The sequence below is a fragment of the Pseudomonas sp. X10 genome, from assembly GCF_054889225.1.
The window spans coordinates 5336458-5393744 of sequence record NZ_CM142677.1 but is presented as its reverse complement, the minus strand read 5'-3'; the positions used below and the strand labels follow the sequence as shown (position 1 = coordinate 5393744).

Sequence of the window (57287 nt, the reverse complement as noted above, 5' to 3'; positions counted from 1 at the left end):
CCTGGGAACTTGTTTCGTGGTTTCCGGTCAATGTTGGCAGTGCCCAAGGGCACGAGTTCGTGAGTCGGAGGTTTTCGCATGACCACTTCGTTGCAACCTGCCTATGCCCTGGTTCCCGGTGCAAACCTGGAAGCCTATGTGCACACGGTCAACAGCATTCCCCTGCTGACGGCCGAGCAGGAGCGTGAACTGGCCGAGCGCCTTTATTATGAGCAGGATCTCGAGGCCGCTCGGCAAATGGTGATGGCCCACCTGCGTTTCGTTGTACATATTGCTCGTAGCTATGCCGGCTACGGGCTGGCCCAGGCTGACCTGATCCAGGAAGGCAACGTTGGCCTGATGAAGGCGGTCAAGCGTTTCAACCCGGAAATGGGTGTGCGCCTGGTGTCTTTCGCAGTGCACTGGATCAAGGCAGAGATCCACGAGTTCATCCTGCGCAACTGGCGTATCGTCAAGGTCGCGACCACCAAGGCCCAGCGCAAGCTGTTCTTCAACCTGCGCAGCCAGAAGAAGCGCCTGGCCTGGCTGAACAACGATGAAGTCCATCGTGTGGCCGAGAGCCTGGGGGTGGAGCCGCGCGAAGTGCGCGAGATGGAAAGCCGCCTGAGCGGCCAGGACATGGCGTTCGACCCGGCCGCCGAGGCTGACGACGACAGCGCCTTCCAGTCGCCTGCGCATTACTTGGAAGACCACCGTTACGACCCGGCGACGCAGTTGGAAGATGCCGACTGGAGCGACAACTCCACCAGCAACCTGCACGAAGCCCTGCAGGGCCTGGATGACCGCAGCCGCGACATTCTCTACCAGCGCTGGCTGGCCGAGGAAAAGGCCACCTTGCATGAGCTGGCCGAGAAGTACAGCGTGTCGGCTGAGCGTATTCGCCAGTTGGAGAAGAATGCAATGAACAAGGTCAAGGCGTTGATTACGGTCTGACCTGGCGTTTTCGCTGCAAACCAAAGCCGCTTGCCCCTTGGGCAAGCGGCTTTATTTCATGGGAAACGCGATCCGGCCTGAACCTAGGGCCTGTGGGTTTGCTCCAACTGCATCAGGTAGTTGGTCCCACCGAGCTGGCGCATCTGCTGGCTGATCCAATTGGCACGGCGAGCCACATAGTCGTTCGGGCGGCTGGCGCTCCAGTTACGCGGGTTGGGTAGCACGGCGGCGAGCTGGCTGGCCTGTTGGCGTGACAGGCGGTTGGCATCGATTCCAAAGTGGTGACGAGCCGCCGCCTGGGCACCGAAAACACCCTCACCCCACTCGGCGCTGTTGAGGTAGATCTCCAGGATCCGCTCTTTCGACCAGAACAGCTCGATCAGCGCCGTGAACCAGGCTTCCAGGCCTTTGCGCAGCCAACTGCGGCCGGACCAGAGGAACAGGTTCTTGGCCACTTGCTGGGTCAAGGTGCTGGCACCGCGAATGCTGCCGCCACGCTCGTTGTGCGCCAGGGCGGCCTGGATGGCTGGGACATCGAAGCCCCAGTGGCTGGCGAACTTCTGATCCTCGCCAGCAATGACCGCCACCTTGAGCTCGTCCGATATCCGTTCCCAGGGTTGCCAGGTGCGTTGCAGGTCGATGGGCTGGCCGTTGAGCCATGACTCGACCTTGCGCTCGACCATCAGCGCGCTGCCGGGTGGTGGCACCCAGCGCAGCGCCAGGACCAGCAGGGCACTGCCGGCGGCGAACCAGAGCAGGGCGCGGACGAGGCGTCGGGTAAGGGATGACAGCATGGCAATGGCTTGGCCGGACTGATGGAACGGGCCATTATACAGACCCCTTCCAAGGAGTTGTCCCATGCTTCGCAGCTTCCTGATGCTCGCCGCGTTTTTTGGCTTTACCGGTGTCGCCCTCGGCGCTTTCGCCGCCCATGGCCTGAAAGGACGCTTGAGTGCCGACCACCTGGCGGTCTTTCACACTGGCGTGACCTACCAACTGGTGCATGCTCTGGCGCTGCTCGGCGTGGCGGTGTTGTCCGTGCATTTGCCCGGGCGCCTGGTGGGCTGGGCCGGCGGTCTGTTCGCCCTGGGCATCCTGCTGTTCTCCGGTAGCCTGTACCTGTTGACCCTGAGTGGACTGGGCAAGCTCGGTATCATTACCCCGATCGGTGGCCTGTGCTTCCTTGCCGGCTGGTTGTGCCTGGGCCTGGCAGCCTGGCGCCTGAGCTGACCGACAGGTCCAATATCGGGACGAATGGCGTCCGTCACCCTTGGGTTCGAGCCTTGATCGGGGCTAGAATGCGGGCCCCAAAGAACAATGGTGGCCGTGTGCATGCGCATTCAACTGAACGGTGAACCTTACGAATTGCCCGATGGCGAGAGCGTCGCGGCCCTGTTGGGCCGGCTCGAGCTGGTCGGACGCCGTGTGGCGGTGGAGCTTAACCTGGATATCGTGCCGCGCAGCCAGCACGACAGCACCCTGCTGAACGAAGGCGACCAGGTCGAAGTGGTCCACGCGATCGGCGGCGGCTAGGGCCTGGTGGCCTGTACAGGCCACCAGCGATTCACCTGCAAGTCTCTCAACCTTTCCAGAGGATTACCGATGAGCAACGTTCGTAGCGACAAGCCCTTTACCCTGGCCGGGCGCACTTTCCAGTCGCGCCTGCTGGTGGGCACCGGCAAGTACCGTGACCTGGAAGAAACCCGCCTGGCCATTGAGGCCTCGGGCGCCGAGATCGTCACTGTCGCCGTGCGCCGCACCAATATCGGCCAGAACCCGGGCGAGCCGAACCTGCTCGACGTACTGCCGCCGGACCGCTACACCATCCTGCCGAACACCGCCGGCTGCTATGACGCGGTCGAGGCCGTGCGCACCTGCCGCCTGGCCCGTGAGCTGCTCGATGGCCACAACCTGGTCAAGCTGGAGGTCCTGGCTGACCAGAAGACTCTGTTCCCCAACGTGATCGAAACCCTCAAGGCCGCCGAAGTGCTGGTTAAGGATGGCTTCGACGTGATGGTCTACACCAGCGACGACCCGATCATCGCCCGCCAGCTGGCGGAAGCCGGCTGCATCGCGGTCATGCCGCTGGCTGGCCTGATTGGCACCGGCCTGGGTATCTGCAACCCCTACAACCTGCAGATCATCCTCGAGGAATCCAAGGTGCCGGTGCTGGTCGATGCCGGTGTGGGCACCGCTTCCGACGCCACCATCGCCATGGAAATGGGCTGCGAGGCCGTGCTGATGAACTCGGCAATCGCCCATGCCCAACAGCCGGTGATGATGGCCGAGGCCATGAAGCACGCTATCGTTGCCGGCCGCCTGGCCTACCTGGCCGGGCGTATGCCGAAGAAACTCTATGCCAGCGCCTCCTCGCCGCTGGATGGTCTGATCAAGTAAGAGCCCCTGATGACTGAATCGCAAGAAACGCCGATCGCCACCGACGGCGAAGCGCGCCCGCAACGCCGCATCAAGAGTTTCGTGATGCGCGCCGGGCGCATGACCGAAGGCCAGCAACGTGGTCTGGAACAGGGTGGCCCCCTGTTTATCCTGCCTCTGGCCGATAGCCCGGTGGATTACGATCAGGTGTTCGGCCGTTCGGCGCCGCGCACCTTGGAGATCGGCTTCGGCATGGGCCATTCCCTGCTGGAAATGGCCGCTGCCGCCCCGGAGCAGGACTTCATCGGTGTCGAAGTGCACCGTCCAGGTGTCGGCGCGCTGCTCAACGGCGTGTTGACCCAGGGGCTGAAGAACCTGCGGGTGTACGACTGCGATGCCATCGAGGTGCTCAACCGCTGCGTGGCTGATAACAGCCTCGATCGGTTGATGCTGTTCTTCCCTGACCCTTGGCACAAGAGCCGCCATCACAAGAGGCGTATCGTCCAGCCGGCCTTCGCCGAGCTGGTGCGCAGCAAGCTCAAGGTTGGCGGGGTGTTCCACATGGCGACCGACTGGGAACCCTATGCCGAGCACATGCTGGAAGTGATGAATGCCGCGTCGGGCTATCGCAACCAGGCGGCGGATGGTGCCTACGTACCACGCCCTGAAGAACGCCCGATCACCAAGTTCGAACGCCGCGGCGAGCGCTTGGGGCATGGGGTGTGGGATCTGAAGTTCGAGAAGCTGGCCTGAGATCAGTAATCTGATCGCAGGTCCAGTAGGAGCGGGCAAACCCTCTCCTACAGGACGCTGTGTCACCCCCGCCGATCGGCCACCACGCCGATCAACACCAGCACCACCAGCAATACAGGCGCCAAGGCATAGTTGTTGAACTGGCTCAGCCCGCGCACCACCCAGGGCGTTGCATAGATCAGCGCCGCACCACTGCCGATCATCACCAGCAGGGCCATAAAGGGCACGCGCAGGGCACCTGCCAGGCCCCCTAGGCGCTGTTCCACCCAGCCTTTGATGTCGGTGCCGAACAGCACCAGTAGGCAGCCTACCAAGGCCAGGGAAATCTCCGACAGATTGCTGCGGCTCCAGCGGGAAACGGTCGCGAGCAGGTCAAGTACCAGGTCCATGGGTCATCCTTCAGGTCAAGAAATACTGCAGCAGGTCATTGAGGAATAACTGGCCGCGTGGCGTGGCTACCAGCCGATCCGTTTCGACCTGCAAAAGGCCCCTTTGTTCGGCCTCCCGGCGCGCTGCAGCCAGTTGTTCCAGTGGCAGGCCGGTGCGTTGGGTAAACAGCTCGGCGTCCACGCCCTGGGTCAGGCGCAGGGCGTTCATCAGGAACTCGAACGGCAACTCATCCTGCGGCAGGCATTTTTCTCCAGCCCTGAACGCTTTGGCTGGATTCAGGTAATCCTTGGGCAGCCTGGTTTTCCAGGTCCGCAGGATACGCCCGTCCGGGTGGCTGAGTTTGCCATGGGCACCGGCACCGATGCCGATGAAGTCGCCGAAGCTCCAGTAGTTCAGGTTGTGCCGTGCGGCGCGTCCTGGCCGGGCGTAGGCGGAGACTTCGTACTGGGCGAAGCCATGCTGGGCGAGCAGGGCCTGGCCGGCCTCCTGTATATCCCACAGGATATCGTCCTCGGGCAACTCCGGTGGCTGGCTCCAGAACACAGTGTTCGGCTCCAGGGTCAACTGATACCAGGACAGGTGGGTCGGTCCCAGGTCGATGGCCTGACGCAGGTCGCCCAAGGCATCTTCCTGCGATTGATCCGGCAGACCATGCATGAGGTCGAGGTTGAAGTTGTCGAAGCCGGCAGCACGGGCCATGCCAGCGGCGCGTACGGCTTCGTCGCCATTATGGATGCGGCCCAGGGCCTCGAGCTTGGCCTGCTGGAAGCTCTGCACGCCGATCGACAGGCGATTGATCCCCAGTTGCCGGTAGGCCTTGAACTTTTCTTGCTCGAAGGTCCCGGGGTTGGCTTCCAGGGTGATTTCGATATCAGGGGCGAACGGAATACGTTGTTCTACTCCCACCAGCAAGCGACCCAAGGCAGGGGCACTGAACAGGCTCGGGGTGCCGCCGCCAAAGAAGATCGAGCTGATCGGGCGGCCATACACGGCCGCCAATTCCTGGTCGAGGTCGGCCAGCAGGGCGTCGACGTAGGCTTCTTCCGGCAGTTCGGGGCTGGCTGCATGGGAGTTGAAGTCACAGTACGGGCATTTGCGCACGCACCAGGGGATATGGATGTACAGCGCCAGGGGCGGTAGCTGCGCCAACGCCGCCCGGGGTGGCTGGGTGCTGAAGCCAGCCGCGCCGGGATGCAGCGGCTGGATGGGTGGGTGTTCGGTCATGCCAGTCCCAGACGCTGGCGCAGCAGCGCCATGGCTCGGGCGCGGTGGCTCAGCTGGTTTTTCTCGGCAGGGCCGAGTTCGGCGCTGGAGCAGTTGCGCTCCGGTACCCAGAACAGCGGGTCGTAACCGAAACCGTGCTCACCACTGGCCTCGAACAGGATGCGTCCGTGCCACAGGCCTTCGCAGAGGATCGGCAGCGGGTCGTCGGCATGGCGGACCAAGGCCAGGACGCAGACGAACTGCGCGTCGCGCTGGTCTTGCGGGACGTCCTTGAGGGCTTCGAGCAGCTTGGCGTTGTTCGCCGCATCGCCCTGGCCATCGGCGTAGCGTGCCGAATAGATGCCCGGCGCGCCGCCGAGGTAGTCGACCGCCAGGCCCGAGTCATCGGCCAGGGCCGGCAGGCCCGAGATGCGCGAGGCATTGCGGGCCTTGAGGATGGCGTTCTCGACGAACGACAGGCCGGTTTCTTCTGGCTCGACCGTGCTGAACTCACCGATCGACCGCAGGTGCACGGACGCGCCGAGCATGGCCTGCAGTTCCTTGAGCTTGCCAGCGTTATGGCTGGCCAATACGAGTTGTTGGAAATTCATCATTTGCCTGGGAATACTTCCTGGTTGAAGCTGATTTTATGGCTGACGCCACCGGTCTCGACGTTCAGGTCGAAGGTCAGGGTTTCTACCTGGTCGATCTTGAACTGGGCGATGTAATAGATGGCGCCCTGATCGGCGATCTGCTTGAACGACAGCGAATTGCTGCGTCCGGTCAGGTCCTTCACCGTGCCGCTGACCACTGCCATGCCAGGCTTGCCGGCCTTGAGTACGGCGATGTTCAGCACCCCCTGGTTCTTGCTGCGCACAAGGCCCGTGGCGGCGGCCACATCCGGCTGCAGCATGCTCGAGGTGAAGGCGCTGTAGTGGACCGTCACGTCGCCAAAGACCTCCTTGCGCTCGGGCTTGGCGGGGTCGGCAGCCAGTACCGGCAGGGCCAGGCACAGGCTGATCAGAAACAGGGCTAGACGACGCATGATCGCATTCCTCCGGTGGGGCGGGTTAGACCGCGACCTGATGCTCTTGCAGGCCGGGGCTGCTGACACGATAGATGCCGATTTCCCCTAGAAGATTAGGCCATAGCCGACCCGCCCACCCATTGCGGTGCAGATGGTCGACGGCCAGCCGGTCGAGGACTTGGGCGCGGCGTTCGCGGCACAGCGCCTCGAAGTCCTCGAAGGTGCAGAAGTGGATGTTCGGCGTGTTGTACCAGGTATACGGCATGAAGTCCGAGACTGGCATGCGACCTTTGGTCGCCAGGTACCAACGGCAGCGCCAGTGGCCGAAGTTGGGGAAGGTGATGATGCACTGGCGGCCGACGCGCAGCATCTCTTCGAGGATGCGGTCGGGGTATTCCACGGCTTGCAGGGCTTGGGTCATGACCACGACGTCGAAGCTGTTGCTGGCGAAGTTGCCCAGGCCTTTGTCGAGGTCCTGCTCGATGACGTTGACACCTTTGGCCACACAGGCGGCGATGTTGTCGGCGTCGATCTCCAGGCCATAGCCGGTGACCTGCTTGCGGTCGCGCAGCGAGGCCAGTAGCTCGCCGTTGCCGCAGCCAAGGTCGAGTACCCGGCTGCCGGCAGGGATCCAGTCGTGGATGATTTCCAGGTCGGCTCTCATGCTGTCCTCAGATGGCGATGCGGTTCATGTAGTTCGAAAAGCCCTGGATGTAGCGAGGTGTCGGGATCAGGAAGGCATCGTGACCGTAAGGTGAGTCGATATCCAGATAGCAGACATTCTTGCGGGCAGCCATCAGGGCGTCGACGATCTCCCGCGAACGGGCCGGCGAGAAGCGCCAGTCGGTGGTGAACGACATGATGCAGTAGTCCGCCGTCACCCCGGCCAGGGTCGCGGCCAGGTCGCCGCCGTGGGCCGCGGCTGGGTCGAAGTAGTCCAGGGCCTTGGTCATCAGCAAGTAGGTATTGGCATCGAAGCGTCCGGAGAACTCCTCGCCCTGGTAGCGCAGGTAGCTCTCGACCTGGAACTCGACGCTGTGGAAGTCGTAGTTGAGCTTGTCACTCTTGAGCTCGCGTCCGAACTTCTCGCCCATGGAGTCATCGGACAGGTAGGTGATGTGCCCGACCATGCGCGCCAGCATCAGGCCGCGCTTGGGGATCACGCCCTGGTCCTGGAAGGAGCCGCCATGGAATTCAGGGTCAGTGAGGATGGCTTGGCGGGCGACCTCGTTGAACGCGATGTTCTGGGCCGAGAGCTTGGGCGCCGAGGCGATGTCCACGCAGTGGCGCACGCGGTCCGGGTAGGTGATGGTCCACTGCATCGCCTGCATGCCGCCCAGGCTGCCGCCAACGACTGCGGCCCACTGCTGGATGCCCAGGCGATCGGCCAGGCGTGCCTGGCTGTGCACCCAGTCTTCCACGGTCAGGACCGGGAAGTCGGCGCCGTAGGGCTTGCCAGTGGCCGGGTTGAGGCTGCTGGGACCGGTGCTGCCGTTGCAGCCGCCGAGATTGTTGAGGCTGACCACGAAGAAACGATTGGTATCGATTGGCTTGCCGGGGCCGATGCAGCTGTCCCACCAGCCCGGCTTGCGGTCGTCGGGGCTGTGGTAGCCGGCAGCATGGTGGTGGCCGGACAGAGCATGGCAGATCAGCACGGCATTGCTGGCCGAGCTGTTGAGGGTGCCATAGGTTTCGTAGATCAGTTCGTAGGAGATCAGCGAACGACCGCAGGCCAGGGCCAGTGGCTCATCGAACCGGGCCAGTTGCGGTGTTACCAGACCGACAGAATCTTCGGGAAAGACAGTGGACATCGACCCTGCTCACGCGTGAATGAGGCGTAAGTCTAAAGACCGCTACCCCCAGCGGCAAGCAACAGCTTGCCGCCAGTGGCAAAGGCAGGATCAGATCATTCTCCACAGTTCTTGCGGCATGCCGGAATAGGCTGCCAGCGGGGGCATGATGAAGGACTGGATCACCTGGATCGCGATGAAGGCGAAGATCGGCGAGATGTCCATGCCGCCCAGGTTGGGGATCAGCTTGCGGAAGGGCGCCAGTACCGGTTCGCTGATCTGGTAGGCCAGCTCCGCTGCCGGGTTGTGGCTGTTGGGGGCGATCCAGGAGACGATCACCATGACGATCATCGCGACCCAGAAGATTTTCAGGAACAGCGACGTGACGCCGATGATCGCCCACATCAGTAGGTGCAGGACATCGCCAAAGGTGCCGTAGCTGATCATCAGCACGAACGCCATCAGCAGCGCCTGGATGATGATCGCCAGCAGCAGAGACGAGGTGTCGAGCCCGGCGATGCTGGGGACGATGCGGCGGATCGGCTTGAGCAGCGGCTGTGTGGCGCGCACCGCGAACTGGTTGAGCGGGTTGTAGAAGTCGGCCTTGACCATCTGCAGCACGAAGCGCAGCAGGACAATCACCAGGTACAGGCTGACCAGGGTTTGCACCACGAAAATCATGGCGCCAGACAGTGCATTCATCTAGAGCTCCTTATTTGCCCAGTTGTTCGGCCAGCTCGGCGGAACGCCGCGCGGCGGCTTCCAGTGCCTGCTCGACCAGACGCTCGAAACCGTTGCCCTGGAATGACTTGATAGCCGCCTCTGTAGTGCCGGCGGGGGAAGTGACCCGGCGGCGCAGTTCGGCTGCGTCGACATCGCTCGACACGGCCATGTGGGCAGCACCCAGGGCCGTCTGCAGGGTCAGGCGCGAAGCGGTTTCGCGAGGCAGGCCCAGTTTTTCGCCGGCGGCGGTCATGGCTTCGATCAGCAGGAAGAAATAGGCAGGGCCGCTGCCGGAGACGGCGGTCACCGCGTCCAGTTGCTGTTCCTGCTCCAGCCACAGGGCGGTGCCCACGGCCGACAGCAGTTGCTCGGCTTGTTCGCGCTGGGCCGGCGAGACCTCGGCGGTGGCGTACAGGCCGCTGACACCCTGGCGCAGCAGCGCGGGGGTGTTAGGCATGCAGCGCACGATCGGCTGAGCGCCGAGCCAAGTGTTCATGCTGGCGCAGGTGATGCCGGCGGCGATCGATACGATCAACTGGCCAGGCGCAAGGTTCGGTTGCAGGGCCAGGCATACGGCCTTCATGACCTGTGGCTTGACCGCCAGGACGATCACCTCGGCGCCTTCGATGGCCTGGGCGTTGTCTTCGAATACTTCGATGCCATGTTCGGCGTGGATCTTAGCCCGGGTTTCGGCGCCTGGGTCGCTGGCGCGGATCTGCGAAGCGTCCAGGCCCTGGGCACGCAGGCCGCCGATCAGGCTGGCGGCCATGTTGCCTGCGCCGATAAAGGCAATACGCGTCTTGCTCATGTCAGGTCCTTGAGGGAAAGAGTGAGTAAAGCATGGATCAGGCGTGGCCGTAGTCGCGGGCGCCGAACAGGGCGGTACCGATGCGGACCCAGGTCGCGCCTTGGGCAACGGCGGCCTCCAGATCGTGGCTCATGCCCATGGACAGGGTGTCCAGGTCGAGGCCCAGGCCTTCCTGCAGTTGGCGCAGGGTGGCGAAGGCGGCTTCCTGAGCGGAGCGGTCCTCGGTAGGTTCGGGGATCGCCATCAGCCCGCGCAGGCGCAGGCTTGGCAGGGCCGCGACGGCCTTGGCCAGTGCCGGGAGTTCGGCAGGGGCGCAGCCGGACTTGCTGTCTTCACCGCTGACATTCACCTGCAGGCAGATGTTGAGCGGTGGCAGGCCGGCGGGGCGCTGTTCGGAGAGGCGTTGGGCGATCTTCAGGCGGTCCACGGAATGTACCCAGTCGAAATGTTCGGCGATGGCACGCGTCTTGTTCGACTGAATGGGGCCGATGAAGTGCCAGGACAAGGGCAGGTCGCGTAATTCTTCCTGCTTGCCCAGGGCTTCCTGGAGGTAGTTCTCGCCGACGTCCCGTGCACCGGCGGCAAAGGCTTCGCGGATGGCGCTGGCCGGTTTGGTCTTGCTCACCGCCAGCAGGCGGATGCTGGCCGGATCGCGTCCGGCGGCTTTCGCTGCGCTGTCGATACGCGCGGCAAGGGCGGAAATGTTGTCTGCTATGGTGGACATTGATCGATGCCGACGGCTCAGGAGTCTGCGGCATTCTACCTGCTTGGCGGCCTTTGGGGAGTCTCATGGACGTGACCGAACTCTTGGCCCGGGCGGTTGGCATGGGGGCTTCGGACCTGCACCTGGCTGCGGGCGAAGTGCCGATGCTGCGCCTGGATGGTGAATTGCAGCGCATGGACCTGCCCAGACTGGAGCCGACGGCCCTGCGCGATGGGCTCGGGCAACTGCTCGAAGCGGGGCCGCCACGCTGCCTCGACCAAGGCAGGGAGCTGGACCTGGCACTGGCGCTGCCCGGGCTTGGCCGTTTTCGACTGAACCTGTTCGAGCAGCTCAATGGCCCGGGGGCGAGCTTCCGGGTGATCCCGACGCGGATACCTGGCTTGAGCGAGCTTGGGCTGACAGAAGTATTTCGTCCTGTTGCGCAATGGACCAGCGGCCTCGTGCTGGTGGGCGGGCCCACCGGTTGTGGCAAGTCCACCACCCTGGCGGCATTGGTCGACCAGCTCAGCCGCGAACGGCCGCTGCACATCATCACCCTGGAAGACCCCATCGAGGTTATCCACAGCGGGCAGCGCAGCCTGGTCAACCAGCGCGAGATCGGCCGGCATAGCCGGGACTTCGCCCAAGCCTTGCGCAGCGCCCTGCGTCAAGACCCTGATGTGATCATGATCGGCGAACTGCGCGACCTGGAAACCATTCGCCTGGCCTTGCGGGCCGCGGAAACCGGTCACCTGGTGCTGGCGACCGTGCACACCCGCTCGGCGGTGAGCAGCATCGATCGCCTGGTCGAGGTCTTTGCCGCCGAAGAGAAGCCCCTGGTGCGCGCCATGCTCGCCGAGTCGCTACGCATGGTGGTAGCGCAGGTGCTGGTCAAGCGGGCCGGAGGCGGCAGGGTGGCTGCGCGGGAGGTGCTGGTCGCCACACCGGCAGTGCGCAACCTGATTCGCGAAGGGCGCTTGGCACAGCTGTATTCGGCGATGCAGAGCGGTGCGGCGGCAGGGATGCAGACCTTGGACGCGGCCTTGCAAGGCCTGCTCGCCCAAGGCGTGATCGGCCCGGAACAAGCCCGGGCGCGGATGGCGGGTTAGCGTTTGGCCAGGCGCAGGGGCTCTGCTTGCTCCTTGGGCAGTACGCGTTTGGCGACCACATAGTGCTTCTGCCAGTACGGCTTGCTCAGCGAGTCGATGCTGACGCGCTTGCCGCGGCGTGGCGCATGGATGAAGCGGTCGTTGCCCAGGTATATGGCGACGTGATTGACCCGGCGGCTCTTGATGTTGAAGAAGATCAGGTCGCCGGGCTTGAGGTCCTTACGGGAAACCTTGACGCCGTGGCCCTGGGCCATGGCGCTGGAAGTGCGCGGCAGGTTGATATCTTCGATGTCGTTGAAGGCGTACTTGACCAGGCCGCTGCAGTCGAAGCCCTTGCTTGGGCTGCTGCCACCCCAGCGGTACGGGGTGCCGAGCACGTTCACGGCACGGCTGAGTACATCGCTGCTCTGCTTGGCCGACATTGAGGGCACGGACAGGTTGGCAGTATTGGCGGCATTGGCCGGGCGTGCGCGGTTGACTCTGTGTTTCACAGGGGCGTGTTTCACCGAGGTGTTGACGGTATAGCCGGTGAAACCATTGGGAAGACGTTGCTCACGATTGGTGGCGTGGGCGGCCAGTGGCAATAATAGGCAGAGGGTCAGCCATGTCTTGAAGAAGGGCGGCATAGGCGAAGCTCTTGTTGTGTTTTCGTATATTGGCGCGCAACTTTATAACAGCTTTTTGATCAAATTCTGATCCGTTGGTCGATTGTGCGGTTGCCGTACGTCGGCTTCCCGGGGAAAAGTCACATTTTTTCTTAGAAAATTTTCAGCTAACCCGTGAGGGCTATGAATGAACAGTTATCAGCAAGGCATCCCTTTGCATGACACGCACAGCAAGGTGATCGGTTACCTGCTGTGGATCTTCGGTTTCACCGGCTCGCACCGTTTCTACTACGGCAAGCCGATCACCGGGACCATCTGGTTCTTCACCCTCGGGCTCCTGGGCATCGGTTGGTTGATCGACCTGTTCCTGATCCCGTCGATGGACCGCGAAGCGGACATGCGTTTCCTACCCGGCCCCGTGGATTACAACGTGGCCTGGATACTGCTGACCTTCCTGGGCATCTTCGGGGTGCACAGGTTGTACCAGGGCAAGTGGATCTCGGCGCTGATCTACCTGTTCACCGGGGGACTGTTCTTCATTGGTGTGCTGTACGACTTCTGGACGCTCAACACCCAGGTGTCGCAGGTCAACGCCCAGCGGAGTTGAAAGAAAAGGCCTCGTGGCGGTAAAGCGACAAGGCCTTTTCTGGTTACTGGCGAATTTGCCGCTGTTGCAGCAGCAGGTTGCTGAAGCCACTGCCAGCCAGTTGCTTCTGCGCCACGTTCAGTTGCTCGCGATTGCTGAACGGGCCGACCAGCACGCGGTACCAGGTTTCTTCCCTCACCGTCCCGGACTCCACCTTCACCGACTGGCCGAGCAGGATGATCTGCGCACGCACCTTGTCGGCATCGGCTTGTTTGCGGAATGAGCCGGCTTGGAGAAAGAACTGGGTGGTTGCCGCCGGCTTGATCACAGGAGGCGCTGGTGGTGGCGTCTGCCCCATCAGTGCGGCCTGGGCCCGTGCCGCGTCGATCTTCGCTGCCTCGGCCGGGGTCACCGGGGTGACTGGCTGCGCCGGTACTGGCGGCGTTTTCTCAGGCACTGCCTCGGGCGGGACGATGACCTCGGATTCTGGCAGCAGGGTATAGAAGTCATACTTCGGTTTGACCGGTTGCTGCGGGCTCGGTGGGGTCTTGTTGGCCTCGGCGACTTTGGCCGGCTTCTGTTGCTCGGGCTTGCTGCGCTTGATGTCTGCGCCGCCCGGTTCGAGCTTCATCAGGAAGACGATGAAGGCGCCCACGGTCAGGCCAACGGCCAGCCATACCCATCCGGGGATTGGTTGTTTGGCTGGTGGCTGGTAACGGCTGGCGCCGCGCTTGGGAGCGGGTTTCTTCTTGGCGGCCAACTTACATGCGCTCCAGGGTTTCCAGGCCGAGCAGCTCCAGGCCCTGCTTGAGGGTGCGGCCGGTCAGGGCGGCCAGGCGCAGGCGGCTCTGCTGTTGCTCCGGCGTTTCGGCGGCGAGGATCGGGCAGTTCTCGTAGAAGCTGGAGAACAGGCCGGCGATGTCGTACAGGTAGCTGCACAGGACGTGAGGCGTGCCCTTTTCCGCGACGCCGTTGAGGATCTCGCCGAACTGCGCCAGGCGCGCGGCCAGGTCCTGCTCATGGGTGGCCTGCAGCACGATCTGCCCGTCGACTTCGTCGTAGCCCTTGCCCAGCTTGCGGAATACGCCGGCCACGCGGGTGTAGGCGTACAGCAGGTAAGGCGCGGTATTGCCTTCGAAGTTGAGCATCAGGTCGAAGTTGAAGCTGTAGTCACTGGTGCGGTGCTTGGACAGGTCGGCGTACTTGACCGCACCGATACCGACTACGCTGGCAATCTTGCGCAGTTCTTCCTCGGCCAGGGAGGGGTTCTTCTCCTTGACCAGGGCGTAGGCACGTTCCTTGGCTTCGGTGAGTAGGTCGATCAGCTTGACGGTGCCACCGTCGCGGGTCTTGAACGGACGGCCGTCGGCACCGTTCATGGTCCCGAAGCCCATGTGTTCCATCTGCATCGGATGGCCGACGAAACCGGCGCGGCGCGCTACTTCGAACACCTGGTTGAAGTGCAGGGCCTGGCGCTGGTCGACGAAGTACAGGGCGCGGTCGGCCTTGAGCACATTGCTGCGGTAGCGCACCGCGGCCAGGTCGGTGGTGGCGTACAGGTAGCCGCCGTCGGCCTTCTGCACAATCACTGGCAGCGGTTCGCCCTCGGTGTTCTTGAACTCGTCGAGGAACACGCACTGGGCGCCTTGACTCTCGACCAGCAGGCCCTTGGCCTTGAGGTCGGCGACCACATTGGCCAGGTCGTCGTTGTAGGCGCTCTCGCCCATCACGTCGGCCATGGTCAGTTTGACGTTGAGCAACTCGTAGGTCTTCTGGCAGTGCGACAGGGAGATGTCCTTGAAGCGCGTCCACAGGGCCATGCACTCTGGGTCGCCGGCTTGCAGCTTGACCACCAGGCCGCGGGCGCGGGTGGCGAATTCCTCGGACTCGTCGAAGCGTTTCTTCGCCGCGCGGTAGAAGTTTTCCAGGTCTGACAGCTCATCGCTGGTAATTGGGTTCTCTTCGAGGTAGGCCAACAGCATGCCGAACTGGGTGCCCCAGTCGCCGACGTGGTTCTGGCGGATCACCTGGTCGCCGAGGAACTCCAGGACGCGGGCCACGCTGTCACCGATGATGGTCGAGCGCAGATGGCCGACGTGCATTTCCTTGGCCAGGTTCGGTGCCGACATGTCGATCACCACCTTCTCTGGGGCGCCGACCTTGCGCACGCCCAGGTGGGTATCGGCCAGGGCCGCATCGAGCCGGTTGGCCAGGGCCTGGGTGTTCTGGAAGAAGTTGAGGAAGCCAGGGCCGGCGATCTCGACCTTGCTGATGTCGTCGCTGGCCGGCAGGGCGGCAATGATCTTGTCGGCCAGGTCGCGCGGCTTCATGCCGGCAGGCTTGGCCAGCATCATGGCGATGTTGCTGGCGAAATCGCCGTGGCTCTTGTCCCGGGCGTTTTCCACCTGGATCGCCGGCGTCAGCCCTTCAGGCAGCACACCGTCGGTGACGAGTTGGGTGAGGGCTTGCTGGATCAGCTGGCGAATGGTGTCTTTCATGGGCTTCTCTTTCGACCGCAAGCGCGGCGGCGCTTCGATGCGCAGGTGGAAAAACTGGGCATTATCCGTTGCCGGGGCCGGGTTGCCAACCCGCTATAGCGGCAAGCGGGCGGCTTCCGGTGGCAAGAAACAGCGGTCCGGCGCACGATCTGTTTGTCCTTGCAGCTTGAAACTTGCCGCTTGCCGCTTAATAAAGATCCACCGGATCCACATCCACGGACCAGCGCACCTGGCGCCCGGACGGCATCTGCTCCAACAGTAGCAACCAGGCGCTGATCAGTCGATGCAGAGGCGCCCGAGTATTGGCCTGGAGCAATAGTTGTGCACGAAAGCGTCCGGCACGGCGCTCCATGGGGGCGGGCACCGGCCCCAGCAGTTCGATGCCTTTTAGGTTGTGTTCGGCCAGCAACCGCTCGGCCGCGGCGCAGGCTTCGTCGAGGAAGGCTTCGGCCTGCCCGGGCTTGTGCGCTTCGGCACGCAGAAGGGCCAGGTGGGCAAAGGGCGGCAGGCCAGCGGCGCGGCGCTCGCTCAGGGCCTGCTCGGCGAAGGCGAAGTAGCCCTGTTCAGTCAGCTGCACCAGCAAGGGGTGGTCGGCCAGGTGGGTTTGGATGATCACCTTGCCTGGTTCCTCGGCGCGTCCAGCACGCCCGGCCACCTGGACGATCAATTGCGCCATGCGCTCGCTGGCGCGGAAGTCGCCGGAGAACAGCCCGCCATCAGCGTCCAAGATGGCCACCAGGGTCACCCGGGGAAAGTGGTGACCCTTGGCCAGCATCTGGGTGCCGACCAGGATGCTCGGCTGGCCGCGCTGGATGGTGGCGAACAGGTTGTGCATGGCGTCCTTGCGGGACGTGCTGTCGCGGTCCACGCGCAGCACCGGGTAATCCGGGAAGAGGGTCTTCAGGCGTTCCTCGGCGCGCTCGGTGCCGGCCCCTACGGGGCGCAGGTCGACATGGGCGCACTGCGGGCATTGGCGCGGCAGTCGTTCGTCATGGCCGCAATGGTGGCAGCGCAATACACCCGAGCGCTGATGCACCGTCATGCGGGCATCGCAGCGCGGGCATTCGGAGAGCCAGCCGCAGTCGTGGCACAGTAGCGTTGGGGCGAAGCCGCGCCGGTTGAGGAACACCAGGACCTGCTGGCCAGCCGCCAACGTCTGGCCGATGGCCTGCTGCAAAGGGCCGCTGATGCCACTGTCCAGCGGCCGGCTCTTCACATCAAGGCGCAGGAAGCGGGGCTGGCGGGCGCCGCCGGCGCGCTGGTTCATGCGCAACAGGCCATAACGGCCGCTGTAGGCATTGTGCAGGCTTTCCAGCGAAGGGGTGGCCGAACCGAGCAGGATCGGGATGTTCTCCTGGCGCGCCCGCACCAAGGCTAGGTCGCGAGCGTGGTAGCGCAGGCCTTCCTGCTGTTTATAGGAGCCGTCGTGCTCTTCATCGATGATGATCAAGCCGGGGTGCTTCATTGGCGTGAACAGCGCCGAGCGCGTGCCGATGATGATATCCGCCTCGCCATCGCGTGCGGCCAGCCAGGCGTCCAGGCGCTCTCGGTCGTTGACTGCCGAGTGCAGCAGGGCGATGCGGGCGTTGAAGCGTTGCTCGAAGCGCGCCAGGGTCTGCGGGCCGAGGTTGATCTCCGGAATGAGGATCAACGCCTGCTTGCCGGCCTCAAGCGCTTCGCGGATCAACTGTAGGTAGACTTCGGTCTTGCCGCTGCCGGTAACGCCGGCCAGGAGGAAGGCGTGAAAGCTGCCGAAGCCGGAGTGTACGGCGTTGAAGGCGGCGCGTTGTTCGTCGTTGAGCGGCAGTTCCGGCTGTGCCAGCCAATGTTCGTGACGTGCCTGGGGCAGGTGGCGGCGTACCTCGACCTGGACCAGCTCCTTGGCCAGCAGCAGGTCGAGGCTGTCCTTGCTCAGCCCGAGCTTGCCGAGCAGGGTGTGAGCCACGCCATGAGGATGCTGGGCCAGGGTCTGCAGCGCCTCGCGTTGGCGCGGCGCGCGGGCGATGCGGGGATCATCCATGCGCGCGCGGGGTGCGATCTGCCAGAAGCGCTCCTGGCGGATTTCGGCCGGTTCGCCCTGGCGCAGCAGCGTCGGCAAGGCCCAGCTCAGCGTGTCGCCCAGGCTGTGCTGGTAGTACTGGGCTGTCCACAGGCAGAGTTTGAACAGCGCAGGAGGCAACGGCGACACCGGGTCGAGCAGGGCAATGGCCGGCTTGAGCTTGTCGGCGGGTACTTCACTCTGGTCGCAGACCTCCACCAGCACACCGATCATTTCGCGGCGGCCGAACGGCACGCGGATCCGCATGCCAGGGCTCAGGGCCTGGCGCGCCATGCTTGCCGGAGCCCGGTAGTCGAACAGGCGACGCAAGGGCGAGGGCAGGGCAAGGCGCAAGATGACGTCGGACACGCGGGAGGTTCTCTGAAGGGTATTTCGGGACCTGGCGAGCCTAGCAGACGACGGTCGGTGCAAGCGACAACTTGCGCTGGCGCTTCGCTCTGGTATTATTCGCCGCCTATTTACGTGCGGTATTCAACAATGGTGTTGGGTGGCGGCACGCAGCCGAGGAAGTGACCATGAAAGCAGATATTCATCCGAATTATGAAGTAGTTGCAGTCACCTGCAGCTGCGGCAGCAAGTTCGAAACCCGTTCGACCCTGGCCAAGCCGCTGGCGATCGACGTGTGCTCCCAGTGCCACCCGTTCTACACCGGCAAGCAGAAGGTGCTGGACACCGGCGGCCGCGTACAGAAGTTTGCCGACCGTTTCGGCATGTTCGGTACCAAGAAGTAAGTATGCGTATGGCGGATCCTTCGGGTTTCGCGTCGTTGCTGAAAAAGGCGTCCCTGGTGGGCGCCTTTTTTGTGGGCGCGATCTGGCAGTTGCCCGCACTGGCCTTTTGCCCGCTGCCGGAACGGACTCAACAGGTAGCCGTGCGCCAGGTCATCGACGGTGACACCTTGCGCCTGACTGACGGTCGCAGTGTGCGGCTGATCGGTATCAATGCCCCCGAAATCGGCCGCAAGGGCCGTACCAGCGAGCCCTATGCCGAGGCTGCCAGGCGCCGCTTGCAGGCGCTGGTGAAGGCCAGCGATGGCCGGATCGGGCTAGTGCCCGGCGTCGAGTCGAAGGACAAATACGGTCGCACCCTGGCCCATATCTACGGGCGTAATGGCGACAATATCGAAGCGGTATTGCTCAGCGAAGGGCTTGGCTATCGCGTGGCTGTGGCGCCGAATGTGCGCCTGGCTGGTTGTCAGCAGGCGGCAGAGAAGGCTGCGCGCAAGGCGCGCCTAGGGCTCTGGCGGCAGCCCCCGCTGGTCCGGCCGGCAGATGTGCGGCAATCGGGTTTTGCCATAATCAGTGGGCGAATACAGGCAATCGAGCGCAATCGTGGCGGCATCTGGCTAGAGCTCGACAATGCCGTGGTATTGCAGGTGCCGGCCCGGTTGCAACGCAGTTTTCCAGCGCGATTCTTCGATAACCTGAAGGGACGCCAAGTCGAGGCGCGTGGCTGGGTGCTGGATCGTTCCCGCAAAGGTGGGCTGAAGCCAGGTCAGCGGCGTTGGTTGTTACCGCTGACTCATCCGAGCATGCTGGAACGTGTCGGAAGCTGAAAAAGTTGTAGACATTTTCAATTTCGATTGTACACACTGTAGTCCTTGTCCCGCACGGGTTGTAGCGTAAAGTCGTAGGTTGAAGGCCTTGACACAAGTGACCGGGTAGTCTTGTAGCTCCCCGGCTCTTTGCGTATCCTCGGCGGTCCGTCAGAACAGTAAATAGCGGAATGCCCACCATGTCAGATCTGAAAACTGCCGCTCTCGAATATCATGCTCAGCCTCGTCCGGGGAAACTGAGCGTCGAGCTCACCAAACCGACCGCAACCGCTCGTGACCTGTCGCTGGCCTACAGCCCGGGTGTCGCCGAGCCTGTGCGTGAAATCGGTCGTGACCCTGAGCTGGCCTACCAGTACACCGGCAAGGGTAACCTGGTCGCAGTGATCTCCGACGGCACCGCCATTCTCGGCCTGGGCAACCTCGGCCCGCTGGCATCCAAGCCTGTCATGGAAGGCAAGGGCGTTCTGTTCAAGCGCTTCGCTGGCATCGATGTGTTCGACATCGAAGTCGACTCCGAAAGCCCGCAGGCGTTCATCGACACCGTCAAGCGCATTTCCATCACCTTTGGTGGCATCAACCTGGAAGACATCAAGGCGCCTGAGTGCTTCGAGATCGAGCGCGCTCTGATCGAGCAGTGCGACATCCCGGTATTCCATGATGACCAGCATGGCACTGCGATCGTTACCGCAGCCGGCATGATCAACGCCCTGGAAATCGCCGGCAAGAAGCTGGAAGAAGCCAAGATCGTCTGCTTGGGCGCTGGCGCCGCAGCTATCTCCTGCATGAAGCTGCTGGTCAGCATGGGTGCCCAGGTCGAGAATATCTACATGATCGACCGCAGCGGTGTGATCCACGCTGGCCGCGACGACCTGAACCAGTACAAGGCCGTTTTCGCTCATCCGACCGACAAGCGCACCCTGGCCGATGCCCTAGATGGCGCGGACGTGTTCGTCGGTCTGTCCGGCCCTAACCTGCTGACGGCCGAAGGCCTGAAGGCCATGGCGCCGAACCCGATCGTGTTCGCTTGCTCCAACCCGGATCCGGAAATCGCCCCGGAACTGGCGCACGCCACCCGTAGCGACGTGATCATGGCGACCGGCCGTTCCGACTACCCGAACCAGGTCAACAACGTGCTGGGCTTCCCGTTCATCTTCCGTGGCGCTTTGGACGTTCGCGCCAAGCGCATCAATGAAGAGATGAAGATCGCCGCCGCCAACGCCCTGAAGGACCTGGCCAAGCTGCCGGTACCGAAGGAAGTCTGCGAAGCCTACGGCGTCGACGCGCTGGAATTCGGCCGTGAGTACATCATTCCGAAGCCGATGGATGCCCGCCTGATCACCGTCGTCTCCGACGCCGTGGCCAAGGCTGCGATCGAGACCGGTGTGGCGACCCTGCCGTATCCGAAGCACTACCCGCTCAAAAGCGTGGATGACGTGTTCAACGGCTGATCCGTTGTAGCGGCAAAAAAAGCCCCGCCTCGTGAGAGCCGGGGTTTTTTTATAGCTCGCGGGAGCATGCCTTGGATTCTTTGCTGTTCTTTAGATCCCGCGCTGCTCGTGCGACGCATCGCGACACAAGGCCGCTCCCACAGTAGCCTTGGTACTGGGCGGAAGATTGTGTAGGGGCTTGTTGCGCCCACCTCGATATCTCTGTCGTACAAACAAAGGCTAATACTTCGGTCTATCAGGCCATGGCACGCTGCAATCGATGTGGGGGCGGCCTTGTGTCGCGATGCGCTGCGCGGGGTCTCAAGAGCGCCATAGGACTCCAGGCATGCACCCGGTTGCCCGCTGATTCCCCCAGCAATCCGCGAGAAACCGTGCTATGGCTTCCGAGTGTATGACTTGGGACCATCATGCAGCCCCTTCAGAACAAGTCCATCGGCGCCGATTCATCCGCCGGCAACGGGCTGCCCGGGATCACGCCATTGCCCAGTTCGTTGACCGACGGCGGCGAGTCCTCGGCCTTGAATAGTTCGAAGTAGGCGTTCGGCGTACTTGGCGTGGCGGCACGGCCGCTGACCGGGTCGACGCGTAGGCTGAGGATGCCTTCTGGCTCCGCGGGTGCGTGGTTGGGCTTGTCCTTCAGGGCGGCGCCCATGAAATCCATCCAGATCGGCAGGGCCACGGTGCCGCCGTATTCGCGGCGCCCCAGGGTTTCCGGTTGGTCGAAGCCAGCCCACACGGTGGTGACGTAGTCGGCGTTGTAACCGGAGAACCAGGCATCCTTGGACTCGTTGGTGGTGCCGGTCTTGCCAGCCAGGTCGGTGCGGCCCAGGGCCAGGGCCCGGCGTCCGGTGCCACGCTTGATCACATCCTGGAGCATGCTGGTGAGAATGTAGGAGGTGCGTCCGTCGATGATGCGTTCAGCAAAGACCGGGGGCTGAGGTGCGGCTGGCATCTCTGCCTCGTTCGAAGGCGTTTCGTCGTCAGGCAGTTGAGTGCTGATTGGCTGCTCTGGCGCGGCGATGCCGGCTTGATCCTGGTCCTGATCCTGCTCGGCCTGCGGAACGCGCGCCGGATTGGCCGTGAACAGAAGCTCGCCGTTGCGGCTTTCGATACGGTCGATCAGGTATGGGGTGATCTTGTATCCGCCATTGGCGAAAGTGCTCCAGCCAGTGGCGATCTCCATCGGGGTCAGGGTCGCGGTGCCCAGCGCCAAGGACAGGTTGTGCGGCAGGTCCTGCTTGTTGAAGCCGAACTTGGCGATGTAGTCGATGGTGCGGCCAACGCCCATGGATTGCAGCAGGCGGATCGAGACCAGGTTGCGCGACTTGTACAGCGCTTCGCGCATGCGGATTGGGCCGAGGAAGGTATTGGTGTCGTTTTTCGGACGCCAGACCTTATCCAGGTATTCGTCGACGAACACGATCGGCGCGTCGTTGACCAGGCTGGCGGCGGTATAGCCGTTGTCCAAGGCGGCGCTGTAGACGAAGGGCTTGAAGCTCGAGCCCGGCTGGCGCTTGGCCTGCATGGCTCGGTTGTAATTGCTTTGCTCGAAGGAGAACCCGCCGACCAGGGCGCGGATCGCACCGTTGTACGGGTCCAGGGTGACCAAGGCGCTCTGGGCTCCCGGCACTTGGCTGAACTTCAGACTGCCATCTTCCTGGCGCTGCACCCGGACCAGGTCGCCGATCTGGGCGACGTCGGCCGGTTGTTGTGGCGCGCGGCCCATGCTGTTGTTGCTGAGGAAGGGGCGTGCCCACTTCATGGTGTCCCAGGCGACATTTTCTTCTTCACCGCTACGGGTAAGCACCTTCAGACCGGCTTTGTCGACATCGGTGACGATGGCCGGCTCCAGGCCGCCGAGGTTGCGCTGCTTGCTCAACTCCAGCTGCCAGGCGGCGCGGGTCTTACCGGGGAAGCGCGCTTCCGGACCGCGGTAGCCGTGGCGCTCGTCGTAGGTGGTCAGGCCGTCGCGGATGGCTTTGTTGGCCATTTCCTGCAGGTCGCTAGGTACCGTAGTGGTCACCCGGAAACCTTCGGTGTAGGCATCGCTGCCGTAGCGGCCGACCATCTCGGCGCGTGCCATCTCAGCAATATAGGGAGCGTTCACTTCCGGGGACGGCACGTGGTAGCTGGCGTTGAGCGGTTCGGCCAGAGCAGCCTGGTAACTGGCCTCGTCGATCTTGCCGAGCTTGTACATGCGCCCGAGGATCCAGTCGCGGCGCTCCTTGGCCCGGGCCGGGTTGGCCAGCGGGTTGAAGCGCGATGGCGCCTTCGGCAGGCCGGCGATCATGGCCATCTGCGCGAGGCTGACATCGCGGATCGACTTGCCATAGTAGACCTGCGCGGCGGCATCGATGCCGTAGGCGCGATTGCCCAGGTAGATCTTGTTGACGTAAAGCTCGAGGATCTCGTCCTTGGTCAGCTCGCGCTCGATCTGCAGTGCCAGGAGGATCTCGGTAGTCTTGCGCGAGAAGCTGCGCTCGCTTGTGAGGAAGAAGTTCTTCGCCACCTGCATGGTGATGGTACTGCCGCCGGTCTGGATATGTCCGGATTTGACCAGTTGCGTGGCTGCACGCATCAGGCTGCTCGGGTCGACACCATAGTGGTTGAGGAAATTGTCGTCCTCGGCCGAGAGAAGTGCCTGAATGAACTGTGGCGGAATTTCCGCGAAGCGTATGGGGGAGCGGCGCATTTCGCCGAACTCGGCAATCAGCTTGCCGTCACTGCTGTAGACCCTTAGGGGTATCTGCAACTGGATGCTTCTGAGGGCCTCGACCGAGGGCAGGCTAGGGCTAAGATACAGGAACGCACCGCTCACACCGAGTACGAGCGCGCAGATGACTGCGACGAAAGACCACCAGAAGAACTTCAGCAGGCGTATCAAGGCTTTTGGATGTCCAGATTGAAAAGTGGATTGCGCGCGGGTCCGGCGGACAGGGAAAAACGCTGGGCATTATAAGCATTTTTCGCCCGGCCGGGTGACCGGCGGGGGGAGCGCAGGCCGTGGCAGCGTCCGCTGTCATCACCGATCAGCGCCAGATTTGCAGCTATCAAAAGGGAAAAACGATGCTTGGACGCTTTGGCAGGGATGCCAGTTCATTCCTCGGGGTGGAAATTGCCCCGGATTCCATTCGAATCCTGCAATTGCGACGTCGACGCGGGCGTTGCAGCGTTGTCGCGTGGGCGTTGGAACCGCTTGTCGGGCATGTCATCCATGACGGCTGGATCCGTGAGCCGGAGCCCGTGATTGCGGCCTTGCGCCGGGCCTGCCAGCGATGTGGCAGTCGCCAGCGGCGGGTCGCCGTGGCCATGCCGGGCTCTCAGGTGATCAGCAGGGTGCGCCGCCTGTCGGCCGAGATGGGGGAGGCGGACATGGAGGCGCAATTGCTGGTCGAGGCCGATCAGTTCATCCCGTTTCCCCTGGAGGATACCGCGCTGGACTTCCAGGTGCTTGGCCCATGCGCGGACCAGCCCGACAGCGTCGAGGTGGTCGTGGCCGCCTGTCGCCAAAGCCAGTTGGACCCGCTGGAGCAAATACTAGAAGCCGCGGGGTTGCAGGCCGAGTTGGTGGATATCGACAGTCATGCGTTCCAGCGGGTCATGCCTCGGCGCGGCCAGGATTCCCAGGCGTTACTGCAACTCGAAGTCGACCGGGCGGTCTTGCATGCCTGGTCGGGCGGGCCATTGCCGCAGCGCCAGGAGCTGCGTCTGGTGGTCTCAGATCCGGCAGGGCGGATGGATAGCATCGAGCGGTGGCTGAGCTACAGCATGCAAGGTGCACCGGTCGACGTACTGCTGGTTACCGGTGCCGGTGCTGGAGATGCGGAGCTGACAAGAGCGCTGGAGGTGCGCCTGGGGACCACGGCGCAGTTATTGGAACCGTTGGCGGGAATGGACCTGGAGTCACTGGGGGACGCTGATGCGCTGTGGCGCGTGGCGCCGTCCATGGCCCTCGCCTGTGGTTTGGCCATGGGCGGGCTGCGCTGATGTTGCGCCTGAACCTACTGCCCTGGCGGGAGCGGCGGCGCCAGGCGGCTGTCCGGCGGTTCCAGGCTTCGGTGATTGGGGTCATGGTGCTGGCATTGTGCGGAGTGATGGTGCTCGACCACCTCAGTCGCCAGCGCTTGCAGCAGCAGGCGCTGGCCAACATGGCCAGGCAGGAGGACCTGTCCCGCCTGGACAGCCGGATCGAGCAGCTTGCGGCGATGGGGGATGCGCTTGCAGCACTGCGTACGCAGCAGGCAGCGCTCGTGCAGTTGCGAGAAGGGCAAGGGCAGGCCTCTGAGCTCTTTGCACAGATTGAGGCGGCATCGCCTCCGGGGCTGTACCTCACCGCGATGGACTTGCAGGGTGACCAGCTACGACTGACCGGCCTTGCTACTTCCGGCTCTCTGGTTGCCCAGTTTGTGCGCCACCTCCAGTCGTCGCTGCTGCTGCGTGATGTTGACCTGCAACAAATCAAGAGCGGCCCCCAGGGCGATGGCTTCACGCTCTCGGCGCAGATGAGGGCGCCTTGGTCATGAGCCGGCACGGATTGCCTGACTGGCAGAGCATGGCTGAGTGGCCGTGGATGGTCCGCGGGATGCTCATGCTCCTCGTCATGCTGGCCGTGCTGGGGATGGGTTATGCCGCACGTATTCATGGGTTGCGGTTGGACTACCTGGATGGGCTTGCTCACAGCCGGCACTTGCAAGGTGAGCATGAGGCTAAGACGGTACAGGCCGGGCAACTGGCCTCTGCAGTCGATGCAGTGGGCCTCGCCGAGCGGCACCTCGAGGATCTCCAGTGGCGCTTGGCGGCCGGAGGCGACATGGCCGATCTGCTGGAACAGATGTCGAGCCTTGGACGTGAACAGGGAGTGCTGATCGAGCAGGTGGATGTCCAGGAAGAGGTTGCCGGTAAGGGTTATCGGACGACGCCATTGGAGTTGCAGGTGGTGGGGCGGTACCCGGCGTTGCGGCTTTGGCTGGACGAGTGGCTGGGGCAGTTGCGCCTGCTCCGCGTGCAACAGTTGAAGATGGATGTTGTGGATGGCCAGCCGTCAGGCCTGTTGCGCATGCAGTTACGTATCAACACCTATCGCAGTGGCCAGGACGGGCTGCCCGTGCCGGTGTCCCTGGCGTTCGAGCCGTCCAGACCGGCGCCGCAGGTACCGGAAGTCGACCCGTTCCGGCATTGGGCCGGACAGGTGGAGGCGAATGGGTTGGGCGGAGTACCGCTGGAGCAGATCGATATGGTCGGCAGCTTGGCTCGGCAAGGCGAGCATCAGGCCTTATTGCTTTCGGCGGGGCGCTTGCACCGGGTGCAGGTGGGCGATCGGCTAGGGCGTGACGAGGGCCGGGTGGTGAAGATCGGCGAGCGGCAAGTCGAGGTGGTCGAACGGCTGTATGTCAGTGGCCAGGGGTGGATGGAGCGCTCGAGAAATCTTGTCCTCAGGAAGAGGACAGGCGGAGAAGTCAGGGATGAGAATGAGACGGTTATGGGGGCTGGTGCTGGCGATGATCCTGTCGGCCCAGGCGATGTCGGCGACGCCACCCTTTCAGGGTGAGCCCGTGTCGCTGAACTTTCAGGATGTCGAGGTGCGCTCGGTGCTGCAGGTACTGGCCGAGTTCGCTGGCGTCAACTTGGTGGCCAGCGATTCGGTGCAGGGGAACATCACCTTGCGCCTGCAGGATGTGCCCTGGGACCAGGCGCTGGACCTGGTGCTCCTCAGCAAGGGGTTGGGGCGGCGGGAAAAAGGCAGTGTGCTGCTGGTGGCTCCCGTTGCGGAGTTGGCTGAACAAGCTCGGGAGGCCCGTGAGGCCCGGCTCGATCAGACGCTGGATGTGCCATTGCAGCCCCTGCGGCGCGAACTGTTGCCGATTCATCATGCCAAGGCCAGCGACCTCGCTGAACTGCTCCTGGCGACCTTTGCAGACGACGGTATTCTCACTGGGCGTGGCAACCTGAGTGTCGATGTCCGCACCAACACCTTGGTGGTCACCCAGCCTGCAGACCGCCTTGCTGAGCTGAGGCAACTGGTGTCGCGCCTGGACGTTCCGGCGCGCCAGGTGATGATCGAGGCACGTATTGTCGAGGCCAATGTCGATTACGAGAAAAGCCTGGGCGTGCGTTGGGGTGGTCCACAGCGGGCTGATGTCGCGGACCTTGGCAGTGGCTTGTTCGTCGACCTGGGCGCGGAGCGGGCGACTTCGTCTATCGGCGTGGGCCTGTTGCGCAGCGACCTTCTCCTGGACCTTGAGCTCAGTGCCATGGAAAAGAGCGGCAATGGCGAGATCATCTCCCAGCCCAAGGTGGTCACCGCCGACCAGGAAACCGCCAGGATCCTCAAGGGCACCGAAGTGCCTTACCAGGAAACCAGTGGTAGCGGCGCCACTTCGGTGTCGTTCCGGGAGGCCTCCTTGTCGCTCGAGGTGACGCCCCAGATAACGCCTGACAACCGGGTCATCATGGCGGTCAGGGTGACCAAGGACGAGCCGGATTACGTCAATGCCATGGACAACGTGCCTCCGATCCGGAAGAACGAGGTCAATGCCAAGGTCAGGGTCGGTGATGGCGAGACGATTGTGATTGGTGGCGTGTATTCGACGGTGCAAAGTAATGTGGTTGACAAGGTGCCATTTTTAGGCGATCTGCCGTATGTTGGGCGGCTGTTTCGACGCGATGCATTACAAGAGAAAAAATCCGAGCTGCTGGTCTTCCTGACTCCGCGTATCATGGGTGACCAGGCGATTGCTGTGAGTCGTTGATTCTGTGCGAAATTTGATACTTGTGGGGCCGATGGGCGCTGGAAAAAGCACCATTGGGCGCCTGTTGGCCAAAGAGCTGCGCCTGCTGTTCAAGGATTCCGACAAGGAAATCGAACTGCGAACCGGCGCCAATATCCCGTGGATCTTCGACAAGGAAGGTGAGCCGGGCTTCCGTGATCGCGAACAGGCGATGATTGCCGAGCTGTGCGCCCTCGATGGCGTGGTCCTGGCGACCGGTGGCGGCGCCGTGATGCGCGAGGCCAACCGTCAGGCGCTGCGCTGTGGTGGGCGGGTGATTTACCTGCATGCTTCGGTGGAGCAGCAGGTCGGGCGCACCGCCCGTGACCGCAATCGGCCATTGCTGCGTACCGCCAATCCGGAAGCGACCCTGCGCGGGTTGCTGGAGATGCGCGATCCTCTGTACCGCGAGATTGCCGATCTGGTGGTGGAAACCGACGAACGGCCGCCGCGGATGGTGGTGATCGATATTCTGGACCGCTTGCAGAAGTTGCCGCCCCGATAAGCCGGGACTATTCTCGGCGCCTGTTATGCCGAGGCGGGCTTCAACGTTACCGCGTGGGTCGCTGCGCCGACACCGCGCCTTAGTTCATTGTGGGGATACATGCAGACACTAAAGGTCGACCTGGGTGAACGTAGTTACCCGATCTACATTGGCGAAGGCCTGCTGGACCAGCCGGAGCTGCTGGCGCCGCATATTGCCGGGCGGCAGGTCGCCATTGTCTCCAACGAGACCGTTGCCCCCCTGTATCTCGAGCGCTTGAGCCGTACCCTTGGCGCCTACTCGGTGCTGCCGGTCGTGCTGCCTGACGGCGAAGCCCACAAGAATTGGGAAACCCTGCAGTTGATCTTCGACGCGCTGCTGACGGCGCGGCATGACCGGCGGACCACGGTCGTCGCCCTGGGGGGCGGTGTGATCGGCGATATGGCCGGTTTTGCCGCCGCCTGCTACCAGCGTGGTGTCGACTTCATCCAGGTGCCCACCACACTGTTGTCCCAGGTCGATTCCTCGGTCGGTGGCAAGACTGGTATCAACCACCCGCTGGGCAAGAACATGGTCGGTGCCTTCTATCAGCCCAATGCAGTGCTGATCGATACGGTCAGCCTGGCGACCTTGCCAGCACGCGAGTTGTCGGCAGGGTTGGCTGAGGTCATCAAGTACGGCCTGATCTGCGACAAGCCGTTCCTTGGTTGGCTCGAAGACAATATGGTGGCGCTTCGCCGTCTCGATTCGGTCGCCCTGACCGAGGCCATCCGTCGTTCCTGCGCGGCCAAGGCGGCGGTGGTCGGTGCTGACGAGCGGGAGTCCGGGGTGCGTGCCACGCTGAACCTGGGTCACACTTTCGGGCATGCTATCGAGACCCACATGGGCTACGGCGTCTGGCTGCACGGCGAAGCCGTGGCGGCGGGCACCGTGATGGCCCTGGAAATGTCCATGCGCCTGGGCTGGATCGATCAGCAGGCGCGTGATCGCGGAATTCGCCTGCTGCAGGACGCAGGTTTGCCGGTGGTGCCTCCACAGGAAATGACCCCGGCGCATTTCATGGAGCATATGGCGGTCGACAAGAAGGTGCTCGACGGTCGCCTGCGCCTGGTGCTGTTGCGCCAGTTGGGCGAGGCCGTGATTACCGACGACTATCCGAAAGAGATTCTTCAGGCCACGCTGACGGCGGATTACCGTGCGATTGTGGCTCAGCTTTGAGGTTGTGACAGCGCGATGACTAGTTTGCATGCCGATGAGGCCTTTCTCGGCCACTACCAGTTGAACCACGATCCGTTCGCGGCCCGGGTGCCTGGCTTCAAGTTTTTCCCGGCCCAGCGCAAGCCAGTGTTGGGGCAATTGCACCACCTGGCCCGCTACAGCCAACTGCTGCTAGTTGTCACCGGCCCCCTGGGCAGTGGCAAGACCTTGTTGCGCCAGGCCCTGGTGGCCAGCACCAACAAGCAGTCGGTGCAGAGCGTGGTGGTTTCCGCTCGTGGTGCTGGAGATGCCGCCAGTGTGCTGGGCCAGGTTGCCCAGTCCTTGAACGTAGCCCGTCCGGAAGTGCCGGAGATCCTCGCTCAGGTGGTCCAGCTGGCTCTGACCGGCCAGGAAGTCTACTTGCTGGTGGATGATGCGGAACAACTCGACGAGTCGGCACTCCAAGCCTTGCTGGAGCTGGCGGCGGGCGCACCGGAAGGGCGCCCGCACGTGTTCCTGTTCGGCGAACCGTCCCTGATCGCTGGGCTGGAGGAGCTCAATGCGGACCAGGAGCGTTTCCATGTCATCGAGCTTGCCCCTTACAGCGAAGAAGAGACCCGCGAGTACCTTGAACAGCGCCTGGAAGGCGCCGGTCGGGGCATCGAGGTGTTCACCCGTGAACAGATCGTCGATATTCATCAAAACTCCGATGGCTGGCCTGGGGCAATCAACCAGGTAGCCCGCGATACCTTGATCGAGACCATGATCGCCAGCCGCAGTGCGGCGAAGCGACCAACCATGGGGTTCAATATGCCTAAGAAACACGTGCTGGCGCTTTCCGCCGTCGTTGTGGTCGCTGTCGCCGCGGCGGTGCTGATGCCCAAGAAAGGTGACAAGGCGCCCACCGATGTACCTGCCGAGCAGGCCCAGTTGCCACAGGGCCAGCCGGGTAATGCCCAGTCCAATAACGGTGGTCCCGCCATCGAGTTCTCCGGCTCCACGCAGCCGATGCCGTTGCCACTGGTTGGCCAGTCGCAGCCGGTGATGCGCGAACCGCTGGCCCAGGCGGCTGGCATGGGGGAAGGTGAGGAAGGTGGACCTGCTGGCTCCACCTCCCTGCAGCCGCCGACCGTGACCACCACCGCACCGCCGGAAGGCGTGCCTGCCGGTCCTGCGCCTAGTCAGCCGGTTGCGCCTGCTCAGAATCCGGTTGCAACCCAGCCAGCCAAGCCGGTTGCACCTGCTGCCAAGCCTGCGCCGACCCAGGTGGCTAGCGCTAAACCCGCAGCCAAGCCAGCAGAGAAAGCGCCTGCCGGTGCTGGTTGGTACGCCGGGCAGAAGCCGGGTAATTATGTGGTGCAGATCCTTGGCACCAGCTCCGAGGCATCGGCCCAAGCCTACGTCAAGGCGCAGGGTGGCGACTATCGCTACTTCAAGAAAACCTTGCAGGGCAAGCCGCTGTATGTGGTCACCTACGGCAACTTCGCCAGCCGCGATGCAGCATTGGCTGCAATCAAAACCTTGCCAGCCAAGGTCCAGGCTGGTAAACCTTGGCCCCGTACCGTTGCCAGCGTCCAACAAGAGCAGGCTGCGGCCCGCTGATCCTTCCGGGCGGCACCACCCCCGCCGCCCTGTTGCTGAGCGATTCCTGACTCCCGTCGAGCCTGCTGCGTACTACGCGGCAGGCTTTACTGTCCCAGACTGTCGGCCACAAGCCCTTGTTGCAGTCCAGGCTGAAACGCTTCAGACTTTAGCCATGCCGCTATCACGGCGACAGGCTTAAAACATTCAAAATCGCGACATAAATTTTCAATGATCCGTCTTGAAAATTTGTGGGCTTCCCTGTCGCTGTGCAACAATGGTTTCCCATTGCCCACCGCAAAGCTGGCGTTCGTTCGGCGTGGATGGTAAGTGGTTGTACTAAAAAGAGATTTGCCTTGGTTGAGAGGCGAACCTGGTGAGAAAGTGTCTATGAAAACAGGTCTGTACCATCCCGAAGAATTCAAGGATAACTGTGGTTTCGGCCTGATCGCCCACATGACGGGCGAGCCGAGCCACCACCTTCTGCAAACTGCCATCCAGGCCCTGACGTGCATGACCCACCGCGGTGGGATCAACGCCGACGGCAAGACCGGCGACGGTTGCGGCCTGCTGATGCAAAAGCCCGATCAGTTCCTGCGCGCCAAGGCCCAGGAGCACTTCGCCATCGACCTGCCCAAGCAGTACGCCGTCGGCATGGTGTTTTTCAACCAGGATCCGGTGAAGGCCGAAGCTGCCCGAGCCAACATGGATCGCGAGATTCTCGCGGCTGGCCTGCAGTTGGTGGGTTGGCGCAAGGTCCCGATCGACACTAGCGTGCTCGGCCGTCTGGCCCTGGAGCGTCTCCCGCAGATCGAGCAAGTGTTCATCGGTGGTGAAGGCCTGAGCGACCAGGAGTTCGCCATCAAGCTGTTCAGTGCCCGCCGCCGTTCCTCGGTGGCCAACGCCGAAGACAGCGACCACTACATCTGCAGCTTCTCGCACAAGACCATCATCTACAAAGGCCTGATGATGCCGGCGGACCTCGCCGCCTTCTATCCGGACCTCGGGGACGAGCGCCTGCAGACCGCGATCTGCGTGTTCCACCAGCGCTTCTCCACCAACACCCTGCCGAAATGGCCGCTGGCACAGCCGTTCCGCTTCCTCGCCCACAACGGCGAGATCAACACCATCACCGGCAACCGCAACTGGGCCTTGGCCCGCCGCACCAAGTTCTCCAACGAGTTGATTCCCGACCTGGAAGAACTGGGCCCATTGGTCAACCGCGTCGGCTCCGACTCATCGAGCATGGACAACATGCTCGAGCTGATGGTCACCGGTGGCATCGACCTGTTCCGCGGCGTGCGCATGATCATTCCGCCAGCCTGGCAGAACGTCGAGACCATGGACGCGGACCTGCGCGCCTTCTACGAATACAACTCCATGCACATGGAGCCGTGGGACGGCCCTGCTGGCGTGGTCATGACCGAAGGCCGCCACGCGGTGTGCCTGCTCGACCGCAACGGCCTGCGTCCGGCGCGCTGGGTCACCACCACCAATGGCTACATCACCCTGGCTTCGGAAATTGGCGTCTGGGACTACAAGCCGGAAGATGTGATTGCCAAGGGCCGTGTCGGCCCGGGCCAGATTTTCGCCGTGGACACCGAGACTGGCCAGATCCTCGATACCGACGCCATCGACAACCGTCTCAAGTCGCGCCATCCGTACAAGCGCTGGTTGCGCCAGAATGCGCTGCGCATCCAGGCGACCCTGGCCGACGACCAGGGCGTGGCCAGCTACGACGCTGACCAGCTCAAGCAATACATGAAGATGTTCCAGGTCACCTTCGAAGAGCGCGACCAGGTACTGCGCCCTCTGGGTGAACAGGGCCAGGAGGCTGTGGGTTCGATGGGCGACGATACGCCGATGGCGATCCTTTCCCAGCGCGTCCGTTCTCCTTACGACTACTTCCGCCAGCAGTTCGCCCAGGTGACCAACCCGCCGATCGACCCGCTGCGCGAAGCGATCGTCATGTCCCTGGAAATCTGCCTGGGCGCCGAGCGCAACATCTTCCAGGAGTCCCCCGAGCACGCTACTCGGGTAATCCTCAGCTCCCCGGTGATCTCCCCGGCCAAGTGGCGTTCGCTGATGAACCTCGAACGCGAAGGTTTCGAGCGCCAGTTGATCGACCTCAACTACGAGGAAAGCCTCGGTCTGGAAGCGGCCATCCGCAATATCGCCGACCAGGCCGAAGAAGCGGTGCGCGGAGGCAAGACCCAACTGGTGCTGAGCGACCGCTACATCGCCCCGGGCAAGCTGCCGGTGCACGCTTCGCTGGCCGTCGGCGCGGTGCACCACCGCCTGACCGAAAAGGGACTGCGCTGCGACAGCAACATCCTGGTTGAAACCGCCACTGCCCGTGACCCGCATCACTTTGCTGTGCTGCTCGGCTTCGGTGCCTCGGCGGTCTACCCGTACCTCTCCTATGAAGTGTTGGCCGATCTGATCCGCACCGGCGAAGTGCTGGGCGACCTGGACGAGGTCTTCAAGTACTACCGCAAGGGCATCTCCAAAGGCCTGCTGAAAATCCTCTCGAAGATGGGCATCTCGACCATCGCTTCCTACCGTGGCGCCCAGTTGTTCGAAGCCGTGGGCCTGTCCGACGAAGTGGTCGACCTCAGCTTCCGTGGCGTCGCCAGCCGCATCAAGGGCGCGCGCTTCGTCGATATCGAGAACGAGCAGAAGCTGCTCGCCGCCGAAGCCTGGAGCCCGCGCAAGCCAATCCAGCAGGGCGGCCTGCTGAAGTTCGTCCACGGCGGCGAGTACCACGCCTATAACCCGGATGTGGTCAACACCCTGCAAGCTGCCGTGCAAAAGGGCGACTACGCCAAGTTCAAGGAGTACACCGCACTGGTCGACCAGCGTCCGGTGTCGATGATCCGTGATCTGCTCAAGGTGAAGGTCGCCGACAAGCCGCTGGCCGTGGACGAGGTTGAGCCACTGGAGGAAATCCTCAAGCGTTTCGACTCCGCCGGCATCTCCCTCGGCGCGTTGTCGCCAGAGGCCCACGAGGCCCTGGCTGAAGCCATGAACCGCTTGGGCGCGCGCTCCAACTCCGGCGAAGGCGGTGAAGACCCGGCTCGCTACGGCACCATCAAGAGCTCGAAGATCAAGCAGGTGGCCACCGGCCGTTTCGGCGTCACGCCGGAATACCTGGTCAACGCCGAAGTGCTGCAGATCAAGGTCGCCCAAGGCGCCAAGCCAGGTGAAGGCGGGCAACTGCCCGGTGGCAAGGTCAACGGTCTGATCGCCCGCCTGCGCTACGCAGTGCCTGGCGTGACCCTGATCTCGCCGCCGCCGCACCATGACATCTACTCGATCGAAGACCTGGCGCAGCTGATCTACGACCTCAAGCAGGTCAATCCGCAGGCGTTGGTGTCGGTGAAGCTGGTGGCAGAGGCCGGTGTCGGCACCATCGCCGCCGGTGTGGCCAAGGCCTATGCCGACTTGATCACCATCTCCGGCTACGACGGTGGCACCGGCGCCTCGCCGCTGACTTCGATCAAATACGCTGGCGCACCATGGGAACTGGGCCTGGCCGAGACCCACCAGACCCTGCGTGGCAATGACCTTCGCGGCAAGGTACGGGTGCAGACCGACGGCGGCCTGAAAACCGGCCTGGACGTGATCAAGGCAGCCATCCTCGGTGCCGAAAGTTTCGGCTTCGGCACCGCGCCGATGATCGCCCTCGGCTGCAAATACCTGCGTATCTGCCACCTGAACAACTGCGCCACCGGCGTAGCTACCCAGAACGACAAGCTGCGCAAAGATCACTACATCGGCACCGTCGACATGGTGGTGAACTTCTTCACCTTCGTTGCCGAGGAAACCCGCGAGTGGCTGGCCAAGTTGGGCGTGCGTAGCCTGGGCGAGTTGATCGGTCGCACCGACCTGCTGGAAATGCTGCCGGGCGAGACCGAGAAGCAACAGTACCTCGACCTCAGCCCGCTGCTGGGCAGCTCGCATGTGCCGGCTGACAAGCCGCAGTTCTGCCAGGTCGACCGCAACCCGCCGTTCGACAAGGGCGAGCTGGCCGAGAAGATGGTGGACATGGCCCTGCCGGCCATCCGCGATCTTTCCGGTGGCGAGTTCAACCTGGATATCTGCAACTGCGACCGTTCCATCGGCGCACGGATCTCCGGCGAGATCGCCCGTCTGCATGGCAACCAAGGCATGGCTGCCGCGCCGATCACCTTCCGCTTCAAGGGTACCGCGGGCCAGAGCTTCGGTGTGTGGAACGCCGGTGGCCTGAACCTGCACCTGGAAGGTGACGCCAACGACTACGTCGGCAAAGGTATGACGGGCGGCAAGCTGACCATCGTGCCACCTGCCGGCAGCCCGTTCGAAACCCAGCACAGCGCCATTGTCGGCAACACCTGCCTGTATGGCGCCACAGGCGGCAAGCTGTTCGCCGCTGGCACCGCGGGTGAGCGTTTCGCAGTGCGCAACTCCGGTGCCCATGCCGTCGTCGAGGGTACTGGCGATCACTGCTGTGAATACATGACCGGCGGCTTTGTCTGCGTCTTGGGCAAGACCGGTTACAACTTCGGTTCTGGCATGACTGGCGGCTTCGCCTACGTGCTCGACATGGACAACAGCTTCGTCGACAAGCTCAACCACGAATTGGTGGAAATCCAGCGCATCAGTGGTGAAGCGATGGAGGCGTATCGCAGCCACCTGGCGCGTGTCCTTGCCGAATACGTGGATGAGACCAGCAGCGAGTGGGGGCGTGAACTCTCGGAGAACCTGGACGACTATGTGCGGCGCTTCTGGCTGGTCAAGCCGAAGGCGGCCAATCTGAAACAGCTGCTGTCCAGCACCCGTGCCAACCCGCAGTAAGTAACAGCTGCAAGTGGCAAGTCTCTCGCTGCAGGTAAAAGCAGCGTGAGGTTTGCCGGGCTTAAGTGATCGTCTTGCAGCTTGCAGCGTGATGCTTGCAACTGCGGTTAAGAGGTTTGAGAAATGGCTGAACGTCTGAGTAATGACTTCCAGTTCATCGAGGTCGGGCGCAAAGACCCGAAAAAGAAACTGCTGCGCCAACGCAAGAAGGAGTTCGTCGAGATCTACGAACCCTTCAAACCGCAACAGTCCGTCGAGCAGGCGCACCGCTGCCTGGGCTGCGGCAATCCGTACTGCGAATGGAAGTGCCCGGTGCACAACTTCATCCCCAACTGGCTGAAGCTGGTATCGGAAGGCAACATCCTGGCTGCGGCGGAGTTGTCGCACCAGACCAACACCCTGCCGGAAGTCTGCGGCCGCGTCTGTCCGCAGGACCGCCTGTGCGAAGGTGCCTGCACCCTCAATGACGGTTTCGGTGCGGTGACCATCGGTTCGGTGGAGAAGTACATCACCGACACCGCCTTCGCCATGGGCTGGCGCCCGGACATGTCCAAGGTCAAACCGACCGGCAAGCGTGTCGCGGTGATCGGTGCCGGCCCGGCCGGCCTGGGCTGCGCCGACGTGCTGGTGCGTGCTGGCGTGACTCCGGTGGTCTTCGACCGCAACCCGGAAATCGGTGGCCTGCTGACCTTCGGCATTCCCGAGTTCAAGCTGGAGAAGACCGTGCTGAGCAATCGCCGGGAAGTCTTCAGCGGCATGGGCATCGAATTCCGCCTGAACACTGAGGTGGGCAAGGACATCACCATGGAGCAACTGCTCGCCGAGTTCGATGCGGTGTTCATGGGGATGGGCACCTACACCTACATGAAGGGTGGCTTCCCAGGTGAGGACCTACCGGGCGTGCACGACGCGCTGGACTTCCTGGTGGCCAACGTCAACCGCAACCTGGGCTTCGAGAAGTCGCCGGAAGACTTCATCGACATGCAAGGCAAGAAGGTCGTGGTGCTGGGCGGTGGTGACACCGCGATGGACTGCAACCGCACCTCCATTCGCCAGGGCGCGAAGAGCGTGACCTGCGCCTATCGCCGCGACGAGGCGAACATGCCGGGCTCGCGCAAGGAAGTGAAGAACGCCAAGGAAGAGGGCGTGAAGTTCCTCTACAACCGCCAGCCGATCGCCATTGTCGGTGAAGACAAGGTCGAAGGCGTTAAGGTGGTCGAAACCCGCCTGGGCGAGCCGGACGCCCGCGGACGCCGCAGCCCCGAGCCGATCCCGGGTTCCGAGGAGATCCTGTCGGCCGATGCCGTGGTCATCGCCTTCGGCTTCCGTCCTAGCCCAGCGCCGTGGTTCGAGCAGTTCGGCATCCAGACCGATAGCCAAGGCCGTGTGGTGGCCCCGGAGAAGAGCGCGTTCAAGCATCAGACCAGCAATCCGAAGATCTTCGCCGGTGGCGACATGGTGCGCGGGTCGGACCTGGTGGTGACGGCGATCTTCGAAGGACGTAACGCTGCTGAGGGGATCCTCGACTACCTGGGCGTCTGATCGAGCGAGGGCAAAGCCCTCGCAAATGCTGTCTTGTATACAAGAACTATTGATCCAGGACACGCTGATAGACAGAAGGCACGGCAAACAGCCGTGCCTTTTCTTTGTGCGTCTGAGAAAATGCCCGCACTTTTTTGCTGGATGCCGACATGACTGCCCTGAAGAACGATCGTTTCCTGCGTGCACTGCTCAAGCAACCCGTAGACGTCACTCCTGTCTGGATGATGCGCCAGGCCGGCCGCTATCTGCCGGAATACCGCGCCAGCCGCGCCAAGGCCGGTGATTTCATGAGCCTGTGCATGAACCCGCAGTTCGCCTGCGAAGTCACCCTCCAGCCACTGGAGCGCTACCCGCTGGACGCCGCGATCCTGTTTTCGGACATTCTCACCATCCCCGACGCCATGGGCCAGGGCCTGTACTTCGAGACTGGTGAAGGCCCGCGTTTCAAGAAGGTCATCAGTACCCTGGCCGACATCGAAGCCCTGCCGATCCCTGATCCGCAGAAGGACCTGGGCTACGTGATGGATGCGGTCAGCACCATCCGTCGCGAACTCAATGGCCGTGTGCCGTTGATTGGCTTCTCCGGCAGCCCGTGGACCTTGGCCACTTACATGGTCGAGGGCGGTTCTTCCAAGGATTTCCGCAAAACCAAGGCCATGCTCTACGACAACCCCGAGGCGCTGCACCTGTTGCTGGACAAGCTGGCGCAATCGGTCATCAGCTACCTCAACGGACAGATCCAGGCCGGCGCGCAAGCGGTGCAGATCTTCGACACCTGGGGTGGCAACCTGTCGGCCGCGGCTTACCAGGAGTTCTCTCTGGCCTATATGCGCAAGATCGTCAGTGGCCTGATCCGCGAACATGAAGGGCGCAAGGTGCCGGTGATCCTCTTCACCAAGAATGGTGGCCTGTGGCTGGAAAGCATCGCCGAGGCGGGCGCAGACGCGCTGGGCCTGGACTGGACCTGTGACATCGGTGATGCCCGTCGCCGCGTGGGTGACAAGGTTGCGCTGCAGGGCAACATGGACCCGACCGTGCTCTACGCCAAGCCTGAGGCCATCCGCAAGGAGGTGGGGCGCATCCTCGCGAGCTATGGCAAAGGCAGCGGCCATGTATTCAACCTGGGCCATGGCATCACCCCGGAAGTTGATCCGGAGCATGCAGGGGCGTTCATCAATGCCGTGCATGAACTGTCGGCGCAGTATCACGCATAAGCCTTGTTGCCCGCATGTCGCTCAGTTGAGGTCACGCGGCCCGTCGTATAGATCGACGCGATACCGGTAGGAGCCAGCGTCAGTTGACGCTGGCTCCTACCGGTATCGGTCAGTGCAGGAAAGGTGACGCTCTTGCGCGATGTGTATGTCAGGCCTTGGCCGGCAACCGGCTCAAGTGCAGCGCGACCAGCAGGGCCACCGCCAGCAGGCTGCCGATGAACAGGCCGATGCCGTTCCAGCCAGCGTGATGCCAGAACACCCCGCCCGCCGTACCGGCGACACTTGACCCTGCGTAATAGCAGAACAGGTACAGCGACGAAGCCTGCCCCTTGGCCTTGAGGGCGCGGCGTCCGATCCAACTGCTGGCCACCGAATGGGCGCCGAAGAAGCCGAAGGTGAACACCAGCATGCCGAGGATCACCAGCAGCAGCGGACTGGCGAGGGTCATCAGCATACCGCCGGCCATGACCAGGATACTGGCCCAGAACACCTTGCGCCGGCCCAGTCTGTCGGCCAGGGCGCCGACTTGGGCGGAGCTGTAGATGCCAGACAGGTAGACCACCGATAGCAGGCCGACCAGGGCCTGGTTCATATGATAAGGCTCGGCCAGCAGGCGGTAGCCGATGTAGTTGAACAGGGTGACGAAGGCCCCCATCAGCAGGAAGGCTTCGAGGAATAGCCAGGGCAGGCCGGCATCGCGGAAATGCATGACGAAGCCGTCCAGGAGGCTGCGTGGGTTCATCGGCTGGGGGCGGAAGTTGCGCGACTCGGGTAGCACCTTCCAGAACACCAGTGCTGCTACCAGCGCAAGGCCACCGATGACCAACATTGCGGTGTGCCAACTGACGAAATCAATCAGTACCCCGGTGATCAGGCGTCCGCTCATGCCGCCGATGGCATTGCCGCCGATGTACAGGCCCATGGCCAGGCCTATGTGCTGCGGGTGGATCTCTTCGCTCAGGTAGGTCATGGCCACGGCGGCCAGGCCGCTCAACGACAGTCCGACCAATGCACGGGTGGCCAGCACGGCTTCCCAGGTCGGCATCACTGCGCTGGCCAGAGTGCTCAGGGCGGCGCAGACCAAGGCGAAGACCATCACCGGCTTGCGCCCGATGCGATCGGAGATCGGCCCGGTCACCAACAAACCGAACGCCAGCAGGGCAGTGGAGACTGACAGCACCAGGCTGCTCTGCGCGGCATTGATGGCGAACTCCTGCGACAGCAGCGGCATCATCGGTTGCACGCAGTAGAGCAGGGCGAAGGTGGCGAAACCGCCACTGAACAGTGCCAGCACGGTCTTGAGGAAGGCAGGCGTGCCTTTTTCGATCCAGATGTCGTTCAGGACAGGGCTCGTAGCAGGCTCTGGTTCGGCAGGGAGATGGGCTGCAGCAGCTTTCACGGAAATACCTTGGCACGGTGGCCGGTGATGCAATGGAAAAAGCATATAGCTGGCTAATGATAAGATCCAATATATTGTTCGACCTGTTTGATAGGTTTTGCGACCCGATTGGAGTCACTCATGGAACTGCGTCATCTGCGCTACTTCATCGCCGTGGCCGAGGAGTTGCACTTTGGCCGCGCCGCGCAGCAGTTGGGTATTTCCCAGCCACCCTTGAGCCAGCAGATCCAAGCCCTTGAGCAGGAGTTGGGCGCGCGCCTGTTCGAGCGAACCAACCGTCGGGTCGAGCTCAGCGAGGCCGGGCGCTTGTTCCTCGAAGAGGCGCGGCAAGTCCTGGCCCAGGTGGAAAAGGCCGCAGATGTAGCGCGTCGGGCGCAGTTGGGTGAGTTGGGTGAAATGAAGATTGGTTTCACCTCATCGGCGCCATTCAACTCGAGCATTCCCAAGGCGATCCATGCCTTTCGCCAGCGTTTCCCGGCCGTTCACCTGAACCTGAAGGAAATGAGCAGCCGCGATGTCGCCGAGGCGGTGTTCGACGAGTCTATCGAGGTTGGCTTGATGCGGCCCATGCCGCTGCCGGACGGGCTGGTGGCTACGGAGTTGTTCCGCGAGCCGCTGGTGGCCGTGATCAATGCCTCGCATCCGCTGGCCGAGGACAGCGGGCGGGGCTTGCACCTGGCGTCCCTGGCCAGCGAGCCGTTCGTATTCTTCCCGCGCAGCTATGGCAGCGGCCTGCACGCTCAGTTGCTAAGCCTGGCGCGCCAGGCTGGGTTCAACCCGCACTTCGCCCAGGAGGCGGGTGAGGCGATGACGATCATCGGCCTGGTGTCGGCGGGCCTTGGGGTGTCGGTGCTGCCGGCATCGTTCCAGCGCATGCGCATCGACGGCGTGGTCTATCGCACCTTGCTCGATGCCGGTGCCATGACCGCCGTATGGCTGGTGCGGCGGCAGGCCTCGAGCTCGGCAATGGCCAATGCCTTCGCTGCGCTCCTGGCCGGGCAAGAAGGGCTGGATGGTGCTGGCTAAACGACCGCGCTAACCACATACTCGGTCATTCCCTGATACACGGAGGTCTTTCCATGCGGCGCGTGGTGTTCAATCAGAAAGGTGGCGTGGGCAAGTCGAGCATTGCCTGCAACCTGGCGGCGGTCAGTGCCAATGAGGGCTACCGGACTCTGCTGGTCGATCTGGATGCCCAGGCTAACTCGACCCAGTACCTGACAGGCCTGACCGGTGATGATATCCCCATGGGTATTGCCGACTTCTTCAAGCAGTCCCTTTCCAGCGGGCCCTTTGCCAAGAAGAACAGGGTCGATATCTACGAAACGCCCTTCGACAACCTGCACGTGGTGACGGCTACCGCCGAATTGGCCGACCTGCAGCCGAAGCTGGAGGCCAAGCACAAGATCAACAAACTGCGCAAACTGCTGGACGAGCTGGACGAGGACTACGACCGCATCTATATCGACACCCCGCCGGCCTTGAACTTCTATGCGGTTTCGGCGTTGATCGCGGCGGATCGTGTGTTGATTCCCTTTGACTGCGACAGCTTTTCGCGTCAGGCCCTGTACAGCCTGCTAGCCGAGATCGAGGAACTCAAGGACGATCACAACGAAGACCTGTTGGTCGAAGGCATTGTCGTCAACCAGTTCCAGTCACGGGCCAGCCTGCCCCAGCTGATGCTCGAAGAACTCTTGGCTGAAGGCCTGCCTGTGCTGCCGGTGTACCTGGGCAGCTCGGTGAAGATGCGCGAATCCCACCATGCCAGCCTGCCGTTGATTCACCTGGAGCCACGGCACAAGCTGACCCAGCAATTTGTGGAACTGCACTCCCTACTCGAAGAGAACGCCTAGACACCCTGACTGCGCAGCCACTCCAGCAACTGCTGGAGTGGAAAGGCACCGCTCTGGCGCGCCACTTCCCGGCCATCCTTGAACAGGATCAGGCTGGGGATCGAACGGATACCCAGTTGCCCGGCCAGGTGTCGGTTGGCCTCGCTATCCAGTTTGGCCAGGCGGCAGCGGCCGTTCAGTTGACGGGCCGCTTGCTCGAAGATCGGCGCGAAGGATTTGCAGGGGCCGCACCAGTCGGCCCAGACGTCCAGCAGAAGCGGCAGGTTGCCTTTGATCTGGCTGGCGTAGTCGCCTTCCTTGAGGTCGAAGGGTTTGCCCAGCAGCACATCTTGCTTGCAGCGGCCGCATTTCGGGTTGTCGCCCAGGCGCCCGGCGGGTAGGCGGTTTAGGCCATTGCAGTGAGGGCAGGGGATCAGCAGTGGGTCGGTCATGGCAACTCTCGAATCTACGTATTGATAGCTGGCAAGGTACTTGTCAGGAGCGGGCAAGCCCGCGCCTGCAGCTAACGCGTCAGGAGGAACAACTGATCTCTAGGTGCTTGCCCCACTCCGGCGGTCGCTCGGCATAAGCCTGCATGCCCGCTCGTTCCTCGAAGGGGTTGCTCAGCACCTGGTGCAGTCGCCGCACCTCTGTGTAATCCCCCGCTTCGGCGGCCTCGATGGCCTTCTGTGCCAGGTAGTTGCGCAGGATGTACAGCGGGTTGACCGCGTGCATGCGCGCGCGCCGTCCTTCGGCATTGCCTGGCTCGCGTTCGCAACGGGCCAGATAGTCGAGGCTCCAACGGTCGAAACCAGCCAGGTCGATGAAGTCATCACGCACTACCTGCAGGGCTTCGGCTGCCGGCTGTTCGCCCAGCTTGCGGAAGAACAGGCTGTAGTCCACGGCGCCGGGCTGCATCAGCTGCAGCAGGCGTTCGATCAGTGCCTTGTCGTCTTCTTCAGCTGTGGTGAAGCCCAGCCTGCGGCGCATCAGATCGAGGTATTGGGCTTCATACAGCGGCAGGAACAGCCCCAACGCTTCCTGCAACGCTTCCACGCTGATGAAAGGGGTGAGCGCCTGGGCCAGGGCGCTGAGGTTCCAGTGGGCGATAGGTACCTGGTTGCTGTAGCTGTAGCGGCCACTGTCATCGGAGTGGTTGCAGATGAAATGGGCGTCGAAGTCATCGAGGAAGGCGAAGGGGCCGAAGTCGAAGGTGATGCCGAGGATCGACATGTTGTCGGTATTCATCACTCCATGACAGAAACCATAGGCTTGCCAGCGGGCAATCAGTTCGGCATTGCGCTCGACGATGGTGCGGAACATCGCCAGGTAGGGTTCGTCGGCATCGCGGCATTCGGGGTAATGCAGCTCCAGCACGTGATCGATGAGGACTCGCTGCTGTTCGGGCTGGCGGGTGTAGTAGAAGTACTCGAAATGGCCGAAGCGTACGTGGCTCCTGGCCAGGCGCAGGAGCATGGCGGCGCTCTCGCGAGTTTCGCGCCACACCGGGGTGCTGGAGCCGATCACGCACAGTGCCCGGCTGCTGGGGATGCCCAAGGCGTGCAGGGCTTCCGAGGCGAGAAACTCGCGGATCGACGAACGCAGCACGGCACGGCCATCGCCCATGCGTGAGTAAGGGGTCTGGCCGGCACCCTTGAGGTGCAGGTCCCAGTGCTCGCCCGCGTCGTTGAGCACTTCGCCGAGCAGCAGGCCGCGGCCATCGCCCAGGCGCGGATTGTAGGAGCCGAACTGGTGCCCGGAGTAGACCATGGCGCGCGGGTCGGCCTCTTCCCAGAGCTTGTGGCCGCTGAACAGTTCGGCGAACACAGGTGATTGGGCTTCGGTCGGTTCAAGGTCGAGCAGGGCCATGGCGGCTTCGCTGGCCACCACCAGGCGCGGCTCGGCAATGGGCTCGGGCAGCACCTGGGTGGAGAACGCGTCGCCCAGGCGGGCGAAGCGGTTGTCGAAGGTCAGTTCGTCGAGGGCTTTCAACGGCCATCTCCTTGGGAATACCTGAGCATTCTGCGGGGACATGGCTGTTGCCGTCCAGTCAGGCTGGCCTGGCAGGCGGGGAGTCGTCTGGCCTGGCTTGTGCGCTGAGGGGCGGCGAGGTGGCCTTGTCGCTGTTTTCCATCGGGATCAATTGCTGTCTATGGCCTTGGGCGTCCATCAGGAAGACCTCCATCTGGCGCACCGAGATCTTGATGTCGTGCTCCTTGAATGCCTTGTCGATGTAGCGGTTGATCTCGTCGAGTACCGGATTGCGGTCGCCCAGGTCGCGCACATGCATGCGCAGTTCATGGTCCAGGGAGCTTTCGCCGAAGTTGAGGAAATAGACGATCGGTTCCGGGTCTTTCAGCACCCGTGGATTCTCGTGGGCCGCCTTGAGCAGCAGGGAACGGACCAGGTCCAGATCGGAGCCATAGTCGATGCCCAGCTTCAGTGTCACCCGGGTGACCGTGTCGGTCAGCGACCAGTTGATCAACTGGCCGGTGATGAAGGTCTTGTTGGGGACGATGATGTCCTTGCGGTCGAAGTCGGTGATGGTGGTGGCGCGGATACGGATCTTGCTCACGGTGCCGGACAGGTTGCCGATGGTGATGGTGTCGCCGATCCGCACCGGTCGCTCGAACAGGATCATGATGCCGGAGATGAAGTTGGCGAAGATCTCCTGCATGCCGAAGCCCAGGCCCACCGAGAGGGCGGCCACCAGCCATTGCAGCTTGTCCCAGCTGACGCCGAGGGTCGACAGGGTAGTGACGAAGCCGATGCCGGCGATGGCATAGGACAGCAGCGTAGTGGTCGCGTAGGCGCTGCCCTGAGCCAGGTTCAGGCGCGATAGCACCAGTACCTCCAACAGCCCCGGCAGGTTGCCGGCCAAGGCGAAGGTGATGCCGACGATCAGTAGGGCGCCGATCAGGTCGCCGAGGCTGATCGGCACCATGCTCATGGTCGCGCCAGTGCCGCTGGTGTACTCGTACAGGGTGATGTTGTTGAGGTAGGAGAACACGCTGATCAGGTCCGACCAGACCCAGTACAGCCCGCCGATGAAACCGCCGAGTAGGGCTAGGCGGATCAGGCGCAGGGACTGCTGGTTGACCTGCTCGATGTCCAGGGTCGGCTCTTCGCTGACCACCTCGCCATCCAGGCCGTCCTTGACCGCTTGGCGCTTGCTCAGGGCGCGCTGATAGGCCAGGCGCCGCGCCGCCACGGCCAGGCCGCGGACGAAAGCGGCCTCGATCACCAGCCAGAACAGCAGCAGATAGAGGGTATCGATCAGGCGGTCGGTGAGCTTGAGGGCCGTGTAGTAGTAGCCGAAGCAGACTGCTACGAACAGAGCGATCGGCAAGGCGGTGAAAGCGACCCCGACGGCCTTGCGGAATAGCGAAGTGTGGCGGTGCGCCGGGCTGCTCAACAGCAGGCGGCTGAGCAACCAGGCCATCAGGGCGAAGCAGGTCAGCACCACGCCGATGCCGAGCACGTCACTGGCCAGGGCTGATGGTTGATGCTCGGCGACCGCCACCACGCCGACCAGGGCCAATACCACGGTACCGAGACGGCGGACCCAGCCACGCAGGAACTCGACCTGGGGCTTGTGCCAGCGGAAGTGCAGTTCGGCCACGCCGCCTGGGGAGAGGATGCGGTAGGCGGTGTAGAACACCAGCCAGGCCTGGGCGATCTGCCACAGCGCCGCGCCGAGGTTGGCGTTCTGTCCGCGGGCGTCGATCTGCAACGCATAGCCGCACAGGGCCAGGACCAGGCTCAAGGGCACGGCCAGGAGGATGTTGATGAGGATGGCCTGGGGGGTGTGCCACTGGCTGTCACGCTTGAAGTGGCCGATGTCCTGATGGACGTTGTTCAGGCGTTGGTACAGGTACTTGCGCCGCCACCACAGGGCACCGATCAGCAGAAACAGTGGGAGGAACAGCAGCGGTCGCTGGAGCAGGCCGTCGGCCAGTTCCTTGACACCCGACTGCCAGGGCAGATTGGCCACCTGGCTGGCCAGGCGCTGCGGTACGTTGGCCAGCCACTCCCAGTCCAGCGGCTTGTTGCTGGGGATCCAGAACATCTGCTCTTCCAGGGTGGTGCGCAGGTTTTCGGCAGTGCTCAGCAGCTGTTTCTGGTTCAGCTGCAAGGTGATGGACTCGTTGAGCAGGGCGCTGAGTTCGCGGTTCAGGCGTTCGAGCAGGTCGCTGCGAGTGATCGCCACCTCCAGCAGGGCTTTGCGCAGTTGCGGCGTGGCATGTTCCTCGGGCTGGTTGGCCAGCAGTTTGTCGACGTAGTTGCTCGGGTTGTTGATCTGCTCACGTTGTTGGTTGACCTCGAACTGGTACAGACGGATGTCGGCGATCTGGTCAGCTAGGTTGCGGTCGACTTTCAGGTGCGGCAGGGCTTGTTTCTGTTTGTAGAGGATCTTCGACAGCAGCAGACTGCCCCTGAGCACGTTGATCTGTTCATCCAGGGCCTGGTCGGCCTGGGTCAGACTGTCGAGCTGCTGCTTGGTCCTGAGGTTTTGCTGGGTCAGCTCGTTGAGGCGGTCGGTGCTTTTGAGCAGGTAGTCGGAGAGCTTCAGGTTGGTGGTGCTCTCGTTGGCCAGCAGGGTGCTGCCGCCTGCCTTCTGCGCCTCGATGGATTGTTCGGTGACGGTCTGCTGGGACTGGGCCAGGCGCTTGTCGTTGATCAGCGTCTGCAGGTCCTGGATCTCTTGCTCCAGACGGGTGGCGCGTTCGATCAGCAGGTCATGCTGGGCGTTGCCCAAGTCCTGCAGCAGGCTGTTGCCGGCCAGCTCCTGGCGGCGCAGCAGGGTCAGGGCATTGAGCGAGGCCAGTTCGGCATTGAGCTGGTTGCGTTGGTCGGCGGACAGGGTCTTGCCGTTGTCCTTGCCCTGCTTGAGGCTGTTGTTGATCTGTTGAATGCGGGTCTGGTTCTTGCTGATCTCGGCTTGGGCCCGTTCGGGGCGAGTCTGCGAGTTGATGATCAGGCTGTTGGCCTCGGACAGGGCTTTTTGCAGCTCACCTTGCTGGGTGCTGCGCTCGCTGAGCATTTGCTCCAGCTGCGGCACGTTGAGGTTGGCATAGCGCTGCGCCACGGGGATGCTCTTGCTGTCCTTGAGTTTGGCAAGTTCTTGCTGGCTCTCAGTGGTCAGGCGGGGAGCGTCGGCGAGCTGTTGCTTGAGTGCGGCGAGCTTCTTCTCGCTGTCGTCCTTGCTGGAGAGCAGGGCCAGGGTCTGCTCGAGTACCTGTTGCAGGGCCTTCTGCTCGGCTTCGGGAAGTTTGCGCTCGGCGATCTTGTCGAGGCTTTGCTGGATACTGGCGCTGGTAAGGGCTTCGGCCGCATTTGATACGAACGAGAGAGACAGGCACAGCCCAAGGAGGGCTGCGCATAGTGAGGCGCGCAGGGACATAGGCAGAAAATTCTTACGAACTGGGGCGAAAATCGAAGTTTAAAGGAACAGCCCAGGGGCGGGTCGAGTACCTTCCGGGAATTTGACGCCCACTTTGAGGATCTTGTTCCCCTCCATGACGGCAACAGTCCACAGCGTATTGTTCCATTCGATCTGGTCGCCGACGATCGGCGCGCCGCCGACCTTCTGCTGGATGAACTGGGCAAGGGGCATCTTCGCGTCCTGGCCAGGTGCTAGCTTGAGACCGTACAAGGCGGCTACGGCGCCCAATTCAGCGTCTCCTTCGAGCACGAAGTCACCGAAGAAGCGCAGGTCGAGGCCCCGTTGTGGCGGCTGGCTGAACAGCTTGCCGAGGGCTGGCAGGTTGTGTTCGTGGCCGATCACGCAGAGCAGATCGTCAGCTTCGAGTACGGTACTTCCCGACGGATGGAGCAGTTGCTGACCCCGGAACAGGGCAGCAATGCGGGTGCCTTCGGGCATTTTCAGCTCCCGCAGAGCGGCGCCGATGCACCACTTTTCCGCCCCCAGGCGATAGACGAACAGTTCCCACTCGCTGGTGATGTGCACCTCAAGGGCGGAACGGGAGATGGGGGCAGGGTCTGGTGGCACCGTGACCTTCAGCAGCTTGGCCATCCACGGCAGGCTGGTGCCTTGCACCAGCAAGGACACCAGGACGATGAAGAAGGCCAGGTTGAAGAACAGCTGGGCGTCCGGTAGGCCGGCCATCAGCGGGAACACCGCAAGAATGATGGGGACGGCACCGCGCAGCCCGACCCAGGAGATGAAGGCCTTTTCTCGGTCATGGAACGCCTTGAACGGCAGCAAGGCGGCGATCACCGACAGGGGGCGGGCGAAGAGGATCATCCACAGCGCCAGGCCTAGGGCTGGCAGGGCGATCGGCAGCAGGTCGTGGGGCGTGACCAGCAGGCCCAGCACCAGGAACATGCCGATCTGAGCCAGCCAGGCCATACCGTCGAGCATATGCAGGATGCCGTGACGGCTGCGGATAGGCCGGTTGCCCAACACCAGGCCGCACAGGTAGACGGCGAGGAAGCCACTGCCATGCATTGCGTTGGTCAGGGAGAACACCACCAGGCCGCCCGCGATCACCAGGATCGGGTAGAGGCCGCCGGCCAGGTTGATGCGGTTGACCAGTTGCAGCATCAGCCAGCCGCCGCCGAGGCCGAGCAGGCCACCGATGCCGAATTCACGGATCAGATGGCCCAACAGGCTCCAGTGCAGGCCGGTTTGTCCGCTGGCGATCATGTCGATCAGAGTGACAGTGAGGAACACCGCCATCGGGTCGTTGCTGCCCGACTCGATTTCCAGGGTCGCAGTGACCCGTTCGTTCAGGCCCTTGCCACCGAGCAGCGAGAACACCGCCGCTGCGTCGGTGGAGCCGACGATAGCGCCGATCAGCAGGCCTTGGACCAGGCTCAGGTCGAACAGCCAGGCGGCGACCATGCCGGTCAGACCGGTGGTGATCATCACGCCGACCGTAGCCAGCGACAATGCCGGCCACAGGGCCACGCGGAAGCTCGCCACCCGCGTGCGCAGACCACCGTCGAGCAGGATCACGGCCAGTGCCAGATTGCCCACCAGGTAGGCGGTCGGGTAGTTGTTGAAGATGATGCCGCCGCCATCGACGCCAGCGACCATGCCCACGGCGAGGATGATCACCAGGATCGGGATACCCAGGCGGGAAGACAGCGAGCTGACCAGGATGCTTGCGCCCACCAGCAATGCGCCGATCAGGAACAGGCTATTGATGGTGCTCGCATCCAAAGGCAGTACTCCGGTACATCGCGGAAAAGGGGGACTTGGTAGTGTGAACTAGCAGGTCGCATGCCAACCGATTCTAACCCGATGAATTGGCGGCCTGTAAAGTGTTTCTACAAATGTGGAAAAGGCACCGCGGAGGGTGCCTTCTCTTGTGCTGCTTGTGCAGGCCTGTTCGCGGGCAAGCCCGCTCCTACAGGATTGTCACTGGCCCCTAGGGCAGTGGAAACCGCTGGGAGCGGGCTTGTGCGCGAAGTGGTCGCAGCGAATCAGCCTTGCTTCACTTCACGCATCGGCTTGCCCTTCACCGGCGCACCGTTAGCCACGTAGTACTTGGCGGTGCTGCGTGGCAGCGGCTGTTGGCCACGGATCTTGTCGGAGATCTTCTCGGCAATCATGATCGTCGTGGCGTTGAGGTTGCCGGTGATGATGATCGGCATGATCGAAGCGTCGACCACACGCAGGCCCTGCATGCCATGCACGCGGCCTTCGCCGTCCACCACCGCCATCTCGTCGGTGCCCATCTTGCACGAGCAGGACGGGTGGAACGCGGTCTCGGCGTGCTCGCGGATGAACTTATCCAGCTCTTCGTCCGTCTGCACGTGGGCGCCCGGGCTGATCTCGCGGCCGCGGTAAGGGTCCAGTGCCGGCTGGGCCATGATCTCGCGGGTCAGGCGGATACCGTCGCGGAACTCCTGCCAGTCCTGCTCGCTGGCCATGTAGTTGAACAGGATGCTGGGGTGCTGGCGCGGGTCCTTGGACTTCAGGCGGATGCGGCCACGGCTCGGCGAGCGCATGGAGCCCATGTGTGCCTGAAAGCCATGCTCCTTCACGCCGTTGCTGCCGTTGTAGTTAATGGCCACAGGCAGGAAGTGGTACTGGATGTTAGGCCACTCGAACTCAGGACGGGTACGGATGAAACCGCCGGCCTCGAACTGGTTACTGGCGCCGATGCCGGTGCCGTTGAACAGCCACTCGGCACCGATGGCCGGCTGGTTCCACCACAGCAGCGATGGGTACAGCGAGACCGGCTGGGTGCAGGCGAACTGCATGTACAGCTCCAAGTGATCCTGCAGGTTTTCGCCGACGCCAGGCAGCTCGTGAACGACGGGGATGTCCAGGCTTTCCAGTAGTTCGCGCGGGCCGACGCCGGAGCGTTGCAGCAGTTGTGGCGAAGCGATTGCGCCGGAGCTGACGATGACTTCCTTGCGTGCGCGGGCTTCCACGCGCTCTTCGCTGTCGCCGACCAGGTAGGTCACGCCGATGGCGCGTTTGCCGTCGAACAGGATGCGGTCGCTCAGGGCGTGAGTGACGATGGTCAGGTTCGGGCGCTTCTTGGCCTGGTCCAAGTAGCCACGGGCAGTGCTGGCGCGACGGCCTTTCGGCGTCACGGTGCGGTCCATCGGGCCGAAGCCTTCCTGCTGGTAGCCGTTGAGGTCTTCTGTACGCGGGTAGCCTGCCTGCACGCCGGCTTCGACCATGGCGTGGAACAGCGGGTTGTTACCGGCCTTCGGCGTAGTCACGCTGACCGGACCGTCGCCACCGTGGTAGTCGTTCGGGCCGATGTCACGCGTCTCTGCCTTCCTGAAATAGGGCAGGCAGTCCAGGTATGTCCAGTCCTCGAGGCCTGGCAGCTTGGCCCAGCCGTCGAAGTCCAGGGCGTTGCCGCGGATGTAGCACATGCCGTTGATCAGCGACGAGCCACCCAGGCCCTTGCCGCGACCGCACTCCATGCGGCGACCGTCCATGTGCGGCTCCGGGTCGGTCTCGTAGGCCCAGTTGTAGCGGCGGCCTTGCAGTGGGAAGGCCAGGGCGGCCGGCATCTGGGTGCGGAAGTCGAAACGGTAGTCCGGGCCGCCGGCTTCGAGCAGCAGCACGGTGACGCCTGCGTCTTCGGTCAGGCGGGTCGCCAGGGTGTTACCGGCCGAGCCGGCACCGACGATGATGTAATCATATTCCATGGCATTTCTCCGAAATGCAGCTGCAAGCTTCTAGCTACAAGCTGCAAGAAAAAGCAGTCGTGCGAAGCTCGCGAATGGATGGACCTGCAAGGGCCGGTGGCTTGATGCCGACCGGCGCTTTTTTGCAGCTTGAAGCTTGGGGCTGTCGGTCAGAAGACCGATGTGTAGCCGCCCAGCTCAACCTGAACGGATTTGATGCGAGTGTACTGGGCCAGCGAGCTGATGCCGTTTTCGCGGCCGACACCGGATTGCTTGTAACCGCCGACCGGCATTTCCGCCGGCGACTCGCCCCAGGCGTTGATCCAGCAGATACCGGCTTCCAACTGGTGGATGATGCGGTGGGCGCGGCTGATGTCGTTGGTGCAGACGCCGGCGGCCAGGCCGTACTCGGTATCGTTGGCGCGGCGGATGACTTCTTCTTCGGTTTCGTAGCTGAGGATGCTCATGACCGGGCCGAAGATCTCTTCCTTGACGATGGTCATGTCGTCACGGCAGTCGGTGAATACGGTCGGGGCGACGAAGGCGCCTTTGGCGAAGTCGCCTTCAAGCATGCGTTCGCCACCGCACAGTACGCGGGCGCCTTCTGCCTTGCCCTTGGCGATGTAGCTCAGCACGCTCTCCATGTGGGCAAAGCTGACCAGCGGGCCGAAGTTGGTGTTCTCGTCTTCCGGGTTACCGGCGCGGATGCGCGCCACGCGCTCGGCGATCTTGGCTTCGAAGGCTGCTTTCAGAGACGCTGGGACGAACACGCGGGTGCCATTGGTACAAACTTGGCCCGAGCTGTAGAAGTTGGCCATCATGGCGATGTCGGCGGCGCGGTCCAGATCGGCGTCGTCGCAGATGATCAGAGGCGACTTGCCGCCCAGCTCCATGGTCACTTCCTTGAGCGAAGAGCTGGAGGCGCTGGCCATGACCTTCTTGCCGGTAGTGGTGCCGCCGGTGAAGGAGACTTTCTCGATGCGTGGGTGCTCAGTCAGCCAGGTGCCGACTTCACGGCCGCTGCCGGTCAGGACGTTGAACACGCCGTCCGGCAGGCCGGCTTCGGTGTAGATCTCGGCCAGTTTCAGGGTGGTCAGCGAGGTCACTTCGCTTGGCTTGAAGATCATCGCATTGCCGGCGGCCAGGGCCGGGGCGGATTTCCACAGGGCGATCTGGATCGGGTAGTTCCAGGCGCCGATACCAACGGTCACGCCCAGCGGCTCACGGCGGGTGTAGACGAAGGAGCTGTCGCGCAGCGGGATCTGTTCACCTTCGATGGCCGGGACCAGGCCTGCGTAGTATTCCAGCACGTCGGCGCCGGTGACGATGTCGACGTAGCGGGTCTCGGAGTAGGACTTGCCGGTGTCCAGGGTTTCCAGCATGGCCAGCTCGTCGTTGCGCTCGCGCAGGATGTCGACGGCACGGCGCAGGATACGCGAGCGCTGCATGGCGGTCATCGCGGCCCAGACTTTCTGGCCACGTTCGGCGCTTTCCACGGCGCGCTCGACGTCTGCTTGGGTGGCACGTTGCACATGGGCGAGGACTTCGCCGTTGGCCGGGTTGATGGCTTCGAAGGTGGCATCGCTGCCAGCGTCGACATAACCACCATCAATGTAGAGTTTTTGCGTTTCGAAACGGGCCATAGTGTCCTCGCAAGTGCAGTGTGTGTTGGCTATCCGCGCTGTGCTCCTGCCTGTTTGGCAATGGCTGGGCGCGGTGGTTCAGAGGCCTGGGGGTTTGGGTCCGGGCGCTGCTGTTTCGCCAGTTGTAGATCCATGTATTCGTAAGCGATTTGCTGCGCCTGGTCAGTATCGAAAGCGTCTCCTGACAGGGCGCCGCGCAGCCACAGTCCGTCGATCAAGGCTGCCAGGCCACGGGCGGCGCTGCGTGCTTCAGGCAGCGGCAGCACTCGGCGGAACTGGCAGCACAGGTTGGAATACAAGCGGTGGTCGTTGATCCGCTGCAACCTGTGCAAGGACGGCTGGTGCATGCTGGCGGCCCAGAAGGCCAACCAGGTTTTCATTGCCGGGCCGCTGACTTGGCTCGCATCGAAGTTGCCTTCGATGATCACCTGCAGGTGAGCTCGTGGGCTGTCGTCTCCGAGTGCCTGCCGACGTGCGGCGATGCTCTCGTTCAGCGCGCTCATGAGGTAGCGCATGGTCGCTGCGATCAGGCCGTTCTTGTCCCGAAAGTAGTGACTGATGATGCCATTCGACACACCGGCCAAACGGGCAATCAGCGCAATGCTGGCGTCCCCCATCCCGACTTGGTCGACGGCCATCAGCGTGGCGTCGATCAACTGCTGGCGGCGGATGGGTTGCATACCGACCTTGGGCATCTTGCGTATCTCCTCAGGCCTGCGAGCAGACGACGAACGGCTGCCTCGGCGAAGGCCAGTCTATTTTGTTTTGATTGAACGTTCAATCAACAAAGAATATGCTCTGCGACAATTTGTGCCCTTGACAGCATTTTAAGCGGTTCAGTCGGCACAGAATTGGCACCCCAAAAAATCGTGTAACCCCCGGAATACAAGGCGTTGACGGGTGTAAGCGAGGCGTTGGACAGATTCTGCCGAGCGGTCTGGGACTGCGCGGCCGACCCTCGGAGCGGGGTTGCAGTCTGTTTTTACAACGTTTCGATTCGGGATCACGGTTTCCAAGGTGCATTTATAACACCTGACGTAGTAGGGCTATTGCACCAATTGCGCAGGGTACAGATTGATTAGCCTCCACTCCCGCACTGCCCGGAGCATTCGTGCAATGAGTTCTGCCTCCCTAACCAAGACCCCCGCCGAAAGGGTCCGGGTCAACAGCGTGGTGTTCTACACCTCGGCACTGCTGATCCTGCTGTTGACTGCCTTGCTTATCGCTGTTCCCGAAACTGCCGGCCATGTGCTGGGCCTGGCCCAGGCCTGGCTGACGCGCACGTTTGGCTGGTACTACATGCTGGTGATATGCGGCTACCTGCTGTTCGTCATCGCGCTGGCTTTCTCGGACTTCGGCAAGCTCAAGCTTGGCGGCAAGGAAGACAAGCCCGACTTCAGCTACGGCGCCTGGGCCGGCATGCTGTTTTCCTCCGGCATCGGTATCTCGCTGTTGTACTTCGGCGCCTCCGAGCCTCTGGACCATTATTTCAATCCGCCGCAAGGCTCGCCCGCCAGCCTGGAGGCCGCACGCCAAGGCTTGCAGTTGACCTTCTTGCATTGGGGGCTGCACGGCTGGGCGATCTATGCCCTGGTCGGCTTGGCCGTGGCTTATTTCGCCTACCGTCACAACCAGCCGCTGGCCTTGCGTTCGGCGCTGTATCCGCTGGTCGGTGAGCGTTGGGTCAAGGGCGGTGCCGGGCACGCCGTCGACATCTTCGGCATGTTCGTGACCCTGCTGGGCCTGGTGACCAACCTGGGCATCGGCTCGATGCAGGTGGCCTCGGGCCTTGAGTACCTGTTCGGCGTGGACCACAGCAAGACCAACCTGCTGGTGGTGATCCTGGTCATGAGCACCGTGGCGACCATCGCGGCGGTGTCGGGCGTGGAGAACGGCATCCGCCGCCTGTCCAACCTGAACATCCTGCTGTTCAGCGGCCTGCTGCTGTTCGTGCTGCTCAACGGTCCGACCCTGCACCTGCTCAACGGCTTCGTGCAAAACATCGGCGATTACCTCAACGGCGTAGTGCTCAAGACCTTCGATCTCTACGTCTACGAGGGTGACAGCAATAAGTCCGAGCGCTGGCTGGGCTTGTGGACCGTGTTCTACTGGGCCTGGTGGATCTCCTGGGGCCCATTCGTCGGGATGTTCATTGCACGTATCTCCCGTGGCCGCACCGTGCGCGAGCTGGTGGCCGGCGTGCTGCTGATCCCGTTGGGCTTCACTTTGGCCTGGCTGTCGATCTTCGGCAACACCGCGCTGGACCTGGTGATCAACCAGGGAGCGGTGGAACTGGGCAAGACCGCCCTTGAACAGCCGTCGATGTCGATCTACCAACTGCTCGAGTACTTCCCAGCGGCGAAGATCGTCGTGGGTGTGGCTGTGTTCGTCGGCTTCGTGTTGTTCCTGACCCCGGCTGACTCTGGCGCGGTAATGATGGCCAACTTGTCGTGCAAAGGCGGCCAGGTGGACGAAGATGCGCCGCACTGGCTGCGTATCTTCTGGTCGGCGGTCATCACCCTGGTTACCATCGGCCTGCTGTTCGCAGGCAACTTCGAAGCCATGCAGACCATGGTGGTGCTGGCCGGCCTGCCGTTCTCGGTGGTGCTGGTGCTGTTCATGTTTGGCCTGTACAAGGCCATGAAACAGGACGTCCAGGCCGAGCAGGAGCGGGCCGAACTGGCCGCCCGTGGTCGCCGCGGCTTCAGCGAGCGCCTGAGCCAGATGGAACTGCAGCCGACCCAGGCCGTGGTTCAGCGGTTCATGGACAAGCAAGTCAGCCCGGCCCTCAAGGAAGCCGCTGCGCAATTGCAGACCCTGGGTTTCACTGTGGAAACCCGTGTAGGACAGTCGCGTGCGTCCATGGGCCTGCGGGTGATGATGGAAGAGGGCAACCCTTTCGTTTATGAAGTGAGCCTGGATGGCTACCTGGCCGCGCCGAGCGAGGCACCGGTCGAAGGCGAGCCTGAAGTGCGCCAGCGCTTCTATCGCGCGGAGGTCTACCTACATGACGGCAGCCAGGAGTATGACCTGATGGGCTTCACCCGTGATCAGGTCGTGCGTGATGTACTCGATCAGTTCGAGAGCCATCGCCAGCTGCTGGGGCGTGTCTACAGCTGATGTTGCCTGACTGAGCGCAAACCGACAGCCCGCGCTCGCTGGTTTCGAGTAAGGGACATCAGCGGTTGTGATACAGGCCCTGCTTGCCGTGTGCGGGCATGGCCCGGTTACTGCGCTCCGCGATTACCTGGTGGATATCGATCCACTCGATGCCCTGGCTCTTGAGCCGGGGCAGCTCGCGTTCAAGCACTTCGAGCGTCTGTGGGTAGGGGTGGCCTATCAGCACGGCCGAGCCTTGCTTGTGGGCCAGGGCAATACCTTGCTGAAGCTGGGCGGTTATGGCTTCGGGGGTGCGCACGTCATCGAGGAAGACATCTCGCGAGACATGGGCCAGGCCGATTTCCTGGGCTTTGGCCGCCGCCACGGTAGCTGCGCTGGTACGGCTGTCGACGAAGAACAGGTGGCGGCGCTGCAGTTCGCTCATCAGCCAGGCCATGGGGCCGGGCTGTGAGGTCATGCGGCTGCCCATGTGATTGTTGATCCCGGCGGCGTAGGGCACCTTGGTAAGGGCGGCGTCCAGGCGCTGGGCCAGTTCCGATACTGGCGTACCGGGGTGCCAGGCGTAGGGGCCGGTGGCCGGGTCCATGGGCATGTGCAGGATCACCGTCTTGCCGGCATGGTGGGCCTGGCGGGCGAAATCGGTGGCGTGGGGCGTGTCAGGCATGATCGCCAGGGTCACCGGGCCGGGCAGGGCAAGTACGCGGCTGTCACGGGCAGTATTCTGGCCCAGGTCGTCGATGATCACGCTCAGGTAGGCCTTGCCCTGTTGGGCAGGTGCCGCGAACACGGCGCCGCTCAACAGGCACAAAAGGGTACACAGCAGGTAACGCATGCAGGATGTCACTTGCTCTGGGTGATGCTCAGGCCCTTGAGCAGGCTCAGAGCCTGGCTGAGCTGGAAGTCGTTGTCCTGTGGACGTTCCTGGCGTTTGGCAGCGCTGCTGCTCGAAGGCCGGTCGGCACCACCATTGCCATTGCCCAGGTGGCCCTGCAGGTCGGCTTCCTTGAAGTTATCGTTGTCCTGCTCGGCGGTGAGCTTGGCCGGCCGCACCTCGATATCTGGAACGATGCCCTGGGCCTGGATCGAGCGGCCGTTAGGGGTGTAGTACAGGGCGGTGGTGAGCTTGAGCGCCCGGTCGTTGTTCAGCGGCAGCACGGTCTGCACCGAGCCCTTGCCGAAGCTGTCGGTGCCCATCAGCACCCCGCGTTTCTGGTCCTGCAGGGCACCGGCGACGATCTCCGACGCCGAGGCGCTGCCGCCGTTGATCAGTACCACGAGCGGCACGCCTTCGCTGGCATCGGCCGGGTCGGCGGAGAAGCGCAGCTCCGAGTTGGCGATGCGGCCTTTGGTGTAGACGATCAGGCCCTTGGTCAGGAAATGGTCGGCCACTTCCACTGCCGACTGCAGCACGCCGCCTGGGTTGTTGCGCAGGTCCAGGACCAGGCCGCGAAGCTTCTTGCCGTTGTCCTTGCGCAGCTTGGCCAGGGCCTTGCCGACTTCCTCGCCGGTCTTGACCTGGAACTGGGTGATGCGGATGTAGCCGTAGTTGTCCTCGAGCAGCTGGCTCTTGACGCTCTTGACCTGGATCACGGCCCGGGCCAGGGTCACGTCGAAAGGCGTTCCACCGTCGCGCACCAGGGTGAGGGTGATCTTCTCGCCAACCTTGCCACGCATCTTGTCCACGGCCTCGGTCATGGTCTGGCCGCGAGTCGGCTGGCCGTTGATCTTGACGATCAGGTCGCCGGCCTCGATGCCCGCGCGCGAGGCAGGGGTGTCGTCGATCGGCGACACGACCTTGACGAAACCGTCCTCCATGCCGACCTCGATGCCCAGGCCGCCGAACTCGCCGCTGGTGCTTTCCTGCAGTTCTTGGAAGTCCTCCGGGCCGAGGTAGGCGGAGTGTGGGTCGAGATTGCCGAGCATGCCCTTGATGGCGTTTTCCAGCAGGGTCTTGTCGTCCACCGGTTCGACATAGGCGGCCTT

48 protein-coding genes (1 of these 48 running past the window's edge) are annotated in these 57287 nt (G+C 62.9%); 23 read left to right on the top strand and 25 right to left on the bottom strand.

What is annotated here, in order from left to right; genetic code table 11:
- Nucleotides 1-78 precede the first annotated feature (78 nt).
- On the top strand, nucleotides 79-933 hold the full coding sequence (rpoH, locus tag ACYU03_RS24495; protein WP_461887182.1) for an RNA polymerase sigma factor RpoH: 855 nt from the start codon (nucleotides 79-81) through the stop codon (nucleotides 931-933).
- An 83-nt stretch (nucleotides 934-1016) separates the two neighbouring features.
- Here rpoH and mtgA read toward each other — a convergent pair whose 3' ends face one another.
- A complete protein-coding gene (mtgA, locus tag ACYU03_RS24490) occupies nucleotides 1017-1727 on the bottom strand; it encodes a monofunctional biosynthetic peptidoglycan transglycosylase (RefSeq protein WP_461887181.1) in 711 nt (236 codons plus the stop codon).
- A gap of 64 nt (nucleotides 1728-1791) precedes the next feature.
- On the opposite strand from mtgA, the gene ACYU03_RS24485 reads away from it, so the two are divergent.
- The 4 genes from ACYU03_RS24485 (at nucleotide 1792) to trmB (ending at nucleotide 4062) form a co-directional block, all read left to right on the top strand.
- Entirely contained in the window at nucleotides 1792-2163 is a 372-nt protein-coding gene (locus ACYU03_RS24485; RefSeq protein ID WP_461887180.1) for a DUF423 domain-containing protein, read from the top strand.
- Between the two features lie 102 nt (nucleotides 2164-2265).
- Entirely contained in the window at nucleotides 2266-2466 is a 201-nt protein-coding gene (gene thiS / locus ACYU03_RS24480; protein WP_461887179.1) for a sulfur carrier protein ThiS, read from the top strand.
- A gap of 69 nt (nucleotides 2467-2535) precedes the next feature.
- Nucleotides 2536-3330 (top strand): thiazole synthase, encoded by a 795-nt coding sequence (locus ACYU03_RS24475; protein ID WP_093377214.1) that lies wholly within the window; start codon nucleotides 2536-2538, stop codon nucleotides 3328-3330.
- Between the two features lie 9 nt (nucleotides 3331-3339).
- Nucleotides 3340-4062: a tRNA (guanosine(46)-N7)-methyltransferase TrmB gene (trmB, locus tag ACYU03_RS24470; RefSeq protein ID WP_461887178.1), complete on the top strand. Its 723-nt coding sequence runs from the start codon at nucleotides 3340-3342 to the stop codon at nucleotides 4060-4062.
- A gap of 62 nt (nucleotides 4063-4124) precedes the next feature.
- Here trmB and ACYU03_RS24465 read toward each other — a convergent pair whose 3' ends face one another.
- The 9 genes from ACYU03_RS24465 to ACYU03_RS24425 all read right to left on the bottom strand — a co-directional run bounded on the left by ACYU03_RS24465 (nucleotide 4125) and on the right by ACYU03_RS24425 (nucleotide 10727).
- Nucleotides 4125-4451, bottom strand: coding sequence for a DUF3392 family protein (locus ACYU03_RS24465; protein ID WP_241805084.1), 327 nt, complete (start codon nucleotides 4449-4451; stop codon nucleotides 4125-4127).
- A gap of 10 nt (nucleotides 4452-4461) precedes the next feature.
- Entirely contained in the window at nucleotides 4462-5676 is a 1215-nt protein-coding gene (gene hemW, locus ACYU03_RS24460; RefSeq protein ID WP_461887176.1) for a radical SAM family heme chaperone HemW, read from the bottom strand.
- Nucleotides 5673-6269, bottom strand: a complete 597-nt coding sequence (gene rdgB / locus ACYU03_RS24455) for an RdgB/HAM1 family non-canonical purine NTP pyrophosphatase (RefSeq protein ID WP_461887175.1) — start codon at nucleotides 6267-6269, stop codon at nucleotides 5673-5675. The genes hemW and rdgB overlap by 4 nt, the downstream gene beginning before the upstream one ends.
- Nucleotides 6266-6700, bottom strand: a complete 435-nt coding sequence (locus ACYU03_RS24450; protein ID WP_461887174.1) for a DUF4426 domain-containing protein — start codon at nucleotides 6698-6700, stop codon at nucleotides 6266-6268. The genes rdgB and ACYU03_RS24450 overlap by 4 nt, the downstream gene beginning before the upstream one ends.
- 25 nt (nucleotides 6701-6725) lie before the next feature.
- Nucleotides 6726-7346 (bottom strand): methionine biosynthesis protein MetW, encoded by a 621-nt coding sequence (gene metW / locus ACYU03_RS24445; RefSeq protein ID WP_461887173.1) that lies wholly within the window; start codon nucleotides 7344-7346, stop codon nucleotides 6726-6728.
- 7 nt (nucleotides 7347-7353) lie between these two features.
- Nucleotides 7354-8493 (bottom strand): homoserine O-succinyltransferase MetX, encoded by a 1140-nt coding sequence (gene metX / locus ACYU03_RS24440; RefSeq protein ID WP_461887172.1) that lies wholly within the window; start codon nucleotides 8491-8493, stop codon nucleotides 7354-7356.
- 90 nt (nucleotides 8494-8583) lie between these two features.
- The gene (locus ACYU03_RS24435; RefSeq protein ID WP_461887171.1) at nucleotides 8584-9174 is read right to left on the bottom strand and encodes a YggT family protein; all 591 of its coding nucleotides are present in this window, start codon (nucleotides 9172-9174) and stop codon (nucleotides 8584-8586) included.
- Between the two features lie 10 nt (nucleotides 9175-9184).
- On the bottom strand, nucleotides 9185-10003 hold the full coding sequence (gene proC, locus ACYU03_RS24430; protein WP_461887170.1) for a pyrroline-5-carboxylate reductase: 819 nt from the start codon (nucleotides 10001-10003) through the stop codon (nucleotides 9185-9187).
- Nucleotides 10004-10040: 37 nt separating this feature from the next.
- A complete protein-coding gene (locus tag ACYU03_RS24425; protein WP_461887169.1) occupies nucleotides 10041-10727 on the bottom strand; it encodes a YggS family pyridoxal phosphate-dependent enzyme in 687 nt (228 codons plus the stop codon).
- 65 nt (nucleotides 10728-10792) lie between these two features.
- Between ACYU03_RS24425 and ACYU03_RS24420 the strand changes: the two genes are divergently transcribed.
- Nucleotides 10793-11815, top strand: a complete 1023-nt coding sequence (locus ACYU03_RS24420) for a type IV pilus twitching motility protein PilT (RefSeq protein WP_461887168.1) — start codon at nucleotides 10793-10795, stop codon at nucleotides 11813-11815.
- Here the strand turns inward: ACYU03_RS24420 and ACYU03_RS24415 are convergent.
- On the bottom strand, nucleotides 11812-12441 hold the full coding sequence (locus ACYU03_RS24415; RefSeq protein ID WP_461887167.1) for a C40 family peptidase: 630 nt from the start codon (nucleotides 12439-12441) through the stop codon (nucleotides 11812-11814). The two genes, ACYU03_RS24420 and ACYU03_RS24415, sit on opposite strands and share 4 nt — an antisense overlap.
- A gap of 166 nt (nucleotides 12442-12607) precedes the next feature.
- On the opposite strand from ACYU03_RS24415, the gene ACYU03_RS24410 reads away from it, so the two are divergent.
- Nucleotides 12608-13027, top strand: coding sequence for an NINE protein (locus ACYU03_RS24410; protein ID WP_461887166.1), 420 nt, complete (start codon nucleotides 12608-12610; stop codon nucleotides 13025-13027).
- 43 nt (nucleotides 13028-13070) lie between these two features.
- Here ACYU03_RS24410 and ACYU03_RS24405 read toward each other — a convergent pair whose 3' ends face one another.
- From ACYU03_RS24405 to ACYU03_RS24395, 3 genes are all read right to left on the bottom strand, one after another.
- A complete protein-coding gene (locus ACYU03_RS24405) occupies nucleotides 13071-13766 on the bottom strand; it encodes an SPOR domain-containing protein (protein WP_461887165.1) in 696 nt (231 codons plus the stop codon).
- A 1-nt stretch (nucleotide 13767) separates the two neighbouring features.
- On the bottom strand, nucleotides 13768-15504 hold the full coding sequence (argS, locus tag ACYU03_RS24400; protein WP_461887164.1) for an arginine--tRNA ligase: 1737 nt from the start codon (nucleotides 15502-15504) through the stop codon (nucleotides 13768-13770).
- A 187-nt stretch (nucleotides 15505-15691) separates the two neighbouring features.
- Nucleotides 15692-17911, bottom strand: coding sequence for a primosomal protein N' (locus tag ACYU03_RS24395; protein ID WP_461887163.1), 2220 nt, complete (start codon nucleotides 17909-17911; stop codon nucleotides 15692-15694).
- A gap of 167 nt (nucleotides 17912-18078) precedes the next feature.
- On the opposite strand from ACYU03_RS24395, the gene rpmE reads away from it, so the two are divergent.
- The 3 genes from rpmE to ACYU03_RS24380 all read left to right on the top strand — a co-directional run bounded on the left by rpmE (nucleotide 18079) and on the right by ACYU03_RS24380 (nucleotide 20566).
- A complete protein-coding gene (rpmE, locus tag ACYU03_RS24390) occupies nucleotides 18079-18294 on the top strand; it encodes a 50S ribosomal protein L31 (protein WP_029614303.1) in 216 nt (71 codons plus the stop codon).
- 2 nt (nucleotides 18295-18296) lie between these two features.
- Nucleotides 18297-19118 carry a thermonuclease family protein gene (locus ACYU03_RS24385; protein WP_461887162.1) on the top strand — a complete coding sequence of 274 codons (822 nt, stop codon included), beginning with the start codon at nucleotides 18297-18299 and terminating at the stop codon, nucleotides 19116-19118.
- A gap of 179 nt (nucleotides 19119-19297) precedes the next feature.
- Nucleotides 19298-20566, top strand: a complete 1269-nt coding sequence (locus tag ACYU03_RS24380) for a malic enzyme-like NAD(P)-binding protein (protein WP_461887161.1) — start codon at nucleotides 19298-19300, stop codon at nucleotides 20564-20566.
- A 418-nt stretch (nucleotides 20567-20984) separates the two neighbouring features.
- On the opposite strand, the gene ACYU03_RS24375 is transcribed toward ACYU03_RS24380, so the two are convergent.
- Entirely contained in the window at nucleotides 20985-23447 is a 2463-nt protein-coding gene (locus ACYU03_RS24375; protein WP_461891545.1) for a penicillin-binding protein 1A, read from the bottom strand.
- Nucleotides 23448-23632: 185 nt separating this feature from the next.
- On the opposite strand from ACYU03_RS24375, the gene pilM reads away from it, so the two are divergent.
- The 10 genes from pilM (at nucleotide 23633) to hemE (ending at nucleotide 38187) form a co-directional block, all read left to right on the top strand.
- Complete coding sequence (gene pilM / locus ACYU03_RS24370) at nucleotides 23633-24553, top strand: type IV pilus biogenesis protein PilM (protein ID WP_461887160.1); 921 nt, start codon at nucleotides 23633-23635, stop codon at nucleotides 24551-24553.
- Nucleotides 24553-25089 (top strand): PilN domain-containing protein, encoded by a 537-nt coding sequence (locus ACYU03_RS24365; RefSeq protein ID WP_461887159.1) that lies wholly within the window; start codon nucleotides 24553-24555, stop codon nucleotides 25087-25089. The genes pilM and ACYU03_RS24365 overlap by 1 nt, the downstream gene beginning before the upstream one ends.
- Entirely contained in the window at nucleotides 25086-26114 is a 1029-nt protein-coding gene (locus ACYU03_RS24360) for a pilus assembly protein PilP (protein ID WP_461887158.1), read from the top strand. The genes ACYU03_RS24365 and ACYU03_RS24360 overlap by 4 nt, the downstream gene beginning before the upstream one ends.
- On the top strand, nucleotides 26065-27315 hold the full coding sequence (locus ACYU03_RS24355; protein ID WP_461891544.1) for a type IV pilus secretin PilQ: 1251 nt from the start codon (nucleotides 26065-26067) through the stop codon (nucleotides 27313-27315). The genes ACYU03_RS24360 and ACYU03_RS24355 overlap by 50 nt, the downstream gene beginning before the upstream one ends.
- Before the next feature lie 4 nt (nucleotides 27316-27319).
- On the top strand, nucleotides 27320-27838 hold the full coding sequence (aroK, locus tag ACYU03_RS24350; protein ID WP_461887157.1) for a shikimate kinase AroK: 519 nt from the start codon (nucleotides 27320-27322) through the stop codon (nucleotides 27836-27838).
- A gap of 99 nt (nucleotides 27839-27937) precedes the next feature.
- Nucleotides 27938-29035, top strand: coding sequence for a 3-dehydroquinate synthase (gene aroB / locus ACYU03_RS24345; RefSeq protein WP_461887156.1), 1098 nt, complete (start codon nucleotides 27938-27940; stop codon nucleotides 29033-29035).
- Nucleotides 29036-29050: 15 nt separating this feature from the next.
- Nucleotides 29051-30616 carry an AAA family ATPase gene (locus ACYU03_RS24340; RefSeq protein ID WP_461887155.1) on the top strand — a complete coding sequence of 522 codons (1566 nt, stop codon included), beginning with the start codon at nucleotides 29051-29053 and terminating at the stop codon, nucleotides 30614-30616.
- A 369-nt stretch (nucleotides 30617-30985) separates the two neighbouring features.
- Entirely contained in the window at nucleotides 30986-35431 is a 4446-nt protein-coding gene (gene gltB / locus ACYU03_RS24335; RefSeq protein ID WP_461887154.1) for a glutamate synthase large subunit, read from the top strand.
- A gap of 123 nt (nucleotides 35432-35554) precedes the next feature.
- A complete protein-coding gene (locus ACYU03_RS24330) occupies nucleotides 35555-36973 on the top strand; it encodes an FAD-dependent oxidoreductase (RefSeq protein ID WP_461887153.1) in 1419 nt (472 codons plus the stop codon).
- 149 nt (nucleotides 36974-37122) lie between these two features.
- Nucleotides 37123-38187, top strand: coding sequence for a uroporphyrinogen decarboxylase (gene hemE / locus ACYU03_RS24325; protein ID WP_461887152.1), 1065 nt, complete (start codon nucleotides 37123-37125; stop codon nucleotides 38185-38187).
- Nucleotides 38188-38335: 148 nt separating this feature from the next.
- Here the strand turns inward: hemE and ACYU03_RS24320 are convergent, their stop codons facing one another.
- The gene (locus ACYU03_RS24320) at nucleotides 38336-39529 is read right to left on the bottom strand and encodes an MFS transporter (RefSeq protein WP_461891543.1); all 1194 of its coding nucleotides are present in this window, start codon (nucleotides 39527-39529) and stop codon (nucleotides 38336-38338) included.
- A 177-nt stretch (nucleotides 39530-39706) separates the two neighbouring features.
- On the opposite strand from ACYU03_RS24320, the gene ACYU03_RS24315 reads away from it, so the two are divergent.
- Both ACYU03_RS24315 and ACYU03_RS24310 read left to right on the top strand, forming a co-directional pair.
- Complete coding sequence (locus ACYU03_RS24315; RefSeq protein WP_461887151.1) at nucleotides 39707-40612, top strand: LysR family transcriptional regulator; 906 nt, start codon at nucleotides 39707-39709, stop codon at nucleotides 40610-40612.
- A gap of 53 nt (nucleotides 40613-40665) precedes the next feature.
- The gene (locus ACYU03_RS24310) at nucleotides 40666-41439 is read left to right on the top strand and encodes a ParA family protein (protein WP_461887150.1); all 774 of its coding nucleotides are present in this window, start codon (nucleotides 40666-40668) and stop codon (nucleotides 41437-41439) included.
- Here the strand turns inward: ACYU03_RS24310 and trxC are convergent.
- The 7 genes from trxC to betI all read right to left on the bottom strand — a co-directional run bounded on the left by trxC (nucleotide 41436) and on the right by betI (nucleotide 52879).
- Nucleotides 41436-41870 (bottom strand): thioredoxin TrxC, encoded by a 435-nt coding sequence (gene trxC / locus ACYU03_RS24305; RefSeq protein WP_461887149.1) that lies wholly within the window; start codon nucleotides 41868-41870, stop codon nucleotides 41436-41438. The genes ACYU03_RS24310 and trxC overlap by 4 nt on opposite strands.
- Nucleotides 41871-41949: 79 nt before the next feature.
- On the bottom strand, nucleotides 41950-43410 hold the full coding sequence (selO, locus tag ACYU03_RS24300) for a protein adenylyltransferase SelO (RefSeq protein WP_461887147.1): 1461 nt from the start codon (nucleotides 43408-43410) through the stop codon (nucleotides 41950-41952).
- A 58-nt stretch (nucleotides 43411-43468) separates the two neighbouring features.
- The gene (gene mscK, locus ACYU03_RS24295; RefSeq protein ID WP_461887146.1) at nucleotides 43469-46822 is read right to left on the bottom strand and encodes a mechanosensitive channel MscK; all 3354 of its coding nucleotides are present in this window, start codon (nucleotides 46820-46822) and stop codon (nucleotides 43469-43471) included.
- Nucleotides 46823-46861: 39 nt separating this feature from the next.
- The gene (locus ACYU03_RS24290; RefSeq protein WP_461887145.1) at nucleotides 46862-48607 is read right to left on the bottom strand and encodes a potassium/proton antiporter; all 1746 of its coding nucleotides are present in this window, start codon (nucleotides 48605-48607) and stop codon (nucleotides 46862-46864) included.
- Between the two features lie 263 nt (nucleotides 48608-48870).
- Nucleotides 48871-50562, bottom strand: coding sequence for a choline dehydrogenase (gene betA, locus ACYU03_RS24285; protein ID WP_461887144.1), 1692 nt, complete (start codon nucleotides 50560-50562; stop codon nucleotides 48871-48873).
- A gap of 149 nt (nucleotides 50563-50711) precedes the next feature.
- On the bottom strand, nucleotides 50712-52184 hold the full coding sequence (betB, locus tag ACYU03_RS24280) for a betaine-aldehyde dehydrogenase (protein ID WP_461887143.1): 1473 nt from the start codon (nucleotides 52182-52184) through the stop codon (nucleotides 50712-50714).
- Between the two features lie 29 nt (nucleotides 52185-52213).
- Nucleotides 52214-52879, bottom strand: coding sequence for a transcriptional regulator BetI (gene betI, locus ACYU03_RS24275; RefSeq protein WP_461887142.1), 666 nt, complete (start codon nucleotides 52877-52879; stop codon nucleotides 52214-52216).
- A 421-nt stretch (nucleotides 52880-53300) separates the two neighbouring features.
- On the opposite strand from betI, the gene betT reads away from it, so the two are divergent.
- Complete coding sequence (gene betT / locus ACYU03_RS24270; RefSeq protein WP_461887141.1) at nucleotides 53301-55304, top strand: choline BCCT transporter BetT; 2004 nt, start codon at nucleotides 53301-53303, stop codon at nucleotides 55302-55304.
- Nucleotides 55305-55362: 58 nt separating this feature from the next.
- Here the strand turns inward: betT and ACYU03_RS24265 are convergent, their stop codons facing one another.
- Both ACYU03_RS24265 and ACYU03_RS24260 read right to left on the bottom strand, forming a co-directional pair.
- Nucleotides 55363-56136 carry a divergent polysaccharide deacetylase family protein gene (locus ACYU03_RS24265; RefSeq protein ID WP_461887140.1) on the bottom strand — a complete coding sequence of 258 codons (774 nt, stop codon included), beginning with the start codon at nucleotides 56134-56136 and terminating at the stop codon, nucleotides 55363-55365.
- Between the two features lie 8 nt (nucleotides 56137-56144).
- Nucleotides 56145-57287 carry the 3' portion of a S41 family peptidase gene (locus ACYU03_RS24260; protein ID WP_461887139.1) on the bottom strand. 180 nt of this gene lie beyond the right edge of the window, so 1143 of the gene's 1323 nt are visible here — the last part of the coding sequence; its start codon lies off the right edge, out of view; it ends in the stop codon at nucleotides 56145-56147.

What these genes read in the sequence shown, in the direction of transcription:
- ACYU03_RS24415 (WP_461887167.1), bottom strand. Translation starts at nt 12,441, where the DNA reads ATGCCGCCCTTCTTCAAGACATGGCTGACCCTCTGCCTATTATTGCCA.
- mtgA (WP_461887181.1), bottom strand. Translation starts at nt 1,727, where the DNA reads ATGCTGTCATCCCTTACCCGACGCCTCGTCCGCGCCCTGCTCTGGTTC.
- ACYU03_RS24450 (WP_461887174.1), bottom strand. Translation starts at nt 6,700, where the DNA reads ATGCGTCGTCTAGCCCTGTTTCTGATCAGCCTGTGCCTGGCCCTGCCG.
- ACYU03_RS24475 (WP_093377214.1), top strand. Translation starts at nt 2,536, where the DNA reads ATGAGCAACGTTCGTAGCGACAAGCCCTTTACCCTGGCCGGGCGCACT.
- pilM (WP_461887160.1), top strand. Translation starts at nt 23,633, where the DNA reads ATGCTTGGACGCTTTGGCAGGGATGCCAGTTCATTCCTCGGGGTGGAA.
- ACYU03_RS24340 (WP_461887155.1), top strand. Translation starts at nt 29,051, where the DNA reads ATGACTAGTTTGCATGCCGATGAGGCCTTTCTCGGCCACTACCAGTTG.
- mscK (WP_461887146.1), bottom strand. Translation starts at nt 46,822, where the DNA reads ATGTCCCTGCGCGCCTCACTATGCGCAGCCCTCCTTGGGCTGTGCCTG.
- ACYU03_RS24425 (WP_461887169.1), bottom strand. Translation starts at nt 10,727, where the DNA reads ATGTCCACCATAGCAGACAACATTTCCGCCCTTGCCGCGCGTATCGAC.
- ACYU03_RS24355 (WP_461891544.1), top strand. Translation starts at nt 26,065, where the DNA reads ATGATCCTGTCGGCCCAGGCGATGTCGGCGACGCCACCCTTTCAGGGT.
- gltB (WP_461887154.1), top strand. Translation starts at nt 30,986, where the DNA reads ATGAAAACAGGTCTGTACCATCCCGAAGAATTCAAGGATAACTGTGGT.
- ACYU03_RS24465 (WP_241805084.1), bottom strand. Translation starts at nt 4,451, where the DNA reads ATGGACCTGGTACTTGACCTGCTCGCGACCGTTTCCCGCTGGAGCCGC.
- trxC (WP_461887149.1), bottom strand. Translation starts at nt 41,870, where the DNA reads ATGACCGACCCACTGCTGATCCCCTGCCCTCACTGCAATGGCCTAAAC.
- ACYU03_RS24380 (WP_461887161.1), top strand. Translation starts at nt 19,298, where the DNA reads ATGTCAGATCTGAAAACTGCCGCTCTCGAATATCATGCTCAGCCTCGT.
- proC (WP_461887170.1), bottom strand. Translation starts at nt 10,003, where the DNA reads ATGAGCAAGACGCGTATTGCCTTTATCGGCGCAGGCAACATGGCCGCC.
- betI (WP_461887142.1), bottom strand. Translation starts at nt 52,879, where the DNA reads ATGCCCAAGGTCGGTATGCAACCCATCCGCCGCCAGCAGTTGATCGAC.
- aroB (WP_461887156.1), top strand. Translation starts at nt 27,938, where the DNA reads ATGCAGACACTAAAGGTCGACCTGGGTGAACGTAGTTACCCGATCTAC.
- betT (WP_461887141.1), top strand. Translation starts at nt 53,301, where the DNA reads ATGAGTTCTGCCTCCCTAACCAAGACCCCCGCCGAAAGGGTCCGGGTC.
- hemE (WP_461887152.1), top strand. Translation starts at nt 37,123, where the DNA reads ATGACTGCCCTGAAGAACGATCGTTTCCTGCGTGCACTGCTCAAGCAA.
- ACYU03_RS24265 (WP_461887140.1), bottom strand. Translation starts at nt 56,136, where the DNA reads ATGCGTTACCTGCTGTGTACCCTTTTGTGCCTGTTGAGCGGCGCCGTG.
- argS (WP_461887164.1), bottom strand. Translation starts at nt 15,504, where the DNA reads ATGAAAGACACCATTCGCCAGCTGATCCAGCAAGCCCTCACCCAACTC.
- ACYU03_RS24485 (WP_461887180.1), top strand. Translation starts at nt 1,792, where the DNA reads ATGCTTCGCAGCTTCCTGATGCTCGCCGCGTTTTTTGGCTTTACCGGT.
- rpmE (WP_029614303.1), top strand. Translation starts at nt 18,079, where the DNA reads ATGAAAGCAGATATTCATCCGAATTATGAAGTAGTTGCAGTCACCTGC.
- ACYU03_RS24330 (WP_461887153.1), top strand. Translation starts at nt 35,555, where the DNA reads ATGGCTGAACGTCTGAGTAATGACTTCCAGTTCATCGAGGTCGGGCGC.
- trmB (WP_461887178.1), top strand. Translation starts at nt 3,340, where the DNA reads ATGACTGAATCGCAAGAAACGCCGATCGCCACCGACGGCGAAGCGCGC.
- thiS (WP_461887179.1), top strand. Translation starts at nt 2,266, where the DNA reads ATGCGCATTCAACTGAACGGTGAACCTTACGAATTGCCCGATGGCGAG.
- ACYU03_RS24420 (WP_461887168.1), top strand. Translation starts at nt 10,793, where the DNA reads ATGGACGTGACCGAACTCTTGGCCCGGGCGGTTGGCATGGGGGCTTCG.
- metW (WP_461887173.1), bottom strand. Translation starts at nt 7,346, where the DNA reads ATGAGAGCCGACCTGGAAATCATCCACGACTGGATCCCTGCCGGCAGC.
- ACYU03_RS24385 (WP_461887162.1), top strand. Translation starts at nt 18,297, where the DNA reads ATGCGTATGGCGGATCCTTCGGGTTTCGCGTCGTTGCTGAAAAAGGCG.
- hemW (WP_461887176.1), bottom strand. Translation starts at nt 5,676, where the DNA reads ATGACCGAACACCCACCCATCCAGCCGCTGCATCCCGGCGCGGCTGGC.
- ACYU03_RS24410 (WP_461887166.1), top strand. Translation starts at nt 12,608, where the DNA reads ATGAACAGTTATCAGCAAGGCATCCCTTTGCATGACACGCACAGCAAG.
- ACYU03_RS24315 (WP_461887151.1), top strand. Translation starts at nt 39,707, where the DNA reads ATGGAACTGCGTCATCTGCGCTACTTCATCGCCGTGGCCGAGGAGTTG.
- ACYU03_RS24435 (WP_461887171.1), bottom strand. Translation starts at nt 9,174, where the DNA reads ATGAATGCACTGTCTGGCGCCATGATTTTCGTGGTGCAAACCCTGGTC.
- betB (WP_461887143.1), bottom strand. Translation starts at nt 52,184, where the DNA reads ATGGCCCGTTTCGAAACGCAAAAACTCTACATTGATGGTGGTTATGTC.
- rdgB (WP_461887175.1), bottom strand. Translation starts at nt 6,269, where the DNA reads ATGATGAATTTCCAACAACTCGTATTGGCCAGCCATAACGCTGGCAAG.
- ACYU03_RS24365 (WP_461887159.1), top strand. Translation starts at nt 24,553, where the DNA reads ATGTTGCGCCTGAACCTACTGCCCTGGCGGGAGCGGCGGCGCCAGGCG.
- ACYU03_RS24310 (WP_461887150.1), top strand. Translation starts at nt 40,666, where the DNA reads ATGCGGCGCGTGGTGTTCAATCAGAAAGGTGGCGTGGGCAAGTCGAGC.
- rpoH (WP_461887182.1), top strand. Translation starts at nt 79, where the DNA reads ATGACCACTTCGTTGCAACCTGCCTATGCCCTGGTTCCCGGTGCAAAC.
- betA (WP_461887144.1), bottom strand. Translation starts at nt 50,562, where the DNA reads ATGGAATATGATTACATCATCGTCGGTGCCGGCTCGGCCGGTAACACC.
- ACYU03_RS24360 (WP_461887158.1), top strand. Translation starts at nt 25,086, where the DNA reads ATGAGCCGGCACGGATTGCCTGACTGGCAGAGCATGGCTGAGTGGCCG.
- metX (WP_461887172.1), bottom strand. Translation starts at nt 8,493, where the DNA reads ATGTCCACTGTCTTTCCCGAAGATTCTGTCGGTCTGGTAACACCGCAA.